This window comes from Luteibacter sp. UNCMF331Sha3.1 (assembly GCF_900109915.1).
In the GTDB taxonomy this organism is placed as follows: domain Bacteria; phylum Pseudomonadota; class Gammaproteobacteria; order Xanthomonadales; family Rhodanobacteraceae; genus Luteibacter.
Genome location: NZ_FOBU01000001.1, coordinates 182558 through 239526 on the forward strand (window position 1 = coordinate 182558; position 56969 = coordinate 239526).

General features: G+C 67.6%; 53 protein-coding genes and 1 pseudogene (1 of these 54 cut by a window edge). 27 read left to right on the plus strand and 27 right to left on the minus strand.

Features of this window, described 5'->3' with window-relative positions; translation table 11 throughout:
• Positions 1-155: 155 nt before the first annotated feature.
• The 7 genes from BMX32_RS00710 to BMX32_RS00740 form a co-directional block, all read right to left on the minus strand.
• The gene (locus tag BMX32_RS00710; protein WP_089973927.1) at positions 156-1460 is read right to left on the minus strand and encodes an adenylosuccinate synthase; all 1305 of its coding nucleotides are present in this window, start codon (positions 1458-1460) and stop codon (positions 156-158) included.
• A 50-nt stretch (positions 1461-1510) separates the two neighbouring features.
• Positions 1511-2380, minus strand: a complete 870-nt coding sequence (gene hflC, locus BMX32_RS00715) for a protease modulator HflC (protein WP_089973928.1) — start codon at positions 2378-2380, stop codon at positions 1511-1513.
• Positions 2377-3507, minus strand: a complete 1131-nt coding sequence (locus tag BMX32_RS00720; RefSeq protein ID WP_089973929.1) for a protease modulator HflK — start codon at positions 3505-3507, stop codon at positions 2377-2379. Before BMX32_RS00720 ends, hflC begins: the two co-directional genes overlap by 4 nt.
• Before the next feature lie 164 nt (positions 3508-3671).
• Positions 3672-4979, minus strand: coding sequence for a ribosome rescue GTPase HflX (hflX, locus tag BMX32_RS00725; protein WP_089973930.1), 1308 nt, complete (start codon positions 4977-4979; stop codon positions 3672-3674).
• Between the two features lie 93 nt (positions 4980-5072).
• Positions 5073-5333 (minus strand): RNA chaperone Hfq, encoded by a 261-nt coding sequence (gene hfq, locus BMX32_RS00730; RefSeq protein WP_089973931.1) that lies wholly within the window; start codon positions 5331-5333, stop codon positions 5073-5075.
• A gap of 90 nt (positions 5334-5423) precedes the next feature.
• Positions 5424-6404, minus strand: coding sequence for a tRNA (adenosine(37)-N6)-dimethylallyltransferase MiaA (gene miaA / locus BMX32_RS00735; protein WP_089973932.1), 981 nt, complete (start codon positions 6402-6404; stop codon positions 5424-5426).
• A gap of 423 nt (positions 6405-6827) precedes the next feature.
• Positions 6828-8951 carry a S46 family peptidase gene (locus BMX32_RS00740; RefSeq protein ID WP_244511355.1) on the minus strand — a complete coding sequence of 708 codons (2124 nt, stop codon included), beginning with the start codon at positions 8949-8951 and terminating at the stop codon, positions 6828-6830.
• Between the two features lie 189 nt (positions 8952-9140).
• Here BMX32_RS00740 and tdh point away from each other — a divergent pair, with 189 nt between their 5' ends.
• The 3 genes from tdh to kbl all read left to right on the plus strand — a co-directional run bounded on the left by tdh (position 9141) and on the right by kbl (position 15133).
• On the plus strand, positions 9141-10175 hold the full coding sequence (gene tdh, locus BMX32_RS00745) for an L-threonine 3-dehydrogenase (RefSeq protein WP_170843527.1): 1035 nt from the start codon (positions 9141-9143) through the stop codon (positions 10173-10175).
• 101 nt (positions 10176-10276) lie between these two features.
• Complete coding sequence (locus tag BMX32_RS00750; protein WP_089973933.1) at positions 10277-13867, plus strand: DUF748 domain-containing protein; 3591 nt, start codon at positions 10277-10279, stop codon at positions 13865-13867.
• Positions 13868-13933: 66 nt separating this feature from the next.
• Complete coding sequence (kbl, locus tag BMX32_RS00755; RefSeq protein ID WP_089973934.1) at positions 13934-15133, plus strand: glycine C-acetyltransferase; 1200 nt, start codon at positions 13934-13936, stop codon at positions 15131-15133.
• Between the two features lie 190 nt (positions 15134-15323).
• Here kbl and BMX32_RS00760 read toward each other — a convergent pair whose 3' ends face one another.
• The 4 genes from BMX32_RS00760 to BMX32_RS00775 all read right to left on the minus strand — a co-directional run bounded on the left by BMX32_RS00760 (position 15324) and on the right by BMX32_RS00775 (position 19897).
• Positions 15324-16094: a pseudouridine synthase gene (locus BMX32_RS00760; RefSeq protein WP_089973935.1), complete on the minus strand. Its 771-nt coding sequence runs from the start codon at positions 16092-16094 to the stop codon at positions 15324-15326.
• A 700-nt stretch (positions 16095-16794) separates the two neighbouring features.
• Positions 16795-17355, minus strand: a complete 561-nt coding sequence (locus tag BMX32_RS00765) for a C40 family peptidase (RefSeq protein ID WP_343123844.1) — start codon at positions 17353-17355, stop codon at positions 16795-16797.
• Between the two features lie 401 nt (positions 17356-17756).
• The gene (locus BMX32_RS00770; protein ID WP_211664193.1) at positions 17757-18455 is read right to left on the minus strand and encodes a YggS family pyridoxal phosphate-dependent enzyme; all 699 of its coding nucleotides are present in this window, start codon (positions 18453-18455) and stop codon (positions 17757-17759) included.
• Positions 18455-19897 carry a M20 family metallopeptidase gene (locus tag BMX32_RS00775; RefSeq protein WP_089973938.1) on the minus strand — a complete coding sequence of 481 codons (1443 nt, stop codon included), beginning with the start codon at positions 19895-19897 and terminating at the stop codon, positions 18455-18457. Before BMX32_RS00775 ends, BMX32_RS00770 begins: the two co-directional genes overlap by 1 nt.
• A 205-nt stretch (positions 19898-20102) precedes the next feature.
• On the opposite strand from BMX32_RS00775, the gene BMX32_RS18825 reads away from it, so the two are divergent.
• The 3 genes from BMX32_RS18825 (at position 20103) to BMX32_RS00790 (ending at position 21580) form a co-directional block, all read left to right on the plus strand.
• A complete protein-coding gene (locus BMX32_RS18825) occupies positions 20103-20429 on the plus strand; it encodes a ComEA family DNA-binding protein (RefSeq protein ID WP_244511356.1) in 327 nt (108 codons plus the stop codon).
• Positions 20430-20560: 131 nt separating this feature from the next.
• Positions 20561-21022 carry an SET domain-containing protein-lysine N-methyltransferase gene (locus BMX32_RS00785; protein ID WP_089973940.1) on the plus strand — a complete coding sequence of 154 codons (462 nt, stop codon included), beginning with the start codon at positions 20561-20563 and terminating at the stop codon, positions 21020-21022.
• A gap of 15 nt (positions 21023-21037) precedes the next feature.
• On the plus strand, positions 21038-21580 hold the full coding sequence (locus BMX32_RS00790; RefSeq protein ID WP_089973941.1) for a GNAT family N-acetyltransferase: 543 nt from the start codon (positions 21038-21040) through the stop codon (positions 21578-21580).
• Between the two features lie 64 nt (positions 21581-21644).
• Here BMX32_RS00790 and BMX32_RS00795 read toward each other — a convergent pair whose 3' ends face one another.
• From BMX32_RS00795 to BMX32_RS00805, 3 genes are read right to left on the minus strand one after another with little or no spacing between them, the layout of a single operon-like run.
• Entirely contained in the window at positions 21645-22556 is a 912-nt protein-coding gene (locus BMX32_RS00795; RefSeq protein WP_089973942.1) for a hypothetical protein, read from the minus strand.
• Positions 22553-24790 carry a M1 family metallopeptidase gene (locus tag BMX32_RS00800; protein WP_089973943.1) on the minus strand — a complete coding sequence of 746 codons (2238 nt, stop codon included), beginning with the start codon at positions 24788-24790 and terminating at the stop codon, positions 22553-22555. The genes BMX32_RS00795 and BMX32_RS00800 overlap by 4 nt, the downstream gene beginning before the upstream one ends.
• 44 nt (positions 24791-24834) lie before the next feature.
• A complete protein-coding gene (locus BMX32_RS00805) occupies positions 24835-25725 on the minus strand; it encodes a 2OG-Fe(II) oxygenase (protein WP_139206646.1) in 891 nt (296 codons plus the stop codon).
• 101 nt (positions 25726-25826) lie between these two features.
• Here BMX32_RS00805 and BMX32_RS00810 point away from each other — a divergent pair, with 101 nt between their 5' ends.
• On the plus strand, positions 25827-26225 hold the full coding sequence (locus BMX32_RS00810; protein WP_089976775.1) for a DUF3224 domain-containing protein: 399 nt from the start codon (positions 25827-25829) through the stop codon (positions 26223-26225).
• On the opposite strand, the gene BMX32_RS00815 is transcribed toward BMX32_RS00810, so the two are convergent.
• Positions 26222-26470, minus strand: a complete 249-nt coding sequence (locus BMX32_RS00815; RefSeq protein ID WP_089973945.1) for a GIY-YIG nuclease family protein — start codon at positions 26468-26470, stop codon at positions 26222-26224. The two genes, BMX32_RS00810 and BMX32_RS00815, sit on opposite strands and share 4 nt — an antisense overlap.
• 39 nt (positions 26471-26509) lie before the next feature.
• Between BMX32_RS00815 and BMX32_RS00820 the strand changes: the two genes are divergently transcribed.
• A complete protein-coding gene (locus BMX32_RS00820) occupies positions 26510-27577 on the plus strand; it encodes an aminotransferase class I/II-fold pyridoxal phosphate-dependent enzyme (protein WP_170843528.1) in 1068 nt (355 codons plus the stop codon).
• Here the strand turns inward: BMX32_RS00820 and BMX32_RS00825 are convergent, their stop codons facing one another.
• Positions 27578-28366, minus strand: a complete 789-nt coding sequence (locus BMX32_RS00825; protein ID WP_244511357.1) for a tRNA threonylcarbamoyladenosine dehydratase — start codon at positions 28364-28366, stop codon at positions 27578-27580. It lies immediately after the preceding gene.
• 236 nt (positions 28367-28602) lie between these two features.
• Between BMX32_RS00825 and BMX32_RS00830 the strand changes: the two genes are divergently transcribed.
• The 4 genes from BMX32_RS00830 (at position 28603) to cqsA (ending at position 32994) form a co-directional block, all read left to right on the plus strand.
• Entirely contained in the window at positions 28603-28992 is a 390-nt protein-coding gene (locus BMX32_RS00830) for a cytochrome c (RefSeq protein ID WP_089973948.1), read from the plus strand.
• 15 nt (positions 28993-29007) lie between these two features.
• Complete coding sequence (locus BMX32_RS00835; RefSeq protein WP_089973949.1) at positions 29008-30420, plus strand: sensor histidine kinase; 1413 nt, start codon at positions 29008-29010, stop codon at positions 30418-30420.
• Positions 30420-31457: a response regulator gene (locus BMX32_RS00840; protein WP_170843529.1), complete on the plus strand. Its 1038-nt coding sequence runs from the start codon at positions 30420-30422 to the stop codon at positions 31455-31457. Before BMX32_RS00835 ends, BMX32_RS00840 begins: the two co-directional genes overlap by 1 nt.
• 262 nt (positions 31458-31719) lie before the next feature.
• The gene (cqsA, locus tag BMX32_RS00845; RefSeq protein ID WP_089973951.1) at positions 31720-32994 is read left to right on the plus strand and encodes an alpha-hydroxyketone-type quorum-sensing autoinducer synthase; all 1275 of its coding nucleotides are present in this window, start codon (positions 31720-31722) and stop codon (positions 32992-32994) included.
• Positions 32995-33011: 17 nt separating this feature from the next.
• Here cqsA and BMX32_RS00850 read toward each other — a convergent pair whose 3' ends face one another.
• The 5 genes from BMX32_RS00850 to BMX32_RS00870 all read right to left on the minus strand — a co-directional run bounded on the left by BMX32_RS00850 (position 33012) and on the right by BMX32_RS00870 (position 35972).
• Complete coding sequence (locus tag BMX32_RS00850) at positions 33012-33317, minus strand: Mpo1-like protein (protein ID WP_089973952.1); 306 nt, start codon at positions 33315-33317, stop codon at positions 33012-33014.
• An 11-nt stretch (positions 33318-33328) separates the two neighbouring features.
• Positions 33329-34210, minus strand: a complete 882-nt coding sequence (locus BMX32_RS00855) for a pirin family protein (protein WP_089973953.1) — start codon at positions 34208-34210, stop codon at positions 33329-33331.
• A 60-nt stretch (positions 34211-34270) separates the two neighbouring features.
• Positions 34271-35131 carry an alpha/beta hydrolase family protein gene (locus tag BMX32_RS00860; protein WP_244511358.1) on the minus strand — a complete coding sequence of 287 codons (861 nt, stop codon included), beginning with the start codon at positions 35129-35131 and terminating at the stop codon, positions 34271-34273.
• A gap of 96 nt (positions 35132-35227) precedes the next feature.
• A complete protein-coding gene (locus tag BMX32_RS00865) occupies positions 35228-35431 on the minus strand; it encodes a transcription antiterminator/RNA stability regulator CspE (protein WP_089973954.1) in 204 nt (67 codons plus the stop codon).
• A 331-nt stretch (positions 35432-35762) separates the two neighbouring features.
• Positions 35763-35972: a cold-shock protein gene (locus BMX32_RS00870; RefSeq protein ID WP_046967385.1), complete on the minus strand. Its 210-nt coding sequence runs from the start codon at positions 35970-35972 to the stop codon at positions 35763-35765.
• 314 nt (positions 35973-36286) lie between these two features.
• Here BMX32_RS00870 and BMX32_RS00875 point away from each other — a divergent pair, with 314 nt between their 5' ends.
• The 3 genes from BMX32_RS00875 to BMX32_RS00885 all read left to right on the plus strand — a co-directional run bounded on the left by BMX32_RS00875 (position 36287) and on the right by BMX32_RS00885 (position 38682).
• Positions 36287-36760, plus strand: coding sequence for a hypothetical protein (locus BMX32_RS00875; RefSeq protein ID WP_089973955.1), 474 nt, complete (start codon positions 36287-36289; stop codon positions 36758-36760).
• Positions 36761-36947: 187 nt separating this feature from the next.
• Positions 36948-37463 (plus strand): hypothetical protein, encoded by a 516-nt coding sequence (locus tag BMX32_RS18785; protein ID WP_211664163.1) that lies wholly within the window; start codon positions 36948-36950, stop codon positions 37461-37463.
• A 151-nt stretch (positions 37464-37614) separates the two neighbouring features.
• The gene (locus tag BMX32_RS00885; protein ID WP_089973956.1) at positions 37615-38682 is read left to right on the plus strand and encodes a phospholipase A; all 1068 of its coding nucleotides are present in this window, start codon (positions 37615-37617) and stop codon (positions 38680-38682) included.
• A gap of 126 nt (positions 38683-38808) precedes the next feature.
• On the opposite strand, the gene BMX32_RS00890 is transcribed toward BMX32_RS00885, so the two are convergent.
• Complete coding sequence (locus BMX32_RS00890; RefSeq protein ID WP_089973957.1) at positions 38809-39291, minus strand: FKBP-type peptidyl-prolyl cis-trans isomerase; 483 nt, start codon at positions 39289-39291, stop codon at positions 38809-38811.
• Positions 39292-39470: 179 nt separating this feature from the next.
• Between BMX32_RS00890 and BMX32_RS00895 the strand changes: the two genes are divergently transcribed.
• The 12 genes and pseudogenes from BMX32_RS00895 (at position 39471) to BMX32_RS00945 (ending at position 51344) form a co-directional block, all read left to right on the plus strand.
• On the plus strand, positions 39471-41465 hold the full coding sequence (locus tag BMX32_RS00895) for an acetyl/propionyl/methylcrotonyl-CoA carboxylase subunit alpha (protein WP_089973958.1): 1995 nt from the start codon (positions 39471-39473) through the stop codon (positions 41463-41465).
• A 12-nt stretch (positions 41466-41477) separates the two neighbouring features.
• Positions 41478-42380 carry a hydroxymethylglutaryl-CoA lyase gene (locus BMX32_RS00900; RefSeq protein WP_089973959.1) on the plus strand — a complete coding sequence of 301 codons (903 nt, stop codon included), beginning with the start codon at positions 41478-41480 and terminating at the stop codon, positions 42378-42380.
• Between the two features lie 105 nt (positions 42381-42485).
• Positions 42486-42971, plus strand: a pseudogene (locus tag BMX32_RS18830) (GNAT family N-acetyltransferase); the annotation flags it as partial.
• A gap of 87 nt (positions 42972-43058) precedes the next feature.
• Positions 43059-43457, plus strand: a complete 399-nt coding sequence (locus BMX32_RS18835) for a GNAT family N-acetyltransferase (RefSeq protein WP_280140826.1) — start codon at positions 43059-43061, stop codon at positions 43455-43457.
• Positions 43454-44023, plus strand: coding sequence for a GNAT family N-acetyltransferase (locus BMX32_RS00910; RefSeq protein ID WP_089973960.1), 570 nt, complete (start codon positions 43454-43456; stop codon positions 44021-44023). The genes BMX32_RS18835 and BMX32_RS00910 overlap by 4 nt, the downstream gene beginning before the upstream one ends.
• Positions 44024-44116: 93 nt before the next feature.
• Positions 44117-44884, plus strand: coding sequence for an SDR family NAD(P)-dependent oxidoreductase (locus tag BMX32_RS00915; protein ID WP_089973961.1), 768 nt, complete (start codon positions 44117-44119; stop codon positions 44882-44884).
• 30 nt (positions 44885-44914) lie between these two features.
• Positions 44915-45481 carry an elongation factor P-like protein EfpL gene (yeiP, locus tag BMX32_RS00920; protein ID WP_089973962.1) on the plus strand — a complete coding sequence of 189 codons (567 nt, stop codon included), beginning with the start codon at positions 44915-44917 and terminating at the stop codon, positions 45479-45481.
• Between the two features lie 111 nt (positions 45482-45592).
• On the plus strand, positions 45593-47662 hold the full coding sequence (locus BMX32_RS00925; RefSeq protein WP_089973963.1) for an FUSC family protein: 2070 nt from the start codon (positions 45593-45595) through the stop codon (positions 47660-47662).
• A gap of 67 nt (positions 47663-47729) precedes the next feature.
• Complete coding sequence (locus BMX32_RS00930; RefSeq protein ID WP_089973964.1) at positions 47730-48755, plus strand: amidohydrolase family protein; 1026 nt, start codon at positions 47730-47732, stop codon at positions 48753-48755.
• A 96-nt stretch (positions 48756-48851) separates the two neighbouring features.
• A complete protein-coding gene (locus BMX32_RS18585; protein ID WP_170843530.1) occupies positions 48852-49349 on the plus strand; it encodes a hypothetical protein in 498 nt (165 codons plus the stop codon).
• 16 nt (positions 49350-49365) lie between these two features.
• Positions 49366-50646 carry a kynureninase gene (gene kynU / locus BMX32_RS00940; RefSeq protein WP_089973966.1) on the plus strand — a complete coding sequence of 427 codons (1281 nt, stop codon included), beginning with the start codon at positions 49366-49368 and terminating at the stop codon, positions 50644-50646.
• Entirely contained in the window at positions 50643-51344 is a 702-nt protein-coding gene (locus tag BMX32_RS00945; protein ID WP_089973967.1) for a hypothetical protein, read from the plus strand. The genes kynU and BMX32_RS00945 overlap by 4 nt, the downstream gene beginning before the upstream one ends.
• A gap of 71 nt (positions 51345-51415) precedes the next feature.
• Here BMX32_RS00945 and BMX32_RS00950 read toward each other — a convergent pair whose 3' ends face one another.
• The 5 genes in view from BMX32_RS00950 to BMX32_RS00970 are tightly spaced (at most 17 nt apart) and all read right to left on the minus strand, a layout consistent with a single transcriptional unit that may run on beyond the window.
• On the minus strand, positions 51416-52708 hold the full coding sequence (locus tag BMX32_RS00950; protein WP_089973968.1) for an argininosuccinate lyase: 1293 nt from the start codon (positions 52706-52708) through the stop codon (positions 51416-51418).
• Between the two features lie 17 nt (positions 52709-52725).
• The gene (argC, locus tag BMX32_RS00955; protein WP_089973969.1) at positions 52726-53673 is read right to left on the minus strand and encodes an N-acetyl-gamma-glutamyl-phosphate reductase; all 948 of its coding nucleotides are present in this window, start codon (positions 53671-53673) and stop codon (positions 52726-52728) included.
• A gap of 6 nt (positions 53674-53679) precedes the next feature.
• On the minus strand, positions 53680-54996 hold the full coding sequence (locus BMX32_RS00960) for an acetylglutamate kinase (protein ID WP_089973970.1): 1317 nt from the start codon (positions 54994-54996) through the stop codon (positions 53680-53682).
• The gene (locus BMX32_RS00965; protein WP_089973971.1) at positions 54986-56083 is read right to left on the minus strand and encodes an acetylornithine deacetylase; all 1098 of its coding nucleotides are present in this window, start codon (positions 56081-56083) and stop codon (positions 54986-54988) included. The genes BMX32_RS00960 and BMX32_RS00965 overlap by 11 nt, the downstream gene beginning before the upstream one ends.
• Positions 56084-56091: 8 nt before the next feature.
• Positions 56092-56969, minus strand: the 3' portion of a protein-coding gene (locus tag BMX32_RS00970) for an argininosuccinate synthase (protein ID WP_029213696.1). Its footprint extends 328 nt past the window's final position; only the last 878 of its 1206 coding nucleotides appear in the window; the start codon falls outside the window, past its right edge; the stop codon is at positions 56092-56094.

Consider the following 56969-nt stretch of genomic DNA (forward strand, 5'->3'; position numbering starts at 1 on the left):
CAGCGGCATCCTTTCCCAAGCGACGGTGAAGCCCGGAGCGCCGAGGGCGGCGGCCGACGGCTCTTCGCGGCCACGCGAAACCCAACGCGATGGCGAAGCCGAGCCGTCACCGCCCCCACTCAAAAAAAACGCCAGCTCGAGGCTGGCGTTTTTCCTCAGCAGTCGTTGCCGCCGAACGGGTCGTCGAGGACGATCGTGTCGTCGCGGTCGGCGCCGGTGGCGACCAGCGCCAGCTTGCAACCCGAGAGTTCTTCGACCGCGCGCAGGTAGGCGCGAGCGGCGGGCGGCAGCTTGTTCCAGTCACGGATGCCCGCGGTGGATTCTTCCCAGCCCGGGAACTCGAGGTAGACCGGCTTGCACTCGGCCCAGCCGTCTGCGTCGAGCGGTGCGAGCTCGCGGCGCTTGCCGCGGTATTCGTACGCGATGCAGACTTTGATGCTTTCCAAGCCATCGAGCACGTCGAGCTTGGTGATCGCGAGGCCGTCGATGCCGTTGATCTGCACCGCGCGCTTCAGGGCCACCAGGTCGATCCAGCCGCAGCGGCGCGGACGGCCGGTGCTGGCGCCGAACTCGTTGCCCTTCTTGCGGAGCAGTTCGCCCATCTCGTCGTTGAGTTCGGTCGGGAACGGACCGCCGCCGACGCGCGTGGCGTACGCCTTGCAGATGCCGAGCACGTAATCGATGTCGCGTGCGCCGACGCCGGTGCCGGCCAGCGCGCCACCCACCGTCGTGTTCGACGAGGTGACGTACGGGTAGGTGCCGTGATCGATGTCGAGCAGCGCGCCCTGCGCGCCTTCGAACAGGATGTTGCCGCCTTCCTGGCGCACGTCGTGAAGGATGGTCGCGACGTCGTCGACCATCGGCTTCAGGTACTCGCCCCAGGTCAGCGCCTCGTCAAGGACGGTCTGGTAGTCGACCGGCTCGGCCTTCAGCCACTGGGTGAGCACGAAGTTGTGGTAGTCGACGGCGGCCTGCACCTTCTCGGGCAGTTCGTGCGGGTACATGAGGTCGGCGACGCGGATGGAACGACGCGCCACCTTGTCTTCGTACGCCGGGCCGATGCCGCGACCGGTCGTGCCGATCGCCTTCGCGCCGGAGGCGACCTCGCGCGCCTTATCGACGGCGATGTGGTACGGCATGATCAGCGGCGTGGCCGGCGAGATCTTCAGGCGCGGACGCACGTCGACGCCCTGGGCCTCGAGCTCGGCGATCTCGCTCATCAGCGCGGCCGGCGACAGCACGACACCGTTGCCGATCAGGCACAGCGCGTCGTCACGCAGGATGCCCGACGGGATCAGGTGAAGGACGGTCTTCTTGCCCTTGATGACCAGCGTGTGGCCGGCGTTGTGACCGCCCTGGAAACGGACGACGGCACCGACGCGCTCCGTGAGGAGATCGACGATCTTGCCCTTGCCTTCGTCGCCCCATTGCGCGCCGAGAATGACGACTGACTTACCCATGTGATGGTTCTCTTCGTTGCGGTTGCCCTGGCGGGCGATGTGGAACGGGTTCAGCGCTGACGACCGGGGCCGTCGTTGAGGTAGCGCAGGAATTCGGAATCGGGCTTCAGGACGAACGTGCCCTTGCCATCGGCAAACGCCTTACGGTACGCCGAAAGACTCCGGTAGAACGCGAAGAATTCCGGGTCCTGGCTGTATGCCTGGGCGTAGATGGCGGCCGCCTGCGCGTCGCCGTCGCCCTTGACCTTGGTGGCGTCGCGGTTCGCGTCGGCCAGCAGCACCAGCTTCTGGCGGTCGGCGTCGGCGCGAATCGTCTCGGCGCTTTCCTGGCCGGTGTAGCGGAGTTCGTTCGCCAGCTGCAGGCGTTCGGCGCGCATGCGCTTGTACACCGAGCCGCTGACCTCGTCGGGAAGGTCGATGCGCTTGATGCGGACGTCGACCACGGCGATGCCGAGATTCTTGCGTGCGACGGTGTCGGTCTGCTGGCGCACGCGCTCGGTGATGTCCTTGCGGCCGCCGGCGATGAGGTCTTCGAGCGGGCGCGCGTTGAACTCGTAACGGAGGGCATCCTTGACGATCGGGGTCAGGCGCTGCGTGGCCTGCAATTGCTCGCCGGAGGTGGCACGGTAATAGGCCGCGTTATCGGCGATGCGCCACTTCACGTAGAAGTCGACGTTGACGCTCTTCTTCTCGAGCGTGAAATAACGCTCGGGCTGCGAGTCGAGGCCGAGGATGCGGTTGTCGAAACGCATCACTTGCTGCACGACCGGAATCTTGAAGTGCAGGCCGGGCTTGTAGTCGGACCGCACGATGCGGCCGAACTGCAGGAGCAGCGCGTTCTCGCCTTCCTTGACCACGAACAGGCTGTTGAAGCCGAGCAGGACGAGCGCGACGACGATGAGGCCGGAAACGATCTTCACTGGGCGTTCCCCTGCGGATTCGGATTCGCGTCGGTGGTCGCGGACTGGATGACGGTGCCGACACCCGGCACGTTGCGCACGTTGCCGTTACCGGCGTCGACCGGCAGCTGCATGATGTTCTTGCCGTTGCTGCCATCGACCACCTTGGGATTGCCGGCCATGACTTCTTCCACCGTCTCGAGCCACAGGCGGCGGCGGGTGACGTCGGGCGCGGCTCGGTATTCCTTGAGCAGCAGATTGAAGCGCTCGGCGTCGCCGTTGGCGCGCGCGATGCGCTCGACGCGCTCCGCGTCGGCCTCCGCGGCGATGCGCGCGGCTTCGCCGCGAGCCACGGGCACGACCTGGCTTTCGTATGCGCGGGCCTTGTTCTCTTCGCTCTGCTTGTCTTCGCGGGCGGCGTTGACGTCGTCGAAGGCGTCCTTCACCTGCTGCGGCGGAGAGACGTTCTGGAAGCTGACGCCCGTGACCAGGACGCCGGCATCGTACTTGTCGAGCGTGGCCTGGAGGATGTCCCGCGTCTGCTGCTGCAGGGTCTCCTTGGCCGCCGGCGCGACGCCGGCGACGGGCGCCTGCGCGGGTGCCGGGGTGTCGACGCCCGGCGTGGTCAGGATGTTGTCCATGATGTTGGCGCCGACCACCGAACGCACGGCCGCCTCCGCCGCGTTCTTCATCGTGACCTCGACGCCATCGGCGTTCGAGTACAGGAACTTCCGGGCATCGGAGACCTGGTACTGCACGTTGAAGTCGATGGCAATGATGTTCTCGTCGCGCGTCAGCATCGACACGTTGTCGGACACCGAGCGCACCTGCGTCGTCTCGACCTTGGTCACGGTCTCGACCGGACTCGGCGCCTTCAGGTGGAAGCCGGGCGGCAGGACGCGCGAGAACTCGCCGAACCGCAGCACCACGCCAACCTGGCGGGCATCGATCACGGTGTAGCTGGAAACCAGCAGCCAGGCGAGGACGAAGACGACGACGATGGCGAAGACACCGCCACTGCCCGCCCCGAAGCGGCCGAAGCGCGCCTTCAGGTTCTTCAGCGCGGCATCGATGTCGGGCTTGCGCCCGCCCGGCCTGTTGCGGTTCCAGGGATCCTTCTGGCCGTTGCCGGGTTCATTCCAAGCCATGGGCGACAGTCTCCTTCGGGGACCGGAGGGGTGGGCGGCTGGCAAGCCTTGAGGTGGCACCGCGCCGGCGGGGAATGGCGGCGGGCGCGAAAGCACCCGACACCGCGCCGTTGGGGCACGCAAACGACGTGAATTCTACCAGATGGGTATGGCCGAGTGGTCGGTCAGAACCCGGGATGCGGGGGATCGATGAGGTCGCGAAGCGATCGGGCGTCCGCGTCGTCGCCCAGAAGCGGGGCCAGCAGCGACCGGGGAGCATCGATATCGAGGTGCCAGCCGTGTTCGTCGACGGCCTCCCCGACGATGGCGCCGACCGCCTTGAGACGCGCGTGCAGGCGTCCGGCGGTGAGAGGAAGCTCAAGCCCTGCGCGGATGCGATCGCCGCCGAGCAACTCGCCGAGCGCCTCGCGCAGCCCGTCGATGCCGTCGCCCGTCGCGGCGGAAAGCCAGACCTGGCGGGGCTTGCCGTCGTCGCCGCGATCGACCCGCGGGGCGGTGTCGACGAGGTCGACCTTGTTCATGACCGACAGCTGGGGAACGTCCCCTGCCCCGATCTCCTCGAGCACGTCGTTGACCACGCGCTGCAGCAACTCGCGCTCCTCGTCGGCGGCATCGCTGACGTGGATGAGAAGGTCGGCGTCACGCGCTTCCGCCAGCGTGGCGCGGAAGGCGGCGACCAGGTCGTGAGGCAGCTCGCGGATGAAGCCGACGGTGTCGGCGATCACGGCGGGGCCGCAGGACAGCCCGTCGATCTTGCGCACCGTGGGGTCGAGCGTCGCGAAGAGCTGGTCGGCCGCATAGACGCCGCCCGTGGTCAACGCGTTGAAAAGCGTCGACTTGCCGGCGTTGGTGTAGCCCACCAGCGCCACGCGGGGCACCGTGTTGCGCAGACGCGCGCGGCGCTGCTGGTCGCGCTGCACTTGCACCTTCTCGAGGCGCTTGGTGAGCATCTTCACGCGCTCGGCGAGCAGGCGGCGATCGGTTTCGAGCTGGGTTTCACCCGGGCCGCGGTTGCCGATGGCACCGCCGCGCTGGGCATCCAGGTGGGTCCAGCCGCGCACGAGGCGTGTGGCGATGTGCTTGAGCTGGGCCAGTTCGACCTCGAGCTTGCCTTCGTGCGAACGGGCACGCTGGGCGAAGATGTCGAGAATCAGCCCGGCGCGGTCGACCACGCGGGTCTTCAGGTGCTTTTCGAGGTTGCGCTCCTGCACCGGCGTGAGCACGTGGTCCACGAGGACCAGGTCGGCCTCGAGCGCGCGCACCGCTTCGGCGACCTCGTCGGCCTTGCCGCTGCCGATGTAGAAACGGGGGTTCGGCTCGGCGACGCGAGCGGAAATGCTGGTCAGGATCTCGGCGCCCGCGGAGGACACCAGTTCGGCGAATTCCTCGCCACGGCGAATCGCGTCGCCCTCGCCACGCGAATGCGGAAGGACCAGGATCGCCCGGTCGCCTTTCTTTTGTCTATCGAACACTTAGCGGGATGACCTCATGGGTGAAGGGGGCGCGCGCAGCGGTAAGCATACGCGCACCCGTCCTCTTCCATATGGGTTTGCCGGCGGGGCCCCTCAACCCTCGCCGTCACCCGATGTCGCGTCCGCGTGGTTCTCATGACCGCCGACCCGGACGTTCCGGCTCGGCACCACGGTCGAGATGGCGTGCTTGTAGACCATCTGGCTGACCTGGTTGCGCAGCAGCACCACGAACTGGTCGAACGACTCGATCGTGCCCTGCAGCTTGATGCCGTTCACCAGATAGATGGCGACCGGCACGCGCTCACGACGGAGCGCATTCAGAAACGGATCCTGCAACGATTGCCCTTTGGACATTTTTTGTTCTCCCCTACGCCTCTCGAGCGGGTCCGGGAAAAAACGCCTGCGAAGGCGCCCCGGCCCAAGTGTCTTGAATCTTAACTGCTTTTAAATGCCCGCTGGAAGCGCCGGACGTGATGCTTTCGGCATTCCCAGGAACTGCGCCACCGCGCGCTCGGCCTCGGGCAATGGATCCCCCCGGTCCGGGTCGAACGTGCGGGCGTCGAGCTCGCTGCGCAGCCATGTGATCTGGCGTTTCGCGAGCTGACGAGTGGCATAGATACCACGGTTACGGAATTCCGTGGCATCGCCCTGCCCATCCAGATATTCCCAGGCCTGGCGATACCCGACCGCACGGATCGCGGGGAGGTCCGGCACCAGATCGCCGCGGTCGCGCAGGCGACGCACCTCGTCGAGGAAACCGTCGGCCAGCATGGCGTCGAAGCGTGTCGCGATACGCTCGTGCAGCTCCTTTCGGTCGACCGGAAGGAGCGCCAGCTTCAGCACGCGCCACGGAAAGCGCACGCCGCTTCCCCCCGTCTGCAGTTCGGTCAGCGTGCGACCGCTGAGGCTCATCACCTCGAGGGCGCGCTGGATGCGCTGCGTGTCGCCTGGCCGGATCCGCGCACCGGCCACGGGGTCGAGCGCGGCCATGCGCGCGTGCATGGCCTCCCATCCGATCGACGACGCCTCGGCGGCGAGTCGCTCGCGCAAGGCGGGATCGGCGTCGGGCAGATCGGAAAGGCCGCGCTGCAGGGCGCGGAAGTACAGGCCAGTGCCACCTACGAGCAGCGGCACCCTGCCCTGCGCCGAGATGCGCTCCATCGCGGCGATGGCATCGATGCGGAAGTCGGCGGCCGAATACGGCTGCGCGGGATCGCGGATGTCGATCAGGTCATGCGGATAGCGCGCGAGCGTCGCGGCGTCGGGCTTGGCCGACCCGATGTCCAGCCCCCGATAGACCAGCGCGGAATCGACGCTGACCAGACCGACGGGAAACCGATCGGCGAGCGCGCACGCAAGCGCCGTCTTGCCCGATGCGGTCGGGCCCATCAGGAAGATGGCGAGGGGGCGTTGATCGAGGCTCATGACGATGCTGCGCAGGCGAACGATCGCAAGGGTACCGCAAGCATGCTGGTCAATGACTGACCAACGAAACGCAAGTGCATGTCCGGTATGGCGCGTTCGTGGTTATCCACATGCTTATGCAGCGATTACCCACACCGGCTGTGGATATCGTGAGTGCACCGGAAGCGCGGCGCCCTGGTCACTTTGTAAGCAGCGTGATGCAAGTGCGTGCCGTGCAAGGGCGAAACGGAGTTGTCCACATGCTTATGCAGTGCATGTCCACACACGCTGTGGATAAACGCGACACGTGGCGCGCACCGGTGGTCACGCACTGATCAGTGTGACGCAAGTCACCGCCGCGTAACGGCGAATCGGAGTTGTCCACACGGTTATGCAGGTGGTATCCACACCGGTTGTGGATAACCACCTGCGAGTCCGCTGCGCTTACTTCGACGCCGGCACGCCCAGTTCCTTCAGCAGCGACGGCGACGGATAGACCTTGTCGATCAGCCAGCGCATGTAACGCATGTCGACGTGGATGGCGCGCTTGTAACGCGGGTCGTACATCCAGCTCGCGCTGACGGCTTCCCAGTTGCTGTCGAAGTTCAGGCCGACCAGTTCGCCCTTCGCGTTGAGTACCGGCGAACCCGAATTGCCGCCGGTGGTGTCGAGGTTGCTCAGGAAGTCGACCGGCATCTCGCCCGTCTTCGGATCGGCATAGCCCTTGAAGTCGCCCTTGGCGATCGCATCGAGCAAGGGCTTCGGTGCATCGAACGGCGGCTTGCCCGTGTTCTTCTCGACGATGCCACGGACCGTGGTGAGCGGCGCGTAGGTGACGGCGTCGCGGGCCTGCAGCGGCGTGACCTTGCCGTAGCTGACGCGCAGCGTCGAGTTCGCGTCCGGATACACGGCCTTGCCCTGCGACTCGCGAAAGCCGATCAACGCCTGCATGTAGGCGGGCCGAAGGCGAAGCAGGTCACCGTCGCGCGCCTTGTGCTCGTCGTCCAGGCGCAACAGTGCCGGGCGCAGCGTCCGCGCGGCCACCAGCAGCGCGTCGTCGCTCTTCGCCACATCGGCGGGCGTCGCGGCGAAGAGACGCATGCGCTCCGCTTCGTCGCCGAACCTCGTCGCGCCGTAGATGCGATCGAGCGCGGTGGCGAGCTCGGCGGACGTGCGGCCGAACACCTTGTCGAACTCCGGCAACCGCTGCGCGTCGGGCAGCTTCTGGTAGCGGACCATGAGCGACGTCACCAGCGCTTTCTCGACGCGCGGATCGTAGCGACGCTGGGCCTGCCTGAGCTGGCTCTTGATCAGTTCCTCGTCGCGCGCCTGGTAGCCCGACTCGCGCTCCGCGTCGGGTTTCGGACGTTCGACCGACAGACGATCGATGGCCAGGGCGCCGCGCATCAGCTGGGTCTGGCTGGCAAGCAAGGCCAGCAGCATGTCGCGGTCGCGCACGTCCTTGCCCTGCGCGATGAGCGCGAGCACCTGGTCGATCTGCGGCTTGAGCGTCGCGCCATCCGGCTGCTTCGCCAGCCACGCCAGCATGGCGGCTTCGTCTTCGCGGCGGACGGCGGCGGCGTTGCTGCGCTCGAGGCCCTCGAGCTCGCCTTCGAACCGCTTGATGCCGTTCTTCAGCGACTGCAGCTGCGACGCGTAGCGGATCCCCGCGTCCTTGTCCGCCTTGCCTTGCGTCTCGATGACATCCTGCAACGCCTTCATCGTCGCGACGTACGTCGGCAGGCGCCACTGGATCTGGTCGGCGAACTCGGCGGCGGTGCGGTGCCGGTACGTGGTGCCCGGGTAGCCCGCCAGCATGACGAAGTCGCCCTCGACGACGCCCGAGGTCGCCAGTCTGAGGTGCGACGGCGGACGGTAGGGCTTGTTGTCCGGCGAATAATCGGCCGGCTTGCCATCCGGACCGACGTAGGCGCGCAGGATGGTGAAGTCGCCCGCGTGGCGAGGCCAGACGAAGTTGTCGATCTCGTCGCCGTAGTTACCGATGGCGCGCGGCGGCGCGTAGACGAGCCGCAGGTCGCGCAGTTCGAGCTGCTTCACCAGGTAGAAGTCGCGGCCGTAGAACATGTTGGCGACGCTGCAGCGGATGCCGTCGCCCTTCTCGCACGCCGCGACCAGCGCCTTGCTGGCCGCGTCCACCGCGTCGTAATACGCCCGGCCTGTCTTGCCGCGCGCCGCGGCCAGCACGGTGTCGGTGACCTTATCGAAGCCGACGGTCACGCGAAGACGGTAATCGGGGTTGGCCGGCAGCTCGCCGGCACGGTCGGGCGCAACGTAGCCATTCGCGATCAGGTCGCGATCCGGCTTCGAGTTGTACTGGATGACGCCGAAGGCCACATGGTGGTTCGTGACCACCAGCCCCTCGTCGGACACGAACGCGCCCGTGCCGCCGCCGATACGGACCACGGCGTCCAGGGGCGCGCGGGTCAGGTCGGCCAGGTCCTTCGGGTCGCCCCGGAAGCCGGCCTCTTTGAGATTCTTCGCAATCGAAGGCAGCTGCGACGGCATCCACATGCCTTCGTCGGCCTTCGCATCAAGTGCCAGCGCCATGGCTGCTCCAAGCATCATCGAGCGGATCTGCATGTGTTTCGTGCCCCTGTCGGTCATTCAAGCCGACCGACCATAGAGGGGCTTCCGGTCGGAAGGCAATGGCGCGGCGCACCACGAAAACGATGTCCGGCGGCATATAATGGTGGTTTGGGTCCGCGCCGCGGACCCTCCCACGGAATCCCCGATCCCATGCCGCAGACGATGAAGGCGCTGGTCAAGCGCAAGCCCGAACAGGGCATCTGGATGGAAGAAGTGCCGGTGCCGCAGGTCGGCCCGAACGAAGTCCTGATCAAGGTCGAGAAAACCGCCATCTGCGGGACCGACCTGCACATCTACAAGTGGGACGAATGGTCCCAGCGCACGATCACGCCCGGCCTGACCATCGGTCACGAGTTCGTCGGTCGAATCGTCGAGATCGGCCCGGGCGTCACGGGCTACAAGATCGGCGACCGCGTCTCGGCGGAAGGCCACATCGTGTGCGGCCATTGCCGCAACTGCCGCGCCGGCCGCCAGCACCTCTGCCCGAACACCATCGGCATCGGCGTGAATCGTAATGGCGCGTTCGCCGAATACATGACCATGCCGGCGTCGAACCTGTGGCCGATCCCCGACCAGATCCCGTCGGAGCTCGCCGCGTTCTTCGATCCGTACGGTAACGCCGCGCACTGCGCGCTGGAATTCGACCTGATCGGCGAAGACGTCCTCATCACCGGCGCCGGCCCGATCGGCATCATCGCCGCGGGCATCGCCAAGCACGTGGGCGCCCGCAACGTGGTGGTGACCGACGTCAACGACTACCGCCTGAAGCTGGCCGCCGACATGGGCGCCACGCGCGTCGTCAACGTCGCCAACCAGTCGCTGAAGGACGTCGTGAAGGACCTCCACATCGAAGGCTTCGATGTCGGCCTGGAAATGAGCGGCAACCCCCGCGCGTTCGGCGACATGCTGGAGTGCATGTACCACGGCGGCAAGATCGCCATGCTCGGCATCATGCCGCGCGGTGCCGGCATCGACTGGGACAAGGTCATCTTCAAGGGCCTCACTCTGCAGGGCATCTACGGCCGCAAGATGTACGAGACCTGGTACAAGATGACCCAGATGGTGCTGACCGGCTTCCCGCTGCAGAAGGTGCTCACCCACCAGATCGCGATCGACGACTTCCAGAAGGGCTTCGACCTGATGGACGCCGGCCAGAGCGGTAAGGTCGTCTGTTCCTGGACCTGAATCCTGAATCGCCGGAGACGCTCCGGCGTTGACGCCACGCTCACGAAGGCCTCCGCCGGGTAGACTCCGCGGGGGCCTTTTTTCGTGTGAGGAGCGACGGCATGGAATCGCTGAAAGAACGAGGCAGAGCCCACTGGCGCGCCGCGCGCGCCCGCGGCGTGGACGTGTACCGGTCCCGCCGCGCACGACGGATCGCCGCCTGGACGGCCGGCGCGCTGGCGGCGTTCGCGCTGCTCGGCTTCGTCGTCGCCCCTCCGCTGATCCGCTCGCAGGTCGAGAAACACGCGAGCGCGGCGCTCGGCCGTCCGGTGACCCTCGGCGACGTCGATTTCAATCCGTTCACCCTCGACCTCGTCATCGCCGGCCTGCACATCGGCGAACGCGACGGCAAGACGCCCTTCGTCGACATCGACCGCGTCACCGCGAACGCGTCGTGGGCGTCCCTCTTTCGCGCGGCGCCGATCCTGGACGCCCTCACGCTCGACCGGCCCCGCGTGCACCTGCGCCGGGACGATGCGCATCGCTTCAACGTATCGGACATCCTCGACCGCTTCGCCAGCGACCCGAAGGCGCCGCCTTCCGAGCCGGCACGCTTCGCGCTGTCCAACATCGCGATCCATGGCGGCGAGATCGACTTCGACGACCGCGTACTCGACGCGACGCACCGCGTCGACCACCTCGAGCTCGGCATACCCTTCATCGCCAACCTGCCGAGCGCCACCGACATCTTCGTGCAGCCGCTGCTGGCCATGACGATCGACGGGAGCCCGCTGCGCGTCCAGGGTCAGACCAAGCCCTTCGCGAACAGTCGCGAGTCGATGGTGTCGTTCCGCCTCGACAAGCTGGACCTGCCCCGCTACATCGGCTTCGTGCCCGGCCCGCTGCCCGTTCGCCTGCCGGAGGGCCGGCTTTCCGGCCATCTCGACGTCCGTTTCCTCATGACCGACACCGCGCCACGCGTGGTGCTGGGTGGCCGGGTCGTCGTCGACGACCTCCGCGTGCACGACGCGCAGGACAAGCCGCTGCTCGGCGTGGGCCACGCCGATATCGCCCTGACCGCCCTCGAGCCCCTGACGTCCCGCTACCGCTTCGGCGCGATCGCGCTCGATCGCCTCGACGTGCGCTATGCGCGCCTCCCCGCCGGTCGCAGCAGCATCCACGCCTTGCTGCCCGCGCCCGCGGCGAAGCCCGCGCCGGAAACGAAGCCGGCCGACGTGCGTATCGACAGCCTCGCCGTGACATCGTCGCGCATCGAATACGCGGATCTCGCGGCACCCGCGCCCGCCCGCCTCGTGCTCGACGACGTGCGTGCGTCGCTGCGTGGCCTCAGTACCGTGAAGGCGCCGGTCGCGGCGATGGATGTCACCGCGCGGATGGCCGGCGGCGACGTCGCGACCAAGGGCAGGCTCGACCTCGCCGCCAGCCGCTACGACGGCGGCATCACGCTGAAGAACGTGTCGCTCGCGACGCTGATGCCGTTCGCGCCATCGGTGCTCGACGCCGACGTGCAGGCGGGTTCGATCGGCGCCATGGGCGAGCTGCTCGTCGATTGGCACGAGGCGGCGACGGTCCGCATCGCGCATGCGAAGGCGACACTCGACGGCTTCCGTCTCGTGCCGCACGACGGCGGCGTCGCGCCGGTCACGTGGCGCTCGCTGGCGGCGGACGTCGCGCTGCTCGACCTCGCCACCAGCGAGGCGCGCCTCGATCGCCTGACCCTCGACGGTCTCGCGCTCGACGTGCGGCGCCTTGCCGACGGCTCCGTCGATCTCGTCGGCATCCTGAAGGCCGCGCCTCCCGCAACCGCGCCACAGGCACCCGCCACATCGCCGTGGCGCTGGAGCATCGCCCGGGTCGATGTCGGCGACGGCGTCGTCTCGATCCGCGACGCGAAGGCGCCGGCCCGACGTCGCGACATCGTGCTGAACGCGACGTCCTTCGCTATCGACGGTCTGTCCGACGACACGAGGAAGCCCGTGCGCCTGAATCTCGACGGCATGCTCGGCAAGGGAGCCTTCGCGATCGCGGGCCAGGTGACGCCCCGGTCGATGCTTGCCGACCTGACGATCAAGGCGACACGACTCGACCTCGCTCCGTTGCAGTCGCTGGTCACCGTGCCGCTCAACGTGCGCATCGCCAGCGCCCTGCTCAGCGTGGACGGCAGGCTGCGTGCGTCGATGCCGGGCAAGGCGCCGGCACGCATCGACTGGCAGGGCGACGCCACGCTCGGTCGCCTGCGCGTGCTCGACAAGGTGACCGATGCGGACTTTCTCCGTATCGGTTCGCTCACCGCCAGCGCCCTGTCGGTGAAGATCGGCGAAGCCACGCCACGCATCGACATCGGCGGTATCGCTCTCGACGATTTCTACGCACGCGTGATCGTCAACGCGAACGGCCGGCTCAACCTGCAGGACGTCGTCGCGGGGCCGGAAACACCGGGCGCCGTGTCGGTCACCGAGGCGAGAACGACGCCGGTGCCCGATGCCAACGCGACACCCGCCCCGGTCGCTCCTTCGGGCCCCGCCGCCGACGTTCGGGTCGGTCGCGTCAGCCTGACGAAGGGCCGCCTGAACTACACCGACAATTTCATCAAGCCGAACTACACCGCCGACGTGACCAGCCTCACCGGCAACATCGGGGCATTCGGTACCGCCGCGGGCGCGGCGCCGGCCGAGCTCACGCTCCAGGGGCAGCTCGACGACAACGCCCCCGTCGATATCCGCGGCACGATCAATCCGCTGACCCCCGTCGCCTTCCTCGACATCGCGGCGAAGGCGGAAGGCATCCCGCTCGCCAACCTGTCGCCCTACTCCGGCAAGTACGCCGGCTATCCGATCACACGCGGACGGCTGAACGTCGACGTCCACTACCTGCTGGACCAGCGCAAGCTCACCGCGGACAACCACATCTTCATCGACCAGCTCACGTTCGGCGACCGCATCGAGGGCCCGGGCATCACGCACCTGCCCGTCAAACTCGCCGTGGCGCTGCTGAAGGACAGCGAGGGCCGCATCGACGTGCGCATTCCGGTGTCCGGTTCGCTCGACGATCCGCAGTTCAGCGTGGGCGGCCTCGTCTGGCGGGCGATCGGCAATCTCATCGTGAAGGCGGTCACCTCGCCGTTCCGCCTGCTGGCATCGATCGGCGGTGGCCGCGAGGATCTCGGCTACATCGGCTTCGCACCGGGTTCCGACGTGCTCGACGCCGGCGCCCAGGCGAAGCTCGCGGATGTCGTGAAAGTGCTGAACGACAAGCCGTCGATCAGCCTCGACATCGTCGGCCGGATCGACCCGGCCATGGACGATGCCGGCCTGCGCCGCGTCATGGTGGATGACCTCGTGCGGCAGGAGCAGGTGAACGACAAGGGCGACGATCCCGCCCCGCCGACGGACGACGAGCGCGAAAAATACCTGGAGCGCGCCTACCGACATGCATCGTTTCCCAAGGCGAAGAACCTGATCGGCCTCACCCGGTCGCAACCGGCGGACGAGATGCGCCGGCTGATGGAAACCAACATGCCGGTCGACGCCGACGCGCTCCGCCACCTGGCCGAGCGTCGCGCCAACGCCGTCCGCCAGTGGTTGCAGGGCAAGGTGGACGACAAGCGCGTCTTCGTCGTGGCACCGAAGGTCGACGCGAAGGGCATCGACGACGGCGGACCCACGACCCGGGTGGATTTCGGCCTTCACTGAGACGGTTTTCTCCCCCGCCCAAAGGGCTCACAATCGGGGGCTTCTCCGTCCCGGAAGCTCCCCGTCATGACGTACCCCGGCCAGAACCGCTTCGCCAGCGAACTCGAATCCATCCGCGAACAGGGCCTGTTCAAGAACGAGCGCATCATCGTCTCGCCGCAGTCGGCAGAAATCGAGCTCGAGGGTGGCCGCAAGGTGCTCAATTTCTGCGCGAACAACTACCTGGGCCTGGCCGACCACGCCGACGTGATCCAGGCGGCGAAGGACGCGCTGGACACGCATGGCTTCGGCATGGCGAGCGTGCGCTTCATCTGCGGCACGCAAGACCTGCACAAGGCGCTGGAAAAGCAGATCGCCGGGTTCTTCGGCACCGAGGACACGATCCTCTACGCCGCGTGCTTCGACGCGAACGGCGGCCTGTTCGAACCGCTGCTCGGCGAAGAAGACGCGATCATCTCCGACGCGCTGAACCACGCGTCGATCATCGACGGCATCCGCCTGTGCAAGGCGAAGCGGTTCCGCTACGCGAACTGCGACATGGCCGACCTGGAAGCGCAGCTGCAGGCCGCCGACGCCGCCGGCGCCCGCACCAAGCTCATCACCACCGACGGTGCGTTCTCGATGGACGGCTTCATCGCGCCGCTCGACGAGATCACCGCGCTGGCGAAGAAGTACAACGCGCTGGTGCATATCGACGAATGCCATTGCACGGGCTTCCTCGGCGACACGGGTCGCGGCTCCGCCGAGTTCCACGGCGTGATGGACAAGATCGACATCTTCACCGGCACCCTCGGCAAGGCGCTGGGCGGCGCGCTCGGCGGTTTCACCACCGGCCGCAAGGAAGTGATCGAAATGCTGCGCCAGCGCTCGCGTCCGTACCTGTTCTCGAACTCGCTGCCCCCGCACGTCGTGGCCGCGGGCAGCAAGGTGTTCGACATGCTCGCCGCCGCGGGCGACCTGCGCGACAAGGTCAAGGAAAACACGGCTTACTTCCGCGAGAAGATGACCGAAGCCGGCTTCGACATCCGTCCGGGCGTGCACCCGATCGTGCCCGTGATGATCTACGACGCGAAGCAGGCGCAGGCGATGGCAGCGGAGCTACTCGACGAAGGCATCTACGTCACGGGCTTCTTCTTCCCCGTGGTCCCGCAGGGCAAGGCGCGCATCCGTACCCAGATGAGCGCGGCACACACGCGTGAACACCTCGATCGCGCGATCGCGGCCTTTACCAAGGTGGGCAAGAAGCTGGGCGTGCTGAAAGCGTAAGGCGTATCGGGAAATGCATCGCCGCGCGCTCCGGCGGCTTCCGGCTGGAGCGGCGCGTCCGTGTGGGAGCGGCCCTGGCCGCGATGGGTGCTTGCGGCAAGCACCCATCGCGGCCAAGGCCGCTTCCATACCGGCGCTTTTGTCTTTGGGCGGTGCCGGAGTGCCACGCGCGAACGGCGTCGCGGCGACGTCAGCCCGGGCGGCGACGCAACATCGCCACCTCGCCAGCACTCAGATGCCGCCACTGACCCTTGGCAAGCTCTCCAAGCACCAGTTCGCCAATGGCGACACGCACCAGCCGCTGCACATCGAACCCCAACGCCGCCATGAGCCGCCGGATGTGCCGGTTGCGGCCTTCGTCCAGCGTCACCTCGAGCCACGCGTTCTTCTCGCCCCGGCGCAGCACCGAGGCCGCACCCGCTTTCAGTCGCTCGCCCCCGTCGTCGACACCGTCGAGCATCGCCCCGATCGTGGCGTCGTCGGGACGTCCCGCCACCTGCACGTGGTAGGTCTTCGGCACATGCGTCGACGGGTCCGTGATGCCCGCCGCCCAGACCGTATCGTTGGAAAGCAGCAGCAGGCCTTCGCTCGCGCGGTCGAGACGGCCGACGGGCCCCAGCCACGGCAGCCCGGCTTCTTCGATCAGCGAATACACCGTGTCGCGTCCCCGCTCGTCCGCAGCCGACACCACGAGACCGCGCGGTTTGTTCATCGCGATGAAGACCGGCGCCGCGGCCTGCGCTTCGCCGCCGTCGACGTCGATACGCTCGGTACCCGCAATGGGAAACTCCGGATCGCGCACGACCCGCCCGTCCACCCTCACCCGTCCCTCGCTCACCAGCCGCTCGCCCTGACTGCGCGAACAGATGCCACGCTTGGAGAGCACGCGCGCGAGGCCATGGACGGGCGTGGACGAACGGCGCGGTCGCGACATCGCGCGGAGAGGTAGACGGGGCGGCATGCGGGAAGGATACCGTGACGGCTCGGCTTCGCCATCGTGTCGGGTTTCGCATGGCCGCTCTACTGACTTCCGAGGCGCCGGGCGGGAGAAGCAGGCATGAGGGCAGCCCGCCTCCGATGAGTGCTTGCCGCACCGCGCGATGCCGTCGACGGGTTTTCTGTGGGAGCGGCCTCGGCCGCGATGGGTGCTTGCCGCGAGCACCCACCGCGGCCAAGGCCGCTCCCACACGAGCTCGCCGCTATAGCGGCTCCTACACAGCCGCTTGCCTCGCGGATTGGCAGAGCCGTCGGCCGCCGCCCTCGGCGCGACTTGCGGAACCGAGCGCGGCGAGCGGATCAGGCCCGCAGGGGGCCGGCCCGGACGGCCGGCCGTTTTCGTCGAGGCAGGAGCCGAGTCGAAAACCCCCGCTCGCCGCGCGGGCGCGCAGGGGCGTCAGCCATAGGACACGGCCGCGCAGCGGCATCCTTTCCCAAGCGACGGTGAAGCCCGGAGCGCCGAGGGCGGCGGCCTACGGCTCTTCGCGGCCACGCGAAACCCAACGCGATGGCGCAAGCCGAGCCAGAGCACCGAGGCCGCAGGCCGACGGCTCTTCGCGAACCGCGAACCGAATGCGATGGCAAAGCCGAGCCGTCAAACCCGCACAAAAAAAAACGGCATGCCGGAGCATGCCGTTTCGGAAATATACGTTGAAGGGCTTCCGTCAGATCTTGGCGATGCCTTCGGGGCGCTTGGCGCCGACGAAGTGCTTGGACCAGTAAGCCTCGTTGAGGCTATCCACGCGGACGGTCTTGCCGGCCGACGGCGAGTGGATGAACTGGCCATTGTCGATGTAGATGCCGACGTGCGAGATGGCCTTGCCGCGCGTGCGGAAGAACACCAGGTCGCCCGTCTTCATTTCGTTGCGCTTGACCTTCAGGCCGGCGAGGAACTGGCTGGCCGAATTGGTCGGGAGATCGAGGCCGATGCTGTGCATGAACACGTAGCGGACGAAGCCGCTGCAATCGAAGCCGGTCGAGGGGGCGCGACCACCGCGGCGGTAGCGGATGTCGCGGAGCTTCATGGCGAAGGACATCAGTGCTTCGCGGGCGTGGCCATCGACGTGGCCGGCGAGCTTGTCGGTTGCGGCGGCGACGAGGCTGTCGTCGTCATCGTCCGCATCGGTATTCGTATCGGCGACGGCGACATCGGCCGGCTTCGGGGCCGCCAGCGAGGCGGCATCGGGGATGATCGACTGAGCCAGCGAGGCGGCCGGGGCGAACACCGGGAGATCGGTAAGAAGGAGCGTGGCGGACTGATCAAGACCCTGTGGAGCGGTGACCGTGTCGGCGATGGCGGGTGTTACGGAAGCGATACAGCAGGTGGCTAACGCGAGAGCGGTCAGTCGCTTTAAATACATGAGCGAAAAGGCCTATTCATCGTGGAGTTAAGCCGCCGTGAAGGTGAGACGACCGTGAACGAGGGGTGAAGTTACCAAACCCGGTCGGCCATGTTGTTGGCATAAAGTTAAAAATGGCCGTTCCTAGGAAACATTCAGAGAAGTCGCAGGAACATGCGGTCTGCGGGACGAAATCCTGAACGGATTGAGGCACTTGTCTTCACAAACGTGAGCACTGACGGATCGCCGGGGCGCTTCGGCTGCCGAAAACGTGCAACGCGTCACGCTCAGAGTTTGGACGTGCGTGCGCCGAAGATCGCACTGCCGATGCGCACTTCCGTACTACCTTCGGCGATGGCCAACGCGAAGTCGCCGCTCATGCCCATCGACAGCGCGTGGGCCGGGTGGCCGGCCTGCAGAGCGGTGTCACGCAGCTGATACAGGGTGCGGAAACAGGTCCGGACGCGAGCCTCGTCGTCGGTCGCTTCCGCGAGCGTCATCAGGCCGCGCACACGCAGCGACGAGAAAGCCTTGAGGCCGTCGAGGAACGCGGGAAGGTCGGCCGGCGCGAGACCGGATTTCGTCTCCTCCGGCGCCGTCTTCACCTGCACGAGCACGTCGATGCCCCTGCCCTGCGCCTGCAGCGCCTTGTCGAGCGCCACGGCGAGGTCGAGGCGGTCCAGCGACTGGACCTCGCTGGCGAATCGCGCGACGGCCTTGGCCTTGTTGGTCTGCAGGTGGCCGATCACGACCCAGTCGAGGTGCTCGGCGGCCAGTGCGGTCGCCTTGGCCTGGATCTCCTGCACCTTGTTTTCGCCGAACCGACGCAGGCCAAGGCCAACGGCTTCGCTCACCACATCGGCGCCGAACGTCTTGCTGACGGGCAGCAGGGTGACGTCCGCCGGATCGCGTCCCGCGGCGACACAGGCCGCCGCGATGGACGCCCGCACGGCCGCGAGGCGCCCGGCGAGCGAGTCCGTCGACATCATGCCTTCGACGCTTCCTGGAAGTGACGCGCCACCACGTCGGCCACGACCATGGTCACGCGCTTACCCATGGGGATGTGCAGGAACTCGTTCGGGCCGTGGGCGTTGGAATGCGGACCGAGCACGCCCGTGATGAGGAACTGGGCCTTCGGAAACTTCTCGCCGAGCATGCCCATGAACGGAATGCTGCCGCCCTCGCCCATGTAGGCGGCCGGGGCGCCGAAGTAATGCTCCGAGGCGCTGGCTACCGCTTCCTCGAGCCACGGCGACAACGCCGGGGCGTTCCATCCGCTGCCGTCCTTCTCGAGATCGAACGTGACCTTCGCGCCGTACGGCGGATCCTTTTCGAGCAACTGCTTGAGGAACTTGCCCGCTTCGGCACCCGAGAGCGTCGGCGGCACGCGCAGGCTGAGCTTCACCGCCGTCTTCGGGCGCAGCACGTTGCCTGCGCTGTCGAGCGGCGGCATGCCGCCGATGCCGGTGACGGCCAGCTGCGGACGCCAGGTGCGGTTGAGCACGAGCTCGGAGAGATCATCCGTCACCGGCTGCATGCCTTCCACGAACGGGAACTTGTCGTACACGGCCGTGCCGAGTACCTCGGCCGAGCGGCGCGCCTGTTCGATCCGCTGCGGCGGGATGTCGACGTAGAGCTCGCGCGGCACGATCGTGCCCGTCTTCGGGTCTTCGAGCCGGCTGAGGATGTCGCGAAGGATACGGAAGCTCGACGGCACCACACCCGACGCGTCGCCCGAATGCACGCCCTCTTCCAGTACCTGTACCGTGAGGTTGCCGCCCGTCATGCCGCGCAGCGACGTGGTCAGCCACAGCTGGTCGTAGTTGCCGCAACCGGAATCGAGGCAGACGACGAGCGCCGGGTTGCCGATGCGATCGGCCAGATGATCGACGTAGTAAGGCAGATCGTAGCTGCCCGACTCCTCGCAGGCTTCGATCAGGATCACGCAACGTGCGTGCGGCACGCCCTGGTCGCGCAGCGCGAGCAGCGCCGCCAGCGAACCGAAGATCGCGTACCCGTCGTCCGCGCCGCCGCGACCGTAGAGCTTGTCGCCCTTCAGCACCGGCGTCCACGGACCGAGGTCCTCGGCCCAGCCCGTCATCTCGGGCTGCTTGTCGAGATGGCCGTAGAGGACGACGGTTTCATCCGTGCCCTTGCCCTGAACGCCCTGCGCCGGCACGTCGATGTAGATGAGCGGCGTGCGGCCTTCGAGGCGCACCACTTCGAGCGTGGCGCCTTCGAACGCCGGCAGCTTGGTGCGTGCCCAGTCCTCCATCAGCTTCACGGCCTGGTCCATGTAACCGTGCTCCCGCCACTGCGCGTCGAACATCGGCGACTTGTTCGGGATGCGGATGTACTCGACCAGTTGCGGGACGATTTCCGCGTCCCAGAGGTCGCCGACGAAGGTGGAAATGCGGGAGGTATCCATGGGGGACGGACTCTTGGGGGCAAAGACCGATTGTAACAGCGCCTCATCGCGGCGCCGACGGCGACGCCCCCGGCCCTTGTCGGCAGGCCCGCGGCGCCAGCGGGGCCGCACCGTACAACGCGTGCCGCCTGCCGCCGGTTCGCGCCACGCGCGACGCGACGCAGAGTGCCTCTGCGTCATCCGACGCAGCCATGAGGAGTACGTCTTGAACCGCTATCTCGTCGCCCTCGCGGGCCTCCTGCTCGCGCCCGCCGCCCTCGCCTCGACGCCGGTGAACATCAACACCGCGGACGCATCCACGCTCGCCGGGTCGCTCGACGGCGTCGGCCTCGCCAAGGCGAAAGCCATCGTCGCCTGGCGCGACGCCCACGGTCCGTTCGAGTCGGCCGACCAGCTCACCGAGGTGAAAGGCATCGGCGCATCGCTGATCGACCGCAATCGCGACGCCATCCAGGTCGATGGCGCCAGGCCCGCCAGGAAAGCGAAACCGTCGCGCACCGCCAGGGCGAAAGCCGACGCCGACGAAGGCTGACCGCCGGAACACCGCCCGGTACGGGCGGTGTTCCCACCACCCCTCTTTCCTTCACCGACGATCGCGCTACACTCGCGCCCCATGCCGGGCAGGCACTTGCCTGCCCGCAGGTACAGGGGCGTCATGAAGCAATGATCCTGCCGCGTTACCGCATCGCCGACTCCGCCATCGCTGGCGCCGGCAAGGGTCTGTTCGTCGACGAATTCGTGGCCGCGGGCCGCATCGTGACGGCACCCGACGAGATCGACCGCACCTACGCCTGGCACGACATCGTCGCGTCGCCCGGCCTCTCCGCGAACCTCCACGCGGCCGCCCGCTGGTTCGAAGACCGCTACACGCTGTCGCCCGAGTGGCCGGACGAGTGCTACGTCAATCACAGCTTCGAGCCGACCGGGATCTGGCATCTGGGCTTCATCTTCGCGGCGAAAGATCTCCCGCAAGGCACTGAACTTACAGTGGATTATCGACACCTGCTTGCGCCCGGGCAGGACGAAAGCTTCCATGACGCCGCTACTGGTGAGAAAATCACCGGCTTGTCCTGGCAAGAGAGCCTCGCGCAGAGCACCCGCGCACTGGCCTCCCTGCTCGGCTGACACCTGGTCACTTCGATGCCCCTAGCAGACATTCCCGTAATCGAAACCGCGCGACTGCGGCTCACCGCCCTAACCGAACGCCACTTCGACGACTACGCGGCCATGCTCGCGGACGCCGAGAGCACGCGCTGGATCGGCGACGGCCAGCCGCTGGATCGCATGAACGCCTGGCGTTCGATGGCGATGCTGCTCGGCCACTGGGCGCTGCGCGGCTGCGGCATGTGGGCGATTGAGCTGAAGGACACCGGTCAGTTCATCGGGCGCGCGGGGTTGATGAAACCGGAAGGCTGGCCCGACCTCGAACTCGGCTGGATGCTCAAGCCCGATCACCGGCACCACGGTTACGCGACCGAGGCGGGCGAGGCGATCCTCGACTTCGCCTGGAAGCAGATGCACGCACAGCGCGTGATCAGCCTCGTGCGGATCGGCAACGAGGCGTCCGACCACGTCGCCGAGCGCCTGGGCGGCGAACACATCGACAACATCGACTTCCTCGGCGGCGCGACGCATCTGTTCGCGTACTACCCGCCGCATCGCGAAGTGCGCCGCGCGGGTTGAATGCGCGGTACGAGCCGCGACGAGTCGCGGCTCGTACCGTCGACACCAGGCTGGCTCCTGCCGACTAGAGCGCCGATGCGAAGTCCGTGCGGCGCCGTCGCTGTGCGCTGACCGCGGCGAGTCCCGACAGCGCCAGCAGGCGCGCCGTGCGCATCCAGGCCACGACCACCACACCGAGCTGCACGATCAGGAACCCTGCCAGCAGGCCGCCGCCGGTCGCGGTCGTATGGCCGCGCCACGACGCGATGGCCGTCAGCAGCGCCATGCCCACCCCCGTGACGATCGCGAAGACGACAAGCGTCGCGAACGGCCGACGCACGCACTGCATGAACCCACGACCCAGCGCGACGAACGCGGATCGCAGGCCGATATCGGCGATGAACTGCGCGCGTGCCGACTCGACGATCGACTGCGCGACGACGAGACAGAACACGGACAGTCCCAGTGCGGCGTGCTGCACCATCTCGGCGCGCGAGGCGAGCAGGCTCGTGTCGACCTTGTCGTCCGCGAACGACGACATGCCGAAGGCGGCCGCGATGAACAACGCATAGGGCACCCAGGCGAGGATACCGAGGCGCAGCATCCGCCCGTATTCCGTCGCGCCGCCCTGCAGCAGGCCGCCGAAGCCGAGCGCGCGGTTCGCGCGGCCGCCCGCCACGACCATACCCGTGAGGAACGGTGCGACGGCTAGCGTCACCAACACGCCGGCGACGAGCGTCATGCCCGTCCAGGCGTTGTTCGTGGTCAGCGCGTTATAGGTGTCGCCGAACATGAGGCCATCGAAGTGCACGGCCCACGCATCGGCATGCACCGAACGACCGAGCAGCTGATCGAGGGCGCGCCAGAGCGGCAGCGCGGCGACGGCGGTCGGCAGCAGCGTGATCAGGATCCACAGCAGTGCGAGGCGCCATTGCAGGCCACCCAGCGCACCCTGCGCGAGCGCCGCCAGCGACGAACGTTTCTTCTGGTTGTTCATAGCGTCCCCAGCAGCGCGTAGAAACCCTGCAGGAGGGCGGCGAAATCGGCACCCCAACGATGCGAGGCCGCGTGGTTCGCGTCCACCGTCCGGCTATCGTTGAGCTTGTTGTTGTCGAGGAACAGCTTTCGCTCGGGATCGAGTTCCGCGGAGACAGCCTTCGTCGGCCCGACGATCTCGAAGCGTGCCCAGCGACGATCGTCGTCCCAGCGCAACGCCTTCGACGAGCCGTCGCTGAAGGTCACCTTCAGCGTCTGCGGCACCGGTGCGCCATCGCGCCACACGGTGACGGTCGTCTTCCACGGGAACGGACCCGTGCCCTTCTTCGCATCGGGATGATCTTTCTTCCACGCGTCGCGCTGCTTCTTCACCGACGCGTCGATCGTGTCGCTGTCGACCTCCGTGCGACGCCCGTCCTTCACGACGGTGCCCGGGAGCGGGAGCACTTCGTGACTGACGATGTCGGTCACCCGGTCGTCGATGCGCGCGGTGCCATAAACGAACTGGTCGAACACCTGCGCGACCACGTCGGGCTTGCCCGATACCTCCGACAACGTCGCCTGCAGGTCCGCGATGGAAGGATGGCGGAAATGCCACGTCGCGTAGTACTGCCGGAACGCCTTCTCGGTGACATCCTTGCCGAGCCGTTCCTCGAGGTCGTGCATCGCCGTGGCGGTGCGCGAATAGACGGTGCCGTACTCGCCGCTGGAAAGCCGGTTCCACGCGTTCTGGCCGAGCGGATCGGCCGCACGCGCGAGCCTCGCCAGCATGCGTTCGAGTTCGAACCCGCCGATCGGCGCTTCCACACCGAAAAAGCGCCAGAACGGCGTCGTCAGGTACACACGCTGGCCGCGCTCGCGCAGCATGCGATCGTCCCAGTATTCGTTGAGGCCTTCGTCGAGCATCGGCTCTTCGAATTCGTTCGATGCCAGCAGGCCGTAGAAATAGCCGTGGCCGAATTCGTGGATGGTCACGAAGTCGAGCAAAAATTCGTTGATCGTCTTCGGCACGACCTCGCGATAGCTGTCCGCCGTGAAGAACGTCGGATACTCCATGCCACCCGCTTCCGACGCGTTGAACGGCGGAATGACCGCGGTCAGCGTCTTGTACGGGTAAGGACCGAGCGTCGAGGAGAAGTACCGGATCGAATCGATCGACGCCTTCAGCGCCGGCGCCGCGCTGGCCTTGTACTCGGGCGGATAGATCACGCGCACCTTCACCGGCGGACTGCCGGGGCCGGTGTACTCGCCGTCGAGCGTCTCGTACCCGGGCGCGGCCATCCAGGCGAAGTCGTGTACGTCGCCCTGGATGAAGTGCCAGGTCAGCTCGTTGCCTTCCGGCACGGGGTCGCCCTGCTGCTCGCCGACGGCGCCGACCACATAGCCCTTGGGCACCGTCATGCGCACGTCGTACTCGCCGAAGTCGGCGTAGAACTCGCTGTTGAAATGGAACTCGTGCACGTTCCAGCGAGGCGCGGTGGCGCCGCGTTCGCCCGCCAGCTCGAGCACGCCGATCTTGGGGAACCACTGCCCCACCAGATGAAACGCACCCACGTAGCCCGTGCGCTCGATCACGCGGGGGAGCTGGCTATGGAAATTCATGTCGAGGGTCACGCTGCCGCCTGCCGGTACCGGCTGGGCGAGGTCCACGCGCACGACCGTGTGATCCGTGGCGGGGCCGCCATCCGGATGCACGTAACGCCACTTCAGCGCGGCACCGTCCTGTTCGACGTTGCCGAGGTCGATGTAACCCCACTCGCCTTTCTTCACCGCGTCCGTTCCGCGCGAACCGCCGTTGGCGGCGAGGCGGCGCCGCTCGGTGAAGAACGTGCTGCCCTCGCCTTCGAACGCGTTGAGGTAGAGATGGAGGTAGACCGAAGACACCGGGCGATCGCTGCGGTTGCGCCATGTCAGCTGCTGCTGGCCGTCGACCGTGTGCTTGACCGGATCCAGGCGCGCCTGGATGCGATACGACACCACGCGATCCGAAAGCGTGGCCTCGCTGCCGTTGCGCGGACCACCCCACGCGTCGGGCGCGCTCGGCGTGCGGACGTACGCGGCATCGCCCCCGACGAGAGGAATGTCCACGGGCACCGGCGGCGCGGCGACCGTGCCCGTGGGAGCGGGCGCGGCGACCGGCGTCGTCGCCGGTGGCTCCTGCGCCCATGCGGCGTGCGCGCACAGCACGCACGCTGCCGCGACGAAACGAACGACCCTGGCTGCCTCGCGGCGCATGCTTCTCCCCTTCCCCTTAACCGTCCGCAGACCTTACACCAGACTCAGCCGGGATAGGCGCGCTCGCGCATCCATTTCGTGAGGATCCATTTTTCGCCGCGGAGCACGGGCGCGCCGCCGTGCAGGGAGAGCGGATCGAGCGCGCCCTCCGGCGTCGTGTACTCGAAGTACAGGGCCTGGCCCCGGCGCGGTACGTAACTGAAGTCGATGCGCGGGAAAATGGTTTCGCCACCGGCGTCGACGTCGTTGAGGTACATGATGAGCGTCGCCACGCGCTGGCCGCCGCTCGCCAGGTGCGCCTTGCTGCCCGGATCGTCGGGCGCGAAGTAATCGTAGTGCGGCACGTACTCGCCGCCCACGCCGTAACGCATCGACTGCAGGCCTTCGCCGTGGTTTTCGTCGAGCCGCATGATCGCGGCCGCGCGCGCATCGATGCGCGCGATCAGCGGATTCTCCGAACGACCGAAGTTGGCACCTTCGCTCGTACGGATGTCCTGCACCACGCCCTTCCCCGAGCCGGGGCTGACCACGAGGGATCGTTCGAGACGAGCGGAGGCCATGTCACGCAGCGCGTCGCACTCGTCGGCATCGAGCACGCCGTCGAGGATCGCGATGGCCGGTCGCGTCATGCGCGCGATGACGCGGACCTGGCGATCGCCGGCATCCAGCACGTGACCGTCCGCGAGACGGCTGCGGAAGACGGCGAGGCCGGGAACCTCGTCGTCGGGGGCGCGCGGCGCGGCGCCGCCGAACATCGCGTCGGCGATGGCGTCACGCGCCGCGCGCTCGTCGAAACGGTTCTCGCGCATCGTGGCCAGCAGGTCGGCGGGGCCGTGGCCCGCGGCGAGCGACTCACCGATCCACCGATGCCAATCCGGGGTAATCTTCGTATGCAGGCGAGCTTCCAGGGCCGGCCTCCTCAGTCTGTGCACCATCCGTGTCCCATGTTTCCCGACGGGAGTCATGCATGCGTATTCCGCGCCGGAGCGTGCTTGTCGCGCTCATCCTATGTCAGTCCATCGCTTACGGGTACCCCATGTCACAGCACGCACGCGGTACGTTCGACGTCGCCATCGCACCGGTCGGCACGCCCGACGTCGGGGAGGGCTCGGCGCTTGGCACGATGACGCTCTCGAAGACCTTCCACGGCGTCGTCGACGGCACGTCGAAGGGCACGATGCTCACCGCGGGCAGCACCGGCACGCCCGGTTCGGCCGCTTACGTCGCGGTCGAGCGATTCCAGGGCACGGTCGATGGACGCAAGGGTGGTTTCGCGCTCGTCCACCGCGGCGTGATGTCGGCCAGGGGACAGGATCTCGTGATCACCATCGTGCCGGACTCGGGCAGCGGGGAGCTGAAAGGCATCGCGGGCAGCCTCGGCATCGAGGTCAAGGATGGTAAGCACTTCTACGATCTCGAATACACGCTGCCCTAGGCATCCGTGGACGCGAGCCACGCCAGTTTCCGGCTCTTCGGCAACCGCTTGATCGCGTGCTCCGCCTTCGACGCGGCCGACCGGTCCGCGAACGGGCGCGATCCCAGCAGGCGCACGGGCGGATTGGCCCGCGTGTATCGCGCGCCCTTCCCTGCGACGTGGGCGGCGTAGCGCGCGTCCAGATCGTTGGTGATGCCGGCATACCAGGCACCGTTGCGGCATTCGATGAGATAGACGCACCACATCGTGCGGAGCCTACCAGCGACGTGCCTACAATGGTCGCCATGGAACCGACGTTCGATCTCGCCGTGAACCTCCCGCCGCGCCTGGACGCCGCGGCACTGCTCGACGCGCATCTGTCGACCACGCGGTTCCGGCCGGACGACCTCGCCTATCCGGACACGTCGGGACCCCTGGCCGCGCGCGAGGCGATCGCCCGCTGGCTGTCGCGCGTCGCCGGATTGCCCTCGGCCGATCCCCAGGCGATGACGACGACGCTCGGCGCGCGGCATGCGCTGGGCCTCGCCCTCGCCGCGGCGGTCGGTGGCGGCGCGCCGTCGGTGCTCGTCGAGGACCACACGTTCCAGGGGTTTCGCGCGATCGCGCGCGGGGCCGGGATCCGCTGCGTCGACGTCGCCATGGACCGCCACGGCATGCGCCCGGACGCGATGGCGGAAGCGGCGGCGCGAGGCACGCGCGCCGTCTACCTGCAGCCGACCCTGCAGAACCCCACCACCGTCACGATGCCGCTGTCGCGTCGGCAGGAGATCGTCGACGCGGCACGCGCGCTCGACCTCGTGTTGATCGAGGGAGACGTGTACTCGCCCCTCGCCTCGCAGGCCCACGTGCCCCTGCCCGCGCTCGCGTCGCTGGCGCCGGAGCGCACGTTCCACGCGGGCGGCATCGGCAAGGTGCTCGGGCCGGGCCTGCGCGTGGGCTGGCTGCTTCACCCCGACGCGACGGCGCATGCCTCGACCGCCGCCACCCTCCAGCGCGATCACGACGGACTGCCGGCGCTGTGGCCCTGCGTCGTCGCGCGCTGTATGGACGATGGGAGCCTCGACGCCCACCTGACGGCGCTCGCGCGGGCGACGACGGCGCGCGGCGAGCTGGCCCGGCGCATCGTCGGCGAGGACCTTGTCGTGTCCGGTACGGGCCTGCACGCATGGCTGCCGGACGCGGACGCGCCGCGGCTGGAGCGTCGACTGCTCGATCAGGGCGTGCGCGTCGCGGCATCCGCGCATTTCGTCGCCGAGGGTCGCGTACCGGCGGGCATCCGGCTGGCCCTCGGTGCCGAGGGCGACATCGCCCGCCTCGCGGAGGCGCTGCGGATCGTCGCCGCGGCGCGCTGATCAGGCCTTCGGCTTCGCCGTCAGCTTTTCGAGTGCCTTGCCCACCGCGGCGAACGCGAACGCACCCGTGACGTGCGTGGCCGCGCCGAGGCCGCCGCCGCAGTCGAGCTTCAGGGCGTCGCTGCCCGGCGGCCGCACACCGCACACGCTGCCGTCGGCCTGCGGGTACTGCACGTTCTGCATCGAATAGACGGCGGACACGCCGAAGAAACGATCCGGATTGCGCGGGAAGCCGTGCTCCTGACGGAGCTTCTTGCGGATCATGCTGAGCATCGCGTCGTGCTCGGTGCGGGAGAGATCGCGCACCCGGATCTGCGTCGGGTCCGTGCGACCGCCCGCCGCGCCCACGGTCACGAGGGGCACCTTGCGGCGACGACACCAGACGATCGTCTCCAGCTTCACCTTCAGCGCGTCGCAGGCGTCGATCACCACGTCGTAATGCCGGTCGAGCAGCTCGTCGAGGGTGGACGGCGTCAGGAACCGCTCCATGGCCTCCAGCCGGATCGTCGGGCTGATGGCGTGGGCGCGCTCGGCGATGACGCCAACCTTGGGCTTGCCGTACTGGCCGTCCAGCGCGTGCAGCTGCCGGTTGGTGTTGGAAAGGCAGACGTCGTCGCCGTCGATCAGCGTCAACCTGCCGATGCCGCTGCGGGCCAGCGCCTCGGCCGCCCACGAACCCACGCCGCCCACGCCGATCACGCAGACGTGCGCATGGGCGAGGCGATCCAGGCTGCCGCGACCGTACAGTCGCTCGATACCGGCGAAACGTTCTGCCTGGGCCGTGCTCACGGGGGACTCGTTCGAAGAATGTGTGCTCATCGTCTCATACCGAAAGAAGGCGGCTCCAGGGACACTCTGGCCAACTATCGCAAGCGCCACCGGACCGCGCCCGCCGCTCGAGAAGGGAGCCACCCTTCCCGGCGCGACGCGACCGTCGTGACGCCCCTTCGTGACGTCGTGGCGCTTGCGATAGTTGGCCAGAGTGTCCCTGCTATGCTGGCCACCTCATATGTCATGGACCACCCATGCGCTCGCTGCTATTCGTCGTCCTCGGCCTCGTGACAGGCGCGATGGGGGCAACCTTCGCCTGGTCCGCCCTGCACCAGGGCACGCCGTTCCATCGGGGCGTGATGACGGTGATGCAACATCACATGGGTGCGTTGCGGGCCAATGTGCGGGCGGGACAGTGCGATGCCAAGGCGTCCGCCGAGCGTTTCGCCCGCATGCGGGCCACCGCCGGCGATGTCCGCGAGGCCTTTCCGGAGATGGACGCCGCTTTCTATACCGAGGCGCAGCACCTGGACACGGCGCTGGACCGCGCGGTGGCGGCCGCCCCCGGCACCTGTGCCGCCCTGACCGCCGCGCTGGCGCCGGTGGGCGACACCTGCCAGTCGTGTCACCGGCAGTACCGATGAGCCGGGTGGCCCGCCGTGTCTGACGACCGCTCCACCGAAGCCATCGGGGATACCGTGCCTCCGCGCGCCGACGTGGGTCGTCCCCGCCAGTTCTTCCGCCTCCAGCTGTGGCTGCTGATGCGCGCGCTGGAGCGCTTCGAGACCACGATGTTCCTGCGCACGCGCTACTCGCAGCCGAAGATGGTCGCGATCGGCGTGGTCGGCAGTTTCTGCCTGGCCGTGTACTACCCGATCTGGGCGTACCTGTTTCCGCAGCCGTACGAAAACCTGCCGATGCGGCTGATCTGCAGCGCCACGTTCATCCCGCTCGCCCTGCTGCCGTGGTGGCCGCGCCGCCTGCGCACGCACCTGCCTACCTACTGGTATTTCGCGATGACCATCGCGATGCCGTTCTTCGTCGGTTACATGACCCTGCGTAACGCCACCCCGGCGTGGCTGATGACTCACCTCGCGTGCGTGATGCTGCTGATGATGCTGTTCGACATCGCCAGTTTCCTCGTCGTGTTCACCATCGGCAGCGCGCTGGCCGCGCTCGTCTTCGTGCTGTCGCCCGAAGCGCACCTGCATACGCGGACCATGCTCGAATACGTACCGCTGCTGATGTTCGGCATGGTGGGCGGCGCGACCTGCACGGTATCGGCCAACATGGCCGACCAGTCGCGCATCGACGCCCTTACGGCCGCCTCCAACAACATCGCCCACGAGCTGCGCACGCCGCTGGGCTCCCTGCGCATCGCCGCGCGGGCGGTGGCCCGCTTCATGCCCGACCTGATCCGCAGCCACCGGCTGGCGGAAACCGAAGGCCTGCCGGTGCCTGAAGTGCGCGCCCAGAGCCTGCACGCGCTGGAGCGCAGCATCGGGGTGATGGAACGCGAGGTCACCTACGCGAACACGATCATCGACATGCTCCTGCTTTCGGCCCGCCCCATCGGCGAGGTGCCGCTGAGCCCCCTCGGCGCCCGCGAGCTGGTGGACCAGGCCCTGCGCCGGTTTCCCTATGGCTCGCGGGCCGAGCGCGAGCGGATCACGCTCGCCGCGGCCGGCGATTTCCGGCTGCTGGGCGAGGAGGCCCTGGTGGTCCATGTCATATTCAATTTATTGCGTAATGCACTTTTTCATACCGATCGGGCCGGCAAGGGCGACATCCGGGTCTATATCGAGCCGGGTGAAATGCTGAACCGGATCCGCGTCCACGACACGGGCCCGGGCATCCCTCCGGACGTTCTGCCCCGTATTTTCAACCGTTTCTATTCGCATGCCAGCGATAGCGCGGGTACGGGCAACGTCACCGGTCTGGGAATAGGACTCGCTTTTTGTCGCGCGGCGATGGAGCATATGGGCGGAGGCATCACATGCCGTACCAATCTGGGGGAATTCACGGAGTTCACCCTCTCCTTTCCGCATCCGGAGGCCGGGGACCGGCAGTGATGACGCTGAGCTCTCAGGGCGATATCCAGCCCTTCCATTTTCCGACCACCACGGTGCTGGTCGACGACCACGAGGAATACCTCGACGTCGTCCCGTTGCTGCTCGATCCGATGATGCGCGTGCGCACCTTCAGCTCGCCGCGGAACGCGCTGGCCACCCTTGGCAACAATGGCAGCCGTCCGGTGCCCGGCGGCGGCTGGCTGTATCGCTGGAAGGACCGCCCTTCGGAGACGCAGGAACTCGTCGCGCTGGATATCGATTCCATCCATCGCGTGGTCTACGACCCCGAGCGCTTCGCGGAGATCTCCGTGGTCGTGGTCGACCAGGCCATGCCCGAGATGGATGGCATCAGCTTCTGCAAGCGGCTTCCGAATCCGCACATCGGCAAGATCCTCCTGACCGGCCGCGCCGACGACGCGACGGCCATCGACGCGTTCAACTCGGGCGTGATCGACCGCTTCATCCGCAAGAACGATCCCAAGGCGATCGAGAAACTCCAGGCCGCCATCACGGAACTCCAGCATCGCTACTTCGAGCGCGCGAGCGCGTTCGTGGCCGAGACGCTCGCGCTCGGCAATTTCCGCTTCCTGCGCGACCCCGCGTTCCGCGAGGTCCTCCAGTCCGTCACCGCCACCTTCCAGCCCGTGGAGTGCTACGTGCACTGCAATCCCACGGGCCTGCTGCTCGTGGACGCGTGGGGTATCGGCCGGTTCCTGCTCGTGCAGACCGACGAGGATCTCCGCACGCACTATGAAATTGCGGCAGATCTCGGCGCCCCTCCCGCCGTCCTCGAGGCCCTCCGTCAGGGGGCGGCACTGCCCTGGTTCAAGTCGCGCGACGGCTTCTACCACAAGGGCGTACGCGATCCGGAGTCGCAGCTTCACGCCGCCACTGCCGTCTCCGGTGAACAGTGGTACTACTACGCGCTCATCGACGATGTGGAGCGATTCCGCCTGCAGCACGTGAAGTCGTATCGCACGTGGTTGCGCGAGCAGGATCTCAGCCTGTCCGCCGACAGTCGGTCGCGCCCCATCTAAGCTGACCGCTCAGCCCTCGGTCTGAGGCACGCCCGCGCCGGTTCGCCGGTCGCGTCGGGTCTCCGTTGCCCAGGAAAACCCATCGGCGCGGTTCCGTCGCGTCGGATCCTCTCTGTCTACCAGAGGTGCGGCAGGCCCTCGCGGGCTCGTCTCTCGCGTGCCTCTCTCACGATTTCGCGTCTGCCAGGGCGAGGCAGGCGCGCGTGCGTCGTCCGGCCGGACGGCGGCGAGGTTCGCCCGACCTGACAGAGAGAGAAAAAAAATGGAAAACGTTTCCATCCTTCATCCGATCGTCAAGGCGCCAGAACTTCCGGCATTCGTGACGCGCAGGGTCGATCGATTTCACAACGAACGCGTGGCCATCGACTGGGGCGGCCGTCACATTTTGCGCGGCCGGGCCCCACGCCCGAACGACCTCATGCTCCAGAGCAACGACTACCTCGCCATCGCAGGACATGCCGACATCGTCGAAGCGCAGCGTGCGGCGCTCGCGGAGGGCGGCCTCGGCATGATGATGTCGGCCCTTTTCCAGCAGGACGCCGACCAGCCGTTGCATCGCGCGGAAGCCGAACTCGCACGCGCCGTCGGCAGCCAGGACGGCATCCTCGCGCAGTCCGGGTTCGCCGCCAACGTCGGACTGATCCAGTCGCTCGCGGGCGAACGCGTGCCGGTCTACATCGACATGCTGGCGCACGCATCGCTGTGGGAGGGCATTCGCAGCGCCGGTGCGAAAGCGGTGCCCGTTCTGCACAACGATGTCGCCCACCTCGAACGCCAGGTGTTGCGCCACGGCGCGGGCGTGATCGTGGTAGACGCCGTCTACAGCACGAACGGCAGCCTGGCGCCGCTCGCCGATATCGCCGCCGTCGCCAACGCCCAGGACTGCGTGCTCGTCGTGGACGAATCGCATTCGCTCGGCACGCACGGCGCACGCGGCGAAGGCCTCGTCGCCAGCCTCGGACTCAACGATCGCGTGCACTTCATTACCGCCAGCCTGGCGAAGGCGTATTGCTCCCGCGCGGGATTCATCGCCTGCACCACGCGGTTCAAGGACTACTTCGGCTGCGAAGCGCTACCCGCGATCTTCAGCTCGTCGTTGCTGCCGCACGAGCTCGCGGGGCTGTCGGCCGCGCACCGCGTGATCCAGACGGAAACGTGGCGCCGGCAGCGCCTGCGCAGCGTCACGCGTCGGGTCCGCCGGGAACTGACGGCGATGGGCTTCCCGATCGGCGACGGCACCGAGCAGATCGTCGCGTTCGAGGCGGGTCAGGAAATACTCACGGGCCACGTGCGCGACGTCATGGAGCGACGCGGCATCTTCGGTTCCGTCTTCAGCGCACCGGCGACCACGGTCAACCGCTCGCTGCTGCGCCTCACGCTCCATGCCGGCATGACCGATGCCGACGTGGACCGACTGCTCGACGCATGCCGCGACGCGCGCGACGAGCTGGCCTTGCCGGACTGGAGCGCCACGCGTCGTGCGCAACGCGGAAACGGTCGGACCGCGGCGACGGAGGCGGTCATCGACGTCGCATGACGACGGGCGTGGACGCGTCAGCGCAGCGAGACGCGTCCACGCAGGATGTCGACGAACATGGCCCAGTCGCCCATGAAGCTGTAGAGCGGATGCCGGAACGTGGCGGGGCGGTTCTTCTCGAACACGAAATGACCGACCCAGGCGAACCCGTACCCGCCGACCAGGGCGCCGAGGATCCACCATGCGTTGCCCGTCGCCACCAGCATCGCCAGTGCGACGAGCACGAGCCAGCTGCCGGCGAAATGAAGTCGCCGGCAGCGTACGTCGGCATGCTCGCCGAGGTAGTACGGATAGAACTCGCGGAAGCTGGCGAATGCGGCCATGGGCGCCTCGGTCAGTAGGTGGGCAATGGAATGCGTTCGTATTCGTCGCCCGGTACGACCGGAAAGCGCCCTTCCGCCCAGTCCGCTTTCGCGGCATCGATGAGCTCCTGCGAACTGGCGACGAAGTTCCACCAGAGGTGTCGCTCGCCGTCGAGCGGCGCGCCTCCGAAGAGCATCACCAGAGACGGCTCCGTCGCGACGAGCACCGGCGGTTCGCCATCGTGCGCGACCGCCATGTCGAGCTTGCCGAGCGCCAGGTCGCCGAAGCGCACCGCGCCTTCCACGACGTACGCGCCCCACTCCGCGTGCTGCGGCGGCATCTCGATGCGCGCGCCGGCCGCAAGCCGAGCCTCGACGAAGAACATGGGTGCGAAGACGCGCACGGGCGACGTGCGGCCGAACGCGTCGCCGGCGATCACCACGAGACGCGCGCCATCCCTTTCCACCACCGGCAGATCGCGCGCCGGATGATGGTGGAAGGCCGGATCGGTACGCTCGTGCGCCTTAGGCAACGCGACCCACACCTGGATCCCGTGCAGCTGACCGTTGTGCTTCTCGCCCGCCGGGCGCACTTCGGGCGGCGTGCGCTCGGAATGCACGATGCCGCGGCCCGCGGTCATCCAGTTGACGTCGCCGGGATGGATATCGACGGCGCTGCCGAGGCTGTCGCGATGACGGATCACCCCATCGAAGAGCCAGGTGACCGTGGCGAGGCCGATGTGCGGATGCGGCCGGACATCGAGTCCGACATCGTCCTTGAATGACGCCGGGCCCATCTGGTCGAAGAAGACGAAGGGGCCGACGTGGCGCGCATTCAGATGCGGCAGCATGCGGCGGACGACGAAGCCGTCGCCGAGATCGCGCTGCTTGCCGTCGATGGGGGTCGTGGTCATGGTGTTCTCCGTGGATGCGAAGAAGCCTAGCAAACGCGTGCCGGCAACGATGGTACCGGTCTATCGCGAGAGGATCGCGCCCGCCAGGCGCTGGGCGACGCCCTCAGGCCGTTTGATCCAGGCGAAGTGATCCGCCCGCACACCGCCGAGGTCGGTGGTGCTGACGACACCGGCGGTGTGCGGCGCGTCGGGCATCTTGTCGACGAGGAACGCGAGCGACGCCGCCGGGGCCATCCAGTCGTCGCACAGGCGCAGCGAGTGCACCGGGGCGCTCTGTCGGCGCAAGGCGCCCTCGAGATCGACGGCGAGCCCCGCCGCCACGTAGGTGCCGGTGCGTCCGCTGCGCGCCCAGTCCGAGACGACGCCCCGCGCCTCGTTGCCGCCGAACCCGATGCGGCGACCGGGCAACCGACCGACCACGCGCGCCAGCAGCGGAGCGAACGCATAGGCCAACCACACCCACGGCCGAAACTTACGCCAGTACGGCGCACCGCTCGCCACCAGCGCGATGCCCGCGAGCGGGACCGGCGTGAGCGCCGCCAGCAGGCATGCCAGCTGGCCGCCCAGGCTGTGGCCGCCCACGAGCAAGGGAACGTCCGGGACACAGGCGGCGAGCGATTCGAGACTGCGCGGGAGGTCGAAAACGAGAAGTTCGCGGTAGCCCCAGTCGCAGCGGCGGCTCGCCCGCCGGTCGCTGGAACCGTGCCCGCGCCATTCGTGAACGCCGACGGCGATGCCGTGCGCCGCGAGGGCGACGGCGAAGGATTCGTAGTGGCGCGCGGCGACCCCGAGAGCCGGGATCCACAGCAGAGCGCCTTTTATCGAGCCGTCCGGGCGATAGACCACGAGATCCGCCGTGGCGCCATCGTCCATGCGAAGGACCCGTGTCTCACGTCCGGACTCGGCCAGGGTCTCGCTCATGCCTGATCACCATGCGCGCAAAAGCTCCTCCGGCACAGGGCGCCGGAGGAGCGGAAGTCATGCAATAGCGGGCGGCGGATAGCCTGCCCGAATAACTCACTTCGGAACGACGTTGTCCGCCTGCGGGCCCTTCTGGCCCTGGGTCACGGTGTACTCGACCTTCTGTCCTTCCTGCAGCGACTTGAAGCCGTTGCCCTGGATCGAACGGAAATGCACGAACACGTCCGGGCCACCCTCATCCTGGGTGATGAAGCCAAAACCCTTGGCGTCGTTGAACCACTTCACAGTACCAGTTGCCATCACACACACCTCTATCCAACACACGAATAACCCGGCTCGCACGAGCCGGCGACTTACTGGGTATGCAGGACCGGGTGAGGCGATGGAGCGCTGGAAATGCTCGCTTACATCGGGTCACTCGCGTGACCGCGCAGACACAGTAAGAGCGATGATAACCACATTTCGCCAAAGTTCTGTAGGGGAATGCCTACATGGGACGAATTTTTGACGCCGATCACGCGAATCGACAGCAAAAAAACCCCGGTCCGTGCTCGAGTTAACGCCTGATCAGGCGAAAAAAAACCGGACGTTGCCGTCCGGTCTTTTCGCGAAGCGTGTCACAAAGCCTTTATCAGGCCTTGTTGACTTCTTCAGCCTGCAGGCCCTTCTGGCCGTTGACGACCTTGAAGGAGACCTTCTCGCCTTCGGCGAGGGACTTGAAACCATTGCCCTGGATGGCGCGGAAGTGCACGAACACGTCCGGGCCGTTCTCACGGGAAATAAAGCCGAAGCCCTTGGCGTCGTTGAACCACTTAACGGTGCCGATCTCACGATCCGACATAGAAACACTCCAAAATTTACAAATGAAACCAGCGACTTAACTCAAGCCGCTGCGTTACTGGTGTGCAAGGAAACGCGAGGAGCGAAGCGATGTTGCGGATCGGTGATCAGCTGCATCGGGTCAACGTAACTCTATGACCCCGGCAAACTCAGTCCGCCGACTATACTCGCCACCGAAACAAATAGCGATGGGCGCTATCGTGGGGCCCGCGCTGACGCCGTTTTCACCCCGGGTCGGCACATGCTTGCGCCGCGTCGCACCCGGGGTGCGACTTCATCACCACCGTCACCGCAACACCAAGGGGGACTTCACCCATGAACCGCCACGCTATCCGCCTGATCCCGCTGCTCGCCGGCGCCCTCGCCATCGTCGCGTGCTCCGACCACACCACGAAGCCCACGACGACCACGTCGCGCACCGTCACCACGACGGCCACGCCCGCGGCGGGCACGAAGACGTCGACGACCACGACGTCCTCCACCGGCGGCACGCGCACCACGACCCGCGCCACGACGAAGGATGCGCCGCTGCCCGAAAGCACGGGCATCGCGTCGTGCGACGAATACCTCGCCAGCTACAAGACCTGCCATCTCGCGGCCGGCATCTACGCGCGCGACCAGATCGACGGCCGCTACGAGATGATGCGCACCAGCCTTCTGAAGCAGTCGCAGGATCCGGACATGCGCGACCAGCTTGGCAATCGTTGCACGTCGCTCGCAACGCAGCTGAAGGAAGCGCTGCACGGCAAATCCTGCGCCGACGTGCCCGCGCCTGCGTCCACGCGCTGAGGCCGGTCCCTCTCCACCGGGCGCACGATCACGACGGGCGTCGTCGACGTGTCGTATGCGCGTGACGCCGCGGTGGAGGGCTCTCCGCAGTTGGGGCGCCATTAAATCGCGCCTTGTTAGCGTCGGTAGCCGGTGCCGTGCACATGCCTGCACCGGCACACCCACGCTGACGTAAGGAGGCCCATCCATGAAGATTTCCGCACGCGCCATCGGCTTTGGCGCTTCGCTCCTGCTGGCAGGCACCGCGTTCGCGCAGAGCGCGCCATCGTCGCCCAATCAGGTCCCGCCTCCGCCCCCCGGCGAGGCGACGCCGAAGCTGCCGGACCCCACCTCCGGCGCGCTCGCGCCGCCTCCGCCGCCCGCCACGCCGGATGCCCAGAACGCCAACGTGCCGCCGCCCGCGGCCGATGCGCCGCCTCCGCCTCCGCCGCCGCCTCCGGGCATGGAAGCGGGTTCCGCGGGCGCCGCGATGGCCACGCCGCAGGGCCAGGTCAACGTGAACAGCGGCCCGGCGCCGGCGAAGTCGTATGGTCCGCCGCCGTCGTTCGAATCGCTGGCGAAGGGCAAGAAGTACATCACCCCGGAAGATGCCTCGGCGTATCCGCTGCTGGCCAACGACTGGGACTATGCGGCCCACCAGGGCAAGCGCATCAGCAAGGCCCAGTACGATCGCTGGGTGCAGCAGGCGGGCGCGGGCAAGTAACGTGTCACCGCACGCGCGGGGGCCCATCGGGGCCCCCGCCGCTTCATGAACCTGCGCAGGGTGCATCGGTCGCTGCACGGTCCGCATACGTTCGCGGCAGCTAAACTCCCGCATCGCCGGGCCGGCATGGCCCACAGGGAGCTCGTCGCACATGAAATCCATCCGCACCGCGGGCGCCCTGGGCGCCTTCGCCTGCCTGCACGCGGGCATCGCATTCGCACAGAATCCGAGTCCGATCGACATCCGGGGCTGCGCGGGCATCGAAACCGATTCGCAGCGCCTGCTCTGCTACGACAAGGCGGTCGGTCGCGACCGGCTTCCACAAGCGGCGAAGCGCGAGGAGCCGTCCGCGAAATCCGTGAGCGTCGACATCGCGACACGCAATGCCGAGGATGTCGCGCGACCGTTGTCGCTGCTCGACAGCCGGTGGGAGCTCTCGCCGGAATCGAAACTCGGCACGTTCAACCTGCGCGGCTACAAGCCGACCTACGCCCTGCCTTTCTTCGGCAGCTCCAGCCAGAACAGGCGTCCGCACAGCCCGGCACCGGACCACACGGTGACCACGCCGCAAAAGCTGGACGACGTCGAGGCGAAGTTCCAGATCAGTCTGAAGACGAAGGTCGCCGAGAATCTGTTCGACGACAACGGCGATATCTGGGTGGGCTATACCCAGTCGTCCCGCTGGCAGGTCTACAACAAGGACAACTCGCGCCCGTTCCGCGAAACCAACTACGAACCCGAGGCGTTGCTGGTGTTCAACACCAACTACCAGGTGTTCGGATGGACGGGTCGCCTCGCCGGGATCGGCATCAATCACCAGTCGAACGGACGTGCCGATCCCCTGTCGCGCAGCTGGAATCGCGTCGTCGCCGATGTCGGTTTCGAGCGTGAAGGCTGGACGGTGATGCTGCGCCCGTGGTGGCGCATTCCCGAGGACCGCAAGGACGACGATAACCCGGACATCCAGGATTACATGGGCCGCGGCGAAATCCAGGTCGTGCACGAGGTGGGACGGCAGGAATTCGGACTCACCGCGCGCCATTCTTTCCGTGGCGGCGACCGGTCGCACGGATCGCTGCGCGGCACGTGGAGCTTCCCTGTCGCGGGCAACCTGCGCGGTTACCTCGAAATCTTCAACGGCTACGGCGAAAGCCTGATCGATTACAACCACCGGGCCACGTATCTGGGGCTGGGTGTGTCGCTGCTCGACTGGTACTGAATGGGCGAAGCGGGCGTACCGCTATGCCGCTTCGTTGGCGTCTCGCGCCTGAAGGGGCGCGTCGCCTGAATCGCGCCCGGTACGCTCGAAGGAGCGCACCCGGGCGCGATTCACGGGGCCTCACCGTTAATGGTGATGACCACCCTCGCCATGGATGTGACCGTGGGCGAGTTCTTCCTCGGTGGCCTCGCGGACGTTCGTGATCTCGACGGCGAAGTGCAGGGTCTGGCCGGCGAGAGGGTGGTTGCCGTCGACCGTGACGTTGTCGCCTTCGATCTTCGAGACCGTGACGTTGATGCTGCCCTGGTCGTTGCGGCCCTGGAACTGCATGCCCGGCTGCAGGTCTTCCACGCCCTGGAACGCGGCGCGGGGAACGACCTGGATCAGCTCGTCGTGACGAACGCCGTAGCCTTCTTCCGGCGTCACGTCGACCTTGAACTGGTCACCGGCCTGGCGGCCTTCGAGCGCGTTCTCGAGACCCGGGACGATATGGCCTTCGCCGTGGATGTAGGCCAGGGGCTCGCGACCTTCGGAGCTGTCGATGACATTGCCCTGGTCGTCGGTCAGCGTGTAATGGAACGCGACGGCGCTACGGTTCTGGATCTGCATGGAATACTCGCTTTAGGGGAGAAAGGAAGGCGCAGGGCGGCTTCCGGACCCCCAAGGCTAGAAGACCCGCCCCCCGACTGCAAATCACGAACGCTTCGCGATGCTGCGGCGCAACCCGCCCGACGCGCCCGATCTGCTAATTTTCCCGCCTTTCCCCTTGCCCCTAAGCCGGGAGCCGCATGTTCGACCGCATCCTGATCGCCAACCGCGGCGAAATCGCCTGCCGCGTCATCCGGACCTGCCGGCGCCTCGGCATCCGGACGGTCGCCGTGTATTCCAGCGCGGACGCCGACGCCCAGCACGTTCGCCTCGCCGACGAGGCGTGGCCGATTGGCGGCCCCCGTCCGGCGGAGTCTTACCTGCGCGGCGATGCCATCATCGAGGTGGCGCTCCGCACCGGCGCCCAGGCGATCCACCCGGGCTACGGCTTTCTTTCCGAGAACACCGATTTCGCGCGCGCGTGCGCGGAAGCCGGCATCGCCTTCATCGGACCCCGCCCCGAAAGCATCGACGCGATGGGTTCGAAGGCGGCCGCCAAGGCGCTGATGGAGCGCCACGCGGTGCCGCTCGTGCCCGGCTACCACGGCGCCGACCAGGATCCGGCGCACCTCGCCGTCCAGGCGGATCGCACCGGGTATCCCCTGATGATCAAGGCCGCGTCCGGGGGCGGCGGCAAGGGCATGCGCATCGTGCGGGAGGCGGCCGGCTTCGCGGAGGCGCTGGCCTCCGCGCAGCGCGAAGCCGCCAACGCGTTCGGCGACACGCGGGTGATCCTCGAGCGTTACGTCGAGCATCCGCGGCACATCGAGTTCCAGGTGTTCGGCGACACGCATGGCAACGTCATCCACCTCAACGAGCGCGAGTGTTCCGCGCAACGTCGCTATCAGAAAGTGCTCGAGGAAACGCCGTCGCCCTTCCTCGACGACGCGCGCCGTGCGCGCATGGGCGAGGCGGCCGTCGCGGCCGCCCGCGCCGTCGATTACGTCGGCGCCGGCACGGTCGAATTCATCGTGGCGCAGGACGGCGAGTTCTTCTTCATGGAAATGAACACGCGCCTGCAGGTCGAGCACCCGGTCACCGAGGAAACGCTCGGCCTCGATCTCGTCGAATGGCAACTGCGCGTGGCGGCCGGCGAAGCGCTGCCACTGGCGCAGTCCGACATCCGCGCCGTGGGCCACGCGATCGAGGTACGCCTGTACGCCGAGGATCCCGAGGCGAACTTCCTGCCCGGTTCCGGCCGGCTGCTGTCGCTGGATCTTCCCGCGCCCTCGGCGCACGTGCGCCTGGATGGCGGCGTGATCGCCGGCGATACGGTCACCATCTTCTACGATCCGATGATCGCCAAACTGATCGTGCACGACCGCGATCGCACGCAGGCGCTCGAACGCCTGCGCGAAGCGCTCGCGCAGACGGAAATCGTCGGGCCGAAGTCGAACGTCGCGTTCCTCGAACGCCTCGCTCGCCATCCGGTGGTGATCGAGGGCCGGATCGATACCGGCTACCTCGACCGTCACCTCGAGGAGTTCCTTGTCGGCGATGCGCCCCCCGCCGACGTCGATCGATTCGCGGCGGCCACGGCGATGCTGCTGCAGGACGAAACGGCCCCGCAGGTGGTCGCCGGCGACCCGCATTCGCCGTGGGCGAACGCGGACGCCTGGCGCATCGGCCATCGCGGCAGGCGCGTGATCGCCCTGCTGGAAGGCGGTCGTCGCCACGAGATCGACGCGCACGGGCATGGCGGCGACTACGTCCTCCGTCTGGGCGAACACACCTGCATGGTCGCCGGCGCGCGGTTCGGCGACGGCATGCTGTCGGCGCGTTTCGATGGACGGTCGCGACGCATCCCCATGGCCGTGCACGGCGGCCACGTCCGCCTGCACGACGCGGAAGAGCATCGATGGACCTTCGAGCGCGCCCCGGCATTCGCCTGGGCGGGCGAAGCCTCGGGTGGCGCGCGCCACCTCGCGGCACCCATGCCGGGCCGCATCGTGCTCGTGCGCGCCAGCGTGGGCGACACGGTGGAGGAAGGCCAGGAGCTGCTGGTGATGGAAGCCATGAAGATGGAACTGGCCTTGAAGGCTCCGCGTGCGGGCACCATCGAATCTATTTCGGCCGCCCAGGGCGACTTCGTGGACGCGGATGCGATCCTCGTTCGTTTCGCCGGCGCGGCCTGAACGGAGCGACGCATGAATCCATCGAACCACGTCCGCATCGTCGAAGTCGGACCGCGCGACGGCCTGCAGAACGAAAAGGCGATGCTGCCGGCGGCGGTGAAGATCGAACTGATCGACCGTCTCTCGGAGACCGGCCTCGCCACGATCGAAGCCACAAGTTTCGTCAGCCCGAAGTGGGTGCCGCAATTGGCCGACGCGGCGGACGTCTTCCGTGGCATCCGCAAGGCGCCGGGCGTCGTGTATCCCGTGCTCGTGCCGAACCTGCAGGGCTACGAGCGCGCCCTCGAGGTCGGCGCCACGGAAGTCGCGGTGTTCACGGCCGCCTCCGAGGCATTCAATCGCAGGAACATCAATGCGTCGATCGACGAATCGATCGACCGGTTCGTGCCGGTGATGGAGCGGGCGCGCGCCGACGGTGTCGCCGTCCGCGGCTATGTTTCGACGGTGCTGGGCTGCCCGTATCAGGGTGAGGTGCCCGTGGCCGACGTCGTGCGCGTGGCGCGCCGGCTGCACGAACTGGGCTGCCACGAAGTATCCCTCGGCGACACGATCGGCGTCGGTACGCCCGCGAAGGCGCGCGCGATGCTGCGCGCGGTGGCCGCGGACGTACCGATGGACGCGCTCGCGATCCACTTTCACGACACCTACGGTCAGGCGCTGGCCAACATCCTGGCGTGCCTGGAGGAAGGCGTGCGCGTGATCGACAGCGCGGTGTCCGGCACCGGCGGCTGCCCTTACGCCAAGGGCGCCACCGGCAACGTCGCCAGCGAAGACGTCGTCTACATGCTGCATGGCATGGGCATGACCACCGGGGTCGATCTCGACCGCCTGGTGCAGACGGGCGCATGGCTGGCGGGGCAGCTCGGCAAGGAAACGGGAAGCCGGGTGACAAAGGCGCGCGCCGCGGCAGCGTGACTCGCCGTTTCTGGTGGGAGCCAGCCTGCTGGCGATGGGTGCTCGCGGCAAGCACCCATCATCAGCAGGCTGGCTCCCACCGGTTCCCCATGGCAGCATCGGCGCATGCCCGCCGACTTTCTCATCCGCCCCATCGAGCCGCGTGACGACGCCGACGTCGCCGCGGTCATCCGCACCGTCATGCCCGAGTTCGGCGCGGATGGGCCCGGCTTCGCCATCCACGATGCCGAAGTGGACGGCATGTCCGCCGCCTACACGAAACCTCGCACGGCGTACTTCGTCGTCGAGATGAACGGCCGCGCGGTCGGCGGCGGCGGCATCGCACCGCTCGAGGGCGGCGACGCCGAGACCTGCGAGCTGCGCAAGATGTACTTCCTTCGCGAGGCACGCGGCACCGGGGCGGCCACGCAGCTGCTCCGTCGCTGCCTCGACGCCGCGCGTCGACTCGGGTTCTCGCGTTGCTACCTCGAAACCCTCACGGGCATGGACGCGGCGCAGGCCCTCTACCTGCGGCTGGGCTTCACGCGGATCGACGCACCGATGGGCGGTACCGGCCACTTCAGCTGCGATCGCTTCTTCATCCGCAGCGTCAACGACGGCGACCTCATCGTGCCGCCGAAACCGCCCTCCCTCGTGTTCGCCATCGACGATCCCGGTCGCGACGACGTGCTCGCATTGATGGAGGAGCTGCACGTCTACCTGTCCGATCTCGACCGGCACCCGCCGGCGCACGCGTTGAGCGCCGACGCGCTGCGACAGCCACAGACCACCTTCATGACCGCGCGCGTCGACGGTACGCCGCTCGCGTGCGGCGCGGCCGTCGACCACGGCGAATACACCGAATTGAAGTACATGTACGTGCTGCCCGCGTGTCGCGGCATGGGCCTCGGCAAGCAGATGCTCGACGCGCTCGAACGGCAGGTGCGCGCGACGGGCGGCACGCTGGTGAAGCTGGAAACCGGTACCGCGCAGACGGAGTCGATCGAACTCTACGAGCGCGCGGGCTATCGCCGATGCCGTCCGTTCGGCGACCATCACGCCGTGCCCTCCAGCATCTTCATGGAAAAACCCCTGTGATCCGTATCGCCGTCGAGGCCGACGCCGCCGCCTGTCACGCCATCTACGCACCGATCGTCGAGACCAGCGCCATCACGTTCGAAACCGGACTGCCCGGTGTCGAGGCGATGGCCGGCCGCATCCGCGCGCGGCTCGCCCACCATCCCTGGCTCGTCTGGGAAGACGACGGCGAAGTGGTGGCGTATGCCTATGCCGGGCGTTTTCGCGAGCGCGCGGCGTACGACTGGATCGCCGAAACATCCATCTACGTGCACGAGAAGGCCCGTCGCCGCGGCATCGCCCGCCGCCTCTACGGCGCGCTGCTCGGCGCCATGCGCCTGCAGGGCATCAACCAGGCGGTCGGCGTGATCACCCTGCCGGGCGACACGAGCGTCGCGATGCACGAAGCCATGGGCTTCGCCCCCGCGGGCATCTGGCCGAAGGCCGGCTACAAGCTCGGCGAGTGGTGGGACGTGGGCGTGTGGAGCCTGTTCCTGTCCGAGCCGGCGAACCCGCCCCGGCCGGTGGTGCCGTTCGCCGGACTGGCGTCGTCGCCGGCGCTGCGCGCGCTTCTCGACGCCGGTTGAGTCGGATCCGCCGCGGCAGCGGACGCCGACGGCGCATCGCATCGCACCCTCGGATAAGATGCGCTTCTTTGCCAGTCGCTTAGCGGAGTTCCCATGCAGCTCGAACAGGTCAGGGCCGTCATCACCGGCGGCGCATCCGGTCTGGGTCACGCCGTCGCCCAGCGCCTCGTCGCCGCGGGCGCGAAGGTCGCCCTCTTCGACGTCAACGAAGACAAGGGCCACGCGGCCGCCGCCGCCCTCGGCGCCAGTGCCTCGTTCCAGCGCACCGACGTCACCTCCGAAGACGGCGTGGTGGCGAACGTCGCCGCCGCGCGCGACGCGATGGGCGGCCTCAACGTGGTGGTGAACTGCGCCGGTATCCTCGGCGCGGGTCGCGTGCTCGGCAAGGACGGCCCGATGCCGCTGTCGACCTTCTCCACGACGGTCATGGTCAACCTGGTCGGCAGCTTCAACGTGGCCAAGGCCGCGGCGCAGCTCATGCAGGGCAATACGGCGGGCGACGACGGCGAGCGTGGCGTGATCGTCAACACCGCCTCGGTAGCCGCCTACGAAGGCCAGATCGGCCAGGCCGCCTACTCGGCGTCCAAGGGCGGCGTGGTCGGCATGACGCTGCCGATGGCGCGCGAACTCGCGCGCTTCGGCATCCGCGTCAACACGATCGCACCCGGCATCTTCTGGACGCCGATGGTCGACGGCATGCCGCCGCAGGTGCAGGAGTCGCTCTCGGCGTCGATCCCGTTCCCGTCGCGCCTCGGCAAGCCGGAAGAATTCGCGGACACCGTCGCGTTCATCCTCACCAGCCGTTACCTCAACGGCGAGACGATCCGCCTCGACGGCGCGGTTCGCCTCGCACCGAAATAACCCAACCACGACATCGAAGTCTTACCATCCATGAAAGCATCCGAAGTCAAGAAAGGTAACGTCGTCGAGAACGACGGCACCGTGTACCAGGTCCGCGACATCGAGCGCAGCTCGCCGAGCGCACGCGGCGGCAACGTCACGTATCGCTTCACGCTTTACTCGATCCCCGGCCATCGCAAGTTCGACCTCAGCGTTCGCGCCGACGACGAACTGAAGGAAGTCGAGCTCACCCGCCGCCAGGCGAAGTTCTCGTACATGGACGGCGACGCGTTCGTCTTCATGGACGACGAGGACTACACGCAGTACACGCTCGACGCCGCCGTCGTCGGCGACAATGCCGGCTACGTCGTGGAAGAACTCGAGGGCTACTACGTGCAGGTGATCGACGATGCGCCGGTCGGCCTCCAGGTGCCGACCTCGGTCGTGCTGACCGTGAGCGACACGGCCCCGGAAATGAAGGGCGCGAGCGCCACCAAGCGCACCAAGCCGGCCACCCTCAGCACCGGCATCGAAATCCAGGTGCCGGAATACATCACCACCGGCGAGAAGGTCACGGTCAACACCGTCAGCGGCGAGTTCGCGGGACGCGCCTCGTGATGGAAGGGGGACGGAAACGCATGCGCGCTTCCGTCCCCCTCGCCCGCTTGCCGTGCAGTCAGCCAGCCGCACGCACAATGGGCGGCCCGACAGGATGAGTCAGGCCCGACCATGAGCAACGGTTACTCGTTCCGCGCCAGCGTCGTCGACACGCTGATCCGGACGAAGCGTCCCGATGTACCGATGCGCGTGGCGCTGCGGAACACCGCGGCCGTGGTGCTTCCGCTCGCACTGGGTATCGCCTTCGGCTATCCGCAGGTGGGCATCGGCATCGCGGCCGGCGCGCTCGACACGATGTTCTCGGACCAGCCCGGCCCCTACCAGCAACGCCTCAGCCGCCTGTTCCTCGCGGCGCTCGCCGCGGGTGTCGCCTCGCTCGTCGGCTTCCTCATCGGCAACTGGATCGCCCCCATGGCGCTGGCGTGCGCCGTCTGCGGCTTCGCGGGCGGCATGCTCGTCGTCTTCGGGCCGGACATCGCGCGCGTGGGCATGACCAGCATGCTGCTGCTCGTGATCACGGCCGCGACACCCACCGATGTTCGCGGTGCGTTGGCCGGCGGCGGCCTCATCTTCGCGGGCGGCATGCTGCTGGCCCTCTTCTCGATCGCGGCGTGGCCGTTGCAGCGGTATCGTCCCGAGCGCACGGCGCTGGCCGTGGTGTTTCGCGGGCTGTCGGACCTCGCGCGCAAGCCGCAGAAGGATGGCGAGGCCCCGGGCCTCACCGACGCGATGAACGCGCTGCAGGTCACCCTGCTCGGGCGGCACCACGCGCACGGCCGCGCCATGGAAGCGTTCCGTGTGTTGCTCGAACTGGCCGAACGCATCCGTCTCGAACTGATCGCCATCGCCGAACTGGAATCGGGTCGCCACGGCGTGGGCGAAATGTTCCGCAACGACGCCTCGCGCGTGCTCGTCGCCGCGGCCGACGCGCTCGACATGGCCGAGCCCCCGCAACGCGCGGAGCGCGCACTGGCCACGCTGCAGGCGAGCGAGCGGGCGCTGCTGTCCGGCGGCACGGCGATGGGCATCGGCGCGCATATCCAGGCGCTGTCGGGCCAGCTCGCCGCCGTCGTCCGCAACACCAACTGGGCCGGCTCTCGCGGTGAAGAACGCGCGCAACGCGCGGAAACCGCGTTGCCGAAGACACTGCAGAGCGCCTCGGCGCTGTCCACCCTGCGAGCGAACCTGACGCCGGGATCCGTGGCCTTCCGGCACGCCGTTCGCTGCGCCGTGGTGCTGACGGTCGCATTCGTGATCTCGCGGCATTACGCCCTCCCCCATGGCTACTGGCTGCCGATGACCGCCGCGATCGTGCTGCGTCCGGACTTCGCCGCCACCTTCAGCTTCGGCCTGTTGCGCGTGGTCGGCACCGTGCTCGGCCTGATGCTCACGACGTTCGTGCTGCGCTTCACCCCCGACGTCGTCTGGGCGCACCTGCTGGTGATGGGCATTCTCTGCCTCGTCTTCCGCTATCTCGCCGGCGCGCATTACGGCATCGCGGTCGCCGCGCTGACCGGTACCGTCGTCGTGCTGCTGTCGTTCGAAGGCGTCGACCCTTTCTCCGCGATGTCGGACCGCGTGCTCAACACGGCGCTGGGCAGCGCGCTCGCGTTGCTCGCCTACCTGCTATGGCCGTCGTGGGAGCGCCACCAGACGCGTCTCGCGCTGTCGCACATGCTCTGCGCCTACGCCGACTACCTCGACGCCCTGGCCGTTCCGGAAGACGAAGCCCGCCGCTACGAAGTGCGCACCGCCACCCGCACGGCGCGAACGAACGCGCAGGCCTCGGTCGACCGCATGCGCGCCGAACCGGGCACGCCCGCCGTGCTGCTCGAGCTCGCCGAGACGCTCTACGCCAACGGCAACCGTCTCGCGCGAACGTCGATGGCCCTCGAGTCCCTGATCGACGACCCGGCGGCGGGCGCGGCGTGGCCTCACATCGGCGCCTTCATCCGCGAGGCCTCGACGGCGCTGCGCAGACAGGGGGAGGCGCTGACGCGCATCGAAGGCATCGAGGCGCCACCCGCCCTGCGAGAGCACCAGCGCACGCTCGCGGACGCCGTCGGACGGACGGGCGATCGCGAGCTCGCCGACGCCGTGGCGCGCCTGACCGATCGTCTCACCGACAACGTCGACACCATCGCGCACGTGGTCAACCGCCGCTCGACCACGCCGGCCTGAGTCTCCGCCCCGGGGCATGCTGCACCGCGAGAGGCCCCGGCACGGCACGAGGGCTACACTCGGCCGCATGCTGAAGATCGATACCCACGCGCACATCCTGCCCCGTGACTGGCCCGATCTCGCGGCCCGCTACGGCGACGACCGCTTTCCCGTGATGACCCATACCAGCGGCCACCACCGGATCTACAAGGACGGCAGGTTCTTTCGCGAGGTCTGGGAGTCGGCCTTCGATCCGGCCTGCCGCATCGCCGACTACGCGCGCTTCGGTGTCGGCGTGCAGGTGGTTTCCACGGTACCGGTGATGTTCTCGTACTGGGCGAAGGGCCATCAGGCGCTCGAACTGCACACGCATCTCAACGACAGCATGGCCCGGGTGTGCGAAGCGCACCCGAGACACTACGCGGGCATCGGGACGGTACCCCTGCAGTCGCCGGACCTCGCCATCCGCGAAATGGAACGCTGCATCGACGAGCTCGGCCTGCAGGGCGTGCAGGTCGGTTCACACTGCAACGACTGGAACCTCGACGCACCGGAACTGTTCCCGTTCTTCGAGGCGGCCGCGGACCTCGGTGCCGCCGTGCTCGTGCACCCGTGGGACATGATGGGCGCGGACACCATGCCCAAGTACTGGCTGCCGTGGCTGGTGGGCATGCCGGCGGAGCAGTCGCGCGCGGCGTGCGCGCTCATCTTCGGCGGCGTGCTCGAACGCCTGCCCGCGCTCAAGGTCATGCTGGCCCATGGCGGCGGCAGCTTCCCCTACTCCATCGGCCGCATCGAACACGGTTTCCGCATGCGGCCCGACCTCGTCGCCACCGACAACGCGCGCAACCCGCGCGAGTACATGTCGCGCCTTTACTTCGATTCGTGCGTCCACGACGACGCCGCGCTCCGTTACCTGCTCGCCACCGCGGGCACCGATCGGGTGATGCTCGGCACGGACTATCCGTTCCCGCTCGGCGAGCAGGAACCCGGCAGCGGCATCGAGGCCCTCGGGCTCGGCGATGCCGAACGCGCTAGGCTGTTCCACGGTACGGCCCTCGAGTGGCTCGGCGTGCCCATCTCGCGCTTCCAGACCGTCGCCGCGGTGGCGTGACGGGGCGCACACGGGGACGCGTCATCGGAACGCGTCCGCTGTGCAAGAATGCCGCTGTTACGCGGCGCCGCCGCGATCCATCGGGGACTCCACACCGTGAACCGCACCCTGCGACTCCTGCTGACCACCCTCGCCTTCGCCAGTCCGGCGATCGGCGCGACCGACGTCTCCATGGCCGATGGCGAGCTTCGTTTTCCCGTGCCGGACCAGTGGGTACCGATCATGCAGTCGCAGGGCGAGGCCGAGACCCAGGTCTTCCAGGTGCCGGGCTCCAGCGAGGCCGACGCGACGCTGTCGCGCGTATCGGTCACCGTGCAGAAGGTGCCGAACCTCAACGGTTTCCAGCAGTTCGCCGGCACCCTGCGCAGCCGTGCGACGGGCCTCAAGGAGTACGCCACGGGCAAGGCGTCGTCGCCGACCGAGAACGTCTACACGGCGCGCGAGGGTCAGGTAAAACAGAGTTATTTCGAGCGCTACTTCTACAGCAAGGGCTACGCGATCCAGCTGCGCTGTATCCGGCCGTCCGACGACACGAAGTTCGGCGCCACCTTCGACAAGGGGTGTGCCGACGTGGCCGCCCACATGCCCCATTGATCCAAAGGCGCCATCCATGACCGATTTCGAAGCGACGCGCGCATGGGCCGAAGCCCAGGACGCGGCCGATCCCCTGCGCGATTTTCGTGACGAATTCCACATCCCGACGCACGACGGGCGCGACGCGCTCTATTTTTGCGGCAATTCCCTCGGCCTTCAGCCGAAGGGCGTCCGCGCGGCGATCGATGACGAACTCGCGGATTGGTCGTCGCTCGCTGTCGAAGCGCATTTCCGCGGACGTTCGCCCTGGATGCACTACCACGAGTACGTGCGCGACACGATGGCCGAGGTGGTGGGAGCCCGGCCCGGTGAAGTCGTGGCGATGAACAGCCTCGGCGTGAACCTGCACCTGATGCTGGTGAGCTTCTACCGGCCGACGGCCGAGCGTCCCGCGATCCTCATGGAAGCCGGTGCGTTTCCGACGGATCGCTACGCGTTGGCATCGCAGGTGCGCTTCCACGGTTTCGATCCGGACACCGACCTCATCGAGATCGAGCCCGACGGCCCCGGCGGCACGTTGTCCGTGGACGCCATCGCCGAAGCGATCGCCACGCACGGCCCGCGCGTTTCGCTGGTGCTGCTGCCTGGCGTGCAGTACCGCACGGGCCAGGTCTTCGATCTGGAGACCATCGTGCGCCTCGGCCATGCGCAAGGCTGCCTCGTGGGCTTCGATCTCGCCCACGCGGTCGGCAACCTGCTTCTCGCGTTGCACGACAGCGGTGCGGACTTCGCCGTGTGGTGTACCTACAAATACCTCAACGCGGGCCCGGGTGCCGTCGCCGGCGCGTTCGTGCACGAACGCCATGCGCACGCCGACGTGCCACGCTTCGCCGGCTGGTGGGGCCACGACAAGGCGACCCGCTTCCAGATGGGTCCGCAGTTCGTGCCGACGCCGGGCGCCGACGGATGGCAGCTGTCGAATCCCCCCATCCTCGCGCTCGCGCCCCTGCGCGCCTCGCTCGACGTGTTCGCACGCGCGGGCATGCCGCGCCTCGCCGCGAAAAGCCGACGACTGACCGCTTATCTCGACGGGATGATCCGCTCGCGCCTCGCCGACACGCTCGACATCGTGACACCGGACGATCCCGCACAACGAGGCGCGCAGCTCTCGGTTCGCGTCCGCGCCGGGCGCGAGGCCGGCCGCGCGCTCTTCGCGCACCTCGAACGCCACGGCGTCATCGGCGACTGGCGCGAACCCGACGTGATCCGCCTTTCGCCGACGCCGCTCTACAACCGTTACACCGACTGTCTCGACGCCGTCGAGGCGATCGAAGCCTGGGACGGCGCGGCGGCATGAGCGCACAGGAACTGTTCCCCGTACCGTACTCGGAACGCGGCGACGGCTTCGCCGTGCAGGCCGTGACGCATTGGCTGCGCACGGCGCCCGGCCGCGTGATGCTCGGCCTGAAAGCCGGTGGCCTGCCCGTCGCCCTGCCCGATCGTCCCGCCGCCGTGTCGCATCGTGGCGACGAGACGAAAGCGGACGGACACGTCACCGCGATCGACGACGTCAGCAGCGCCTGGCTGCGCGAGAACGGAGACGTCACCGATCGCTACGTCGCCGCGTTGCGCGAGGTGCTGAAACATCCGCGCCTGCGCCTCGACGGTCAGGCGACGCAGGCGATCTTCACCGGTTCCGTCGAACTCTTCGCCGGCCCACGCATGGATCGCGTCGAGCTTTATCTCGACGACGAAGACGGTTCGTACGAACGCGCCATCGACCTCCTCCGCAACGCCCCATCCGACGCACGCACCGCCTTCGCGATGCCACCGGAGCCCGGCACGGGCCGGTTCGACGACCCCGCATTCCTTGCCGGCGAGCAGGCATGGATCGACGGACGCCGCGTGCTGATCGAATACCTGCCCGACGAAGGCGGCCGAGCCGAGACCGCCGCCCTGGATCGCGCCGCGCTGGCCGATGCGCTGGAACGGGCCTGGGCGTCGATGATGGCGGTGTCGGAGCGCATCCGCGCGGGGCTGGGTCAGCTCGGCTGACGGTTGCCCGGTGTGGGAGCGCGCTCCCACGCCGGCCTTGTTGAGGCGAGTACCCTCGGCGGTCCGACAGGTTAATTGAGCGCGGCGAGGCGGGCGCGGAGCGTGTCCAGCATGAGATCGTGGCCGGAACCGGGCGAGGTGCGGGCGGCGAGGCTCGACTCGGGCGTGCGACCATCGCCGGCCGAAGCGGCGGTCTCCGCGGCGGCGCGGTAAGCGTCGCGGAACGGGACACCGGCCACGGCCTGCTCGATGGCGACATCGGTGGCGTACATCGCCGGCTCGATCGCGGCGCGCATCCTGTCGGCCTTCCACGCCATTCGCGCGAGCATGTCCGGCAGCAGCTCGAGCGCGGCGAGTCCCATGGAAAATCCATGGAACAGCGAGCCCTTGGAGAACTGCAGGTCGCGCTGATAGCCGGACGGCAACGAAAGCAGCTGTTCGATCTCCGTGCGCGCGGCCGCGACGCTGGCATAGCTCGCGCGCAGAAGCTCCACGACGTCGGGGTTGCGCTTGTTCGGCATGATCGACGAGCCCGTCGTGTACTCCGCCGGCAGCGACACGAAATCGAATTCCGCCGTGGTGAACAGCGAGAGATCCCATGCGAGACGGCGGGTATCGAGCAGCGCCGTACCGACGGCGTCGAGCGCCGCCATCTCGAACTTGCCGCGCGACAGCTGCGCGTAGATGGGCGAGACCTGCATGCGGCCGAAGCCGAGCGCCTGTGTGGTGTGCGCACGATCCAGCGCCACGTTCACACCGTACCCCGCGGCGGTGCCCAGCGGATTCGCGTCGATCAGCTCGAGCGCCTGGCGCGCGCGGAGCGTGTTGTCGATGAACGCTTCCGCGAAGGCGGCGAACCACATGCCCGTGGACGACACCACGGCGCGCTGGATGTGCGTGTAGCCCGGCATCGGCAGCGCGTCGCCCGCAGCGCGTTCGAGACACACCTCGGCCACACGGCGGGTCAACGCTTCGAGCGTCGATAGCTTTTCCTTGAGCCACAGGCGCGTCGCGACCAGGATCTGATCGTTGCGGCTGCGGCCGGTATGCACGCGGCGACCGGCATCGCCCAGGCGCTCCGTCAGGCGCGCCTCGATGGCGGAGTGGCCGTCTTCGAAGCGCTCGTCCAGCACGAAGCTGCCGGCCTCGAAATCGCCGGCGAGCGCATCGAGCTCGCGCTTGAGCGCGTCGCGCTCGTCGGCGGAAACGACGCCGATGTTCGCGAGCCCTTCGACGTGCGCCTTGCTCGCCGCGATGTCATGGAGGAAGAACTCGCGGTCGAGCACCACGTCGTTACCGGCAAGGAAGCGCATGATGCGCGCATCGACCTGCGTGTCGGACTTCTGCCAGAGCGGCTGCGTCATATCGGGATCCTGGTTCTTCAGAGCGGAATGGCGGTGAGCTCGTCGAAGCCCATCGCGCGGTTGACGTTCTGCATGGCCTGCGTGGCCGCGCCCTTCAGGAGGTTGTCGAGCGTCGCGACGACGACCACGCGACGACCGTCCATGGACAGGGCGAAGCCGCCCACTTCCAGATGGTGCCGGTTCGCGATCTGGCTGACCCAGGGTGCCTCGTCGACGACCTGGATGAGCTTCTCCCGGTGATAGCGCGCCTCGAAGCGGTGCACGATGTCGTCGCGCTTCGCGGGCTTCGCGAGGTAGAGGTTCGTCGTGACCGTGAGTCCACGGAAATGTGGCGCCACGTGCGGCATGAACTCCACCGGCAGGCCGAGGTGCCGGCTGGCTTCCTTCTCATGCATGTGCCCGGTGAGCGAATACGGCATCAGGTTGTCGCGCAGCTTTTCCGGATCGTTGCGATCGGAAGGCATGGTGCCGGCGCCCGAGTAGCCCGACACGCCGAACGATACCGGCGGCGCCGCGAGCAGATCCTTCAGCGGCGCGATCGACACCTGAATCGCGGTGGCGTAGCAGCCCGGATTGCTGATGCGTTTCTCGCCGCGCCAGCGGTCGCGGTAGAGCTCCGGGAGCCCGTAGTACCAGCGCTCGTCGAAACGATAGTCGGCCGAAAGGTCGACGATCACGGTCGAGGCGCCGGCCTTGTCGATCGCCTCGACGTACGGGGCCGCCTTGCCGTTCGGCAACGCGAGCACCACCACGTCGACACCGGCGGCGGCGACCGCGGCCGGATCGAGATTGCCGAAGACGAGATCGCCGGTGTACGCGTCGCTATGGTCGGCGAGGCGCTGCCCGTCGAGCTCGCGCGAGGACACGAAGGCGAGCTCGAGGCCCGGATGCGCGGCGACGAGACGGATCAGTTCGGCGCCGGTGTGTCCGCGTGCGCCGACGATGCCGATGGTCTTGTTGGCCATGAGCGGTCAGTCCTGCAGGGTGGGTTCGCGCGCGGCGATGTGCGCGACGCAGCGTTCGATATCGGCGAAGCTGTCGAGGCCGTACCAGAAGACCTTCCAGCGCGTCTGCTTGAAGCAGCCATCCGACTCCGCGTAATAGAACGGGTTGATGGGGTTGCCGTGGCGCGAACGCCAGAACAGCTTCGGATTCTCGTCGCGCATCACCTGCCACACGGCGCGGCCGAGGCCTTCGCCCTGCGCGTCGTCGAGCACGGCGAACTTGTCGAGGTATGCGAAACCCTCCTCCTGCGTGAGGATCATCGCGGCGCGATAGTTCTCGGACACGTACAGCCGGTACAGCGCGGTGCGCTCGAAGTAGTCGCCCACCAGCGTGCGGCCGAAGCTCGACTCGATCAGGATGCGCATCCGCTCGAGATCAACGCCTTCCCACGAATCGAACCGCAGCACGCGTTCGCCACGACGGACCAGGGTGCCGGAACCCTTGTGCGTGAACAGCTCCTTCGCCAGTTCCGCCGGGCGGGTGATCGACACCGACGACGTGAGCGGCAGGTCGTCGAGGAGATCCTTGATCTGCTCGATCTTCAGCCGCATGCCCGAATGCAGCCACGGCTGCTGGAGCAACTGGTCGTACTCGGTCGACAGGTTGATGGAATCGATCACGCTGCCCTCGCCGTCCAGCAGTCCACCCGTGCCGGTGAGGAAGACGATCTTGTACGGTTGCAGCTTGCGCACGAGTTCGTTCGCGGCGAAGTCGGCGTTGATGTTGAGGATCTGCCCGGCGTCGGTCTCGCCGAGGCTCGCGATGACCGGAATGGATCCGGCACGCAGGCTGGCCTCGATCGGCGCGAGGTTGATGTCGCGCACGCGGCCCACGAGTCCGAAGGTGTCCTGGTCGAGGTAGTCGGCCGTGAACACGCCGGACGGCACCGACGTGGCGCGCGTGTCGACTTCCTGCAGCGCTTCGACGAGCCGCAGGTTCTGTGCCTGGAAAACGCGACGCACGATGGCGAGGGCTTCCGGCGATGTGACGCGCAGGCCATTCACGGTCTTCTTCTCGATGCCGGCGGCCGCGAGCTCCTCGTCGAGCTGCGGGCCCGCGCCGTGCAGCACGATCGGCGTGAGGCCCACCTGCTGGAGGAACGACAGCGACGACGTGAGATCGGGCAGTTCGTCGCGCAGCACGGCGCCGCCCACCTTCACCACGGCGAAGCGCGCGGCGTCGAGCTGCGAGAAACGCTTCAGGTACTGCTGGATCTCGCGCGCGCTGCCCATCGACGAGAGCAGGCGGACGATGGTCTTGCGGGTGTGTTTATTAGAGTCCACTGTCCACGATCCGATGGATGGTCTGTGCGTAATGCGCGAGCTGATCGAGGGCGACCCACTCGTCGGCGCTGTGGGCCTGCGCGATGTCGCCGGGGCCGCAGACGAACGACGTGTAGCCAGCCATCGAGAACAGCGCGGCCTCGGTCCAGAAGTCGACGGCGTTGCCGACGGGAATGCCGAGCTCGTCGGCGAGGTCGCGTGCGGCGAGACGACGTGTCTCCGCCGTCGCGGTGTCGCCCGCCGGCAGGGAATCGCCGCGGAAGGTTTCGCCGTACTCGACCGGGTTCGGCTCGACGAGCGTGCGGAACGTCTCCAGCATCGCGTCGGCGTCCATCGACGGCAGCGGACGGAAGCCGAAGCGCACGTCGGCGGTCGGCGCGATCACGTTCGCCTTGATGCCGCCTTCGATCTTGCCGATGTTGAAGCGCAGGCCCGTCAGCCCGCCGAAGCGCTCGTGCGACTGCGCCTGCACGAAGTCGAGCGCCGCCGCGCCCCAGCGGATCGCCTGATGCAGCGCGCTGTCGGAAGGCTTCTGCTCGCCGGACGCGTGACCGGCCTTGCCCTGGAACCGCATCTGCACCGAATGGATGCCACGGTGCGCGAGCACCGCCTCGCCGCGCGTGGGCTCGGCGACGATGATCGCCTCGTAGTCGCGCGGCACTTTCAGGAATCCTTCGATGCAACGCGCATCGTTCGCTTCCTCGTCGGTGGACAACAGGAGCGCCATGTCGCCCTTCGTCGCGTTGGCCACCGCCACGAGCGCGGCCGCGGCACCCTTGATGTCGCACGCGCCCAGGCCGATCGCGCGGTCTTCCGTCACGCGGAGCTCGAACGGGCTGGCGGTCCAGTGCGGCGAATCGGGCACGGTGTCCATGTGCACGTTGAACAGGTACTTCGGCGTGCCGCGCACGGCGTAGAGGTTCACGGCACCCGCACCGAAGTCGGTCACCTCCACGTCGAACCCGGGAAGGTTCGCGCGCAGGTAATCGAAGATGCCGTCGGTGCCGATGGTTCGTGGCGGATTGCGCGTGTCGAACGAGACGAGCGCGCGCAGATGGGTGAGCGTGTCCTGAAGAAGCGTGTCCATGGTCCCGATCAGTTCCCGTTGGCGCGGTCGACTTCCGCCCAGATGGTCGAGCTCATGCCGTAGAGCTTGATGAAGCCCTCGGCCTCGGCGACACCCCAGTCGGCGGCCTGCGCGTACGTCGCCTTCTTCGAATGCAGCAGGTTCTTCGATTCGACCTTCACCGCGTACACGGTGCCGCCGCGCGTCTCGATGATGACCTTGCCATCGACCTTGCGCTGCGTGGAGACGAGGTAGGCTTCGAGGTCGGCCTTGATCGGATCGTTGAAGAAGCCTTCGTAAGCGACCTCGGTCCACTTCCGGCCGATCTCCGGCTTGAAGCGGTTCTGCTGCTTCGACAGCACGGTTTCTTCCAGCGCGCGATGCGCGGTCAGCAGCGCGGTGAGCGCCGGTGCTTCGAACACGATGCGGCCCTTCAGGCCAATGTTCGTGTCGCCAGTGTACAGGCTGCGGCCGACGCCGTACTTCGCCAGTTCGTGGTTGAGGAAGCCGAGGATTTCGGGACCCGTGGCCGGCTTGCCGTTCAGCGTGACGGCCGTGCCCTTCTCGAAACCGAGCTCGATGCGGAGCGGTTCGGATGGCCATTCGGAACGCGGCGCGCACCAGGCGACGGCGCCCTCTTCCGGAATCTCCCATGCGTCGATCTCGCCGCCGGAAATCGTCACGCCGAGCACGTTCTCGTTGATCGTGTAGTGCTTGGTCTTGGCGCGGACCTCGAAGCCCTTGTCCTCGAGATACTTCTGCTCGTAAGCGCGGACCTGCGTGTGTTCGCGCTGGATTTCGCGGATCGGCGCGACGATCGTGTAGTCGCCCAGCGCCTTCACGGTCAGGTCGAAGCGCACCTGGTCGTTGCCCATGCCGGTGCAGCCGTGCGCGAACAGCTTCGTGC

Coding starts and splice junctions, on each gene's coding strand:
- miaA (WP_089973932.1), bottom strand. CDS start 6,404: ATGAGCCTCGATCAACGCCCCCTCGCCATCTTCCTGATGGGCCCGACC.
- BMX32_RS00750 (WP_089973933.1), top strand. CDS start 10,277: ATGGAATCGCTGAAAGAACGAGGCAGAGCCCACTGGCGCGCCGCGCGC.
- BMX32_RS00820 (WP_170843528.1), top strand. CDS start 26,510: ATGGAACCGACGTTCGATCTCGCCGTGAACCTCCCGCCGCGCCTGGAC.
- cqsA (WP_089973951.1), top strand. CDS start 31,720: ATGGAAAACGTTTCCATCCTTCATCCGATCGTCAAGGCGCCAGAACTT.
- hfq (WP_089973931.1), bottom strand. CDS start 5,333: ATGTCCAAAGGGCAATCGTTGCAGGATCCGTTTCTGAATGCGCTCCGT.
- BMX32_RS00830 (WP_089973948.1), top strand. CDS start 28,603: ATGCGCTCGCTGCTATTCGTCGTCCTCGGCCTCGTGACAGGCGCGATG.
- BMX32_RS00950 (WP_089973968.1), bottom strand. CDS start 52,708: ATGACGCAGCCGCTCTGGCAGAAGTCCGACACGCAGGTCGATGCGCGC.
- BMX32_RS00885 (WP_089973956.1), top strand. CDS start 37,615: ATGAAATCCATCCGCACCGCGGGCGCCCTGGGCGCCTTCGCCTGCCTG.
- BMX32_RS00945 (WP_089973967.1), top strand. CDS start 50,643: ATGAGCGCACAGGAACTGTTCCCCGTACCGTACTCGGAACGCGGCGAC.
- BMX32_RS00800 (WP_089973943.1), bottom strand. CDS start 24,790: ATGCGCCGCGAGGCAGCCAGGGTCGTTCGTTTCGTCGCGGCAGCGTGC.
- BMX32_RS18785 (WP_211664163.1), top strand. CDS start 36,948: ATGAAGATTTCCGCACGCGCCATCGGCTTTGGCGCTTCGCTCCTGCTG.
- BMX32_RS00855 (WP_089973953.1), bottom strand. CDS start 34,210: ATGACCACGACCCCCATCGACGGCAAGCAGCGCGATCTCGGCGACGGC.
- BMX32_RS00710 (WP_089973927.1), bottom strand. CDS start 1,460: ATGGGTAAGTCAGTCGTCATTCTCGGCGCGCAATGGGGCGACGAAGGC.
- BMX32_RS00875 (WP_089973955.1), top strand. CDS start 36,287: ATGAACCGCCACGCTATCCGCCTGATCCCGCTGCTCGCCGGCGCCCTC.
- BMX32_RS00805 (WP_139206646.1), bottom strand. CDS start 25,725: ATGGTGCACAGACTGAGGAGGCCGGCCCTGGAAGCTCGCCTGCATACG.
- BMX32_RS00760 (WP_089973935.1), bottom strand. CDS start 16,094: ATGCCGCCCCGTCTACCTCTCCGCGCGATGTCGCGACCGCGCCGTTCG.
- BMX32_RS00930 (WP_089973964.1), top strand. CDS start 47,730: ATGCTGAAGATCGATACCCACGCGCACATCCTGCCCCGTGACTGGCCC.
- BMX32_RS00785 (WP_089973940.1), top strand. CDS start 20,561: ATGATCCTGCCGCGTTACCGCATCGCCGACTCCGCCATCGCTGGCGCC.
- tdh (WP_170843527.1), top strand. CDS start 9,141: ATGCCGCAGACGATGAAGGCGCTGGTCAAGCGCAAGCCCGAACAGGGC.
- BMX32_RS00740 (WP_244511355.1), bottom strand. CDS start 8,951: ATGGCGCTGGCACTTGATGCGAAGGCCGACGAAGGCATGTGGATGCCG.
- BMX32_RS00865 (WP_089973954.1), bottom strand. CDS start 35,431: ATGGCAACTGGTACTGTGAAGTGGTTCAACGACGCCAAGGGTTTTGGC.
- BMX32_RS00860 (WP_244511358.1), bottom strand. CDS start 35,131: ATGAGCGAGACCCTGGCCGAGTCCGGACGTGAGACACGGGTCCTTCGC.
- yeiP (WP_089973962.1), top strand. CDS start 44,915: ATGAAAGCATCCGAAGTCAAGAAAGGTAACGTCGTCGAGAACGACGGC.
- argC (WP_089973969.1), bottom strand. CDS start 53,673: ATGGCCAACAAGACCATCGGCATCGTCGGCGCACGCGGACACACCGGC.
- BMX32_RS00900 (WP_089973959.1), top strand. CDS start 41,478: ATGAATCCATCGAACCACGTCCGCATCGTCGAAGTCGGACCGCGCGAC.
- BMX32_RS00770 (WP_211664193.1), bottom strand. CDS start 18,455: ATGTCGACGGACTCGCTCGCCGGGCGCCTCGCGGCCGTGCGGGCGTCC.
- BMX32_RS00795 (WP_089973942.1), bottom strand. CDS start 22,556: ATGAACAACCAGAAGAAACGTTCGTCGCTGGCGGCGCTCGCGCAGGGT.
- BMX32_RS00850 (WP_089973952.1), bottom strand. CDS start 33,317: ATGGCCGCATTCGCCAGCTTCCGCGAGTTCTATCCGTACTACCTCGGC.
- BMX32_RS00890 (WP_089973957.1), bottom strand. CDS start 39,291: ATGCAGATCCAGAACCGTAGCGCCGTCGCGTTCCATTACACGCTGACC.
- BMX32_RS00815 (WP_089973945.1), bottom strand. CDS start 26,470: ATGTGGTGCGTCTATCTCATCGAATGCCGCAACGGTGCCTGGTATGCC.
- BMX32_RS00870 (WP_046967385.1), bottom strand. CDS start 35,972: ATGTCGGATCGTGAGATCGGCACCGTTAAGTGGTTCAACGACGCCAAG.
- BMX32_RS00720 (WP_089973929.1), bottom strand. CDS start 3,507: ATGGCTTGGAATGAACCCGGCAACGGCCAGAAGGATCCCTGGAACCGC.
- BMX32_RS00840 (WP_170843529.1), top strand. CDS start 30,420: ATGACGCTGAGCTCTCAGGGCGATATCCAGCCCTTCCATTTTCCGACC.
- BMX32_RS00775 (WP_089973938.1), bottom strand. CDS start 19,897: ATGGATACCTCCCGCATTTCCACCTTCGTCGGCGACCTCTGGGACGCG.
- kynU (WP_089973966.1), top strand. CDS start 49,366: ATGACCGATTTCGAAGCGACGCGCGCATGGGCCGAAGCCCAGGACGCG.
- kbl (WP_089973934.1), top strand. CDS start 13,934: ATGACGTACCCCGGCCAGAACCGCTTCGCCAGCGAACTCGAATCCATC.
- BMX32_RS00965 (WP_089973971.1), bottom strand. CDS start 56,083: ATGGACACGCTTCTTCAGGACACGCTCACCCATCTGCGCGCGCTCGTC.
- BMX32_RS00895 (WP_089973958.1), top strand. CDS start 39,471: ATGTTCGACCGCATCCTGATCGCCAACCGCGGCGAAATCGCCTGCCGC.
- BMX32_RS00925 (WP_089973963.1), top strand. CDS start 45,593: ATGAGCAACGGTTACTCGTTCCGCGCCAGCGTCGTCGACACGCTGATC.
- BMX32_RS00915 (WP_089973961.1), top strand. CDS start 44,117: ATGCAGCTCGAACAGGTCAGGGCCGTCATCACCGGCGGCGCATCCGGT.
- BMX32_RS18835 (WP_280140826.1), top strand. CDS start 43,059: ATGGAGGAGCTGCACGTCTACCTGTCCGATCTCGACCGGCACCCGCCG.
- BMX32_RS00790 (WP_089973941.1), top strand. CDS start 21,038: ATGCCCCTAGCAGACATTCCCGTAATCGAAACCGCGCGACTGCGGCTC.
- BMX32_RS00810 (WP_089976775.1), top strand. CDS start 25,827: ATGTCACAGCACGCACGCGGTACGTTCGACGTCGCCATCGCACCGGTC.